This is a genomic window from Micromonospora fluostatini (assembly GCF_050410825.1).
GTDB lineage: Bacteria > Actinomycetota > Actinomycetes > Mycobacteriales > Micromonosporaceae > Micromonospora > Micromonospora rosaria.
Genome location: NZ_CP191251.1, coordinates 7,205,506 through 7,259,331 on the forward strand (window position 1 = coordinate 7,205,506; position 53,826 = coordinate 7,259,331).

The following is a 53,826-nucleotide window of genomic DNA, read 5'->3' on the forward strand; positions in this document are numbered from 1 at the left end:
CGCTGGATCAGGCCCGGCTGCGGAACGAACGCCAGATCGGGAGCGTTGCCGCCGTCCACGCGGACGTTGAGCTGCGCCTCGAACTCACCGCTGCCCTCGTGGTCGATCTCGATGCCGGTGCAGTCGCTGAACTCCTTCCAGGACTCGTCGAGGCGGTCGGCCTCGATCTCCCGGATCGAGGAGTAGATGGTCACCGTCTTGCCGTCGTGACCCTCGTACTTCTCGTAGGCGGAGCAGTCCCCCGAGCTCGCGTTGTTCTCGCTGCTGTCGCCGCTGCCGCAGGCGGTGGCGCTGAGCGCCAGCCCGAGCACGCCGGCGATCGCGAGGGCCTGGCGTGGTCTGGCAAAGACCGCCATGCCGTCCTCCTTCCTAGCCGGCGCGGTCGCGAAGGGCAGCGCCGGTCCGATGGGCGTGCCCAACATGTAAGCGCTTTCATCTATTGGGGTCCACCCCTGACCGGACACGACCGAGTAACAATCCGGAAACCGAAGGATCACCTGGTGGGCGCGCTCCCACCAGCGTCGTCGGGTGCCTCCGCAGGGTGATCGCAAGCGCGGAAAAAGCCGCCCGGAACGCGGTTCGGCCCCGGTCGGCGACGACCGGGGCCGAACGAAAGTCCGCTCACATGTTGAGCTGCCAGATCGAGAAGTTGAGCGCGGCGGCGAAGGTGACCCAGGCCCAGTAGGGGAGCATCAGCAGCGCCGCCGGTCGGGAGACCGGCCGGAAGAGGGCGACCGTGACGCCGATCGCCAGCCACAGCACGACGATCTCGGCGAACGCCAGCCCGTACTGGCCGGCGCCGAAGAAGAGCGGGGTCCAGACGGCGTTCAGCACCAGTTGGGCGAGCCAGGCGTACACCGCCGGCCCGAAGCCCGCCCGGCGCCAGGCCAGCCAGCCGGCGACCGCGATCATCGCGTACAGCACCGTCCAGACCGGCCCGAACAGCCAGGACGGCGGGGCCCAGGCGGGCTGCTGGAGGTTGCCGTACTCGGTGGCGGCCCCACCGGTGCCCAACCCGCCGACGACCGCCGCGACGGCCACGGCGGCGCCGAAGCCCAGCAGAGCCCACCAGGTGCGTGCGCCGGCGTCGCGCCGGACGCCCTCGGAAACAGCCATGTCGATGAAGATGCCCGGCGTCGGCCGGGACAAACCACGCCGGGCCGCCCCCGGCGCCCGGGGCCGCCTCCGATCGTGGTCGCCGGGCCCGGAGGGCGGGCCCGCACGAGAACGCCGGGGTCGCCGGGACCGGGGACTCCTGTCGGGAGGACGGAGTTCCGGTTCCGACGACCCCGGCGGGTCGAAGGGTTCTCGACGGTCGACGGCGTCAACTGAAGATGCTGACGCCGCCCGGGCCCACCAACAGCCCGATCACGATGAGGACGATGCCCCACAGGATCTGCCGGCGGAAGAGCGCCAGCACACCCGCTACCACCAGGACAACTGCGAGAATCCAGAGAATGAGGTCCATGAACGTTGAATACCCGGGCGGGTGATTTCGGAAACCCGGTCGTCAGTCGACGTGGTCACCCAGTTCGAACACGCTGTACGCCTGCTTGATGACCGGGTGGGCGACGTTGCGCACCCGGACGCCGCCCGGGGTGGTGCCCCGCTCGGAGCCGTGGTGTGCGTGCCCGTGCAGGGCCAGCGCGGTCGGCGCCGAGTCGATCGCCTGGCCGAGCTGGTACGACCCGAGGAACGGGTAGATCTCCAGCGGCTCGCCGGCCAGCGTGTCCGGCACGGGGGAGTAGTGGGTCAACGCCACCAGCACGTCGCAGTCCAGCCCGCGCAGGGCCGCGCCGAGCGCGTCGGCGCTCTCCGTGGTGGTCCTGACGAACGCCTTCATCTCCGGCTCGCCGAAGTCGCTGGCGCAGCGCCCGGCGAAGCCGCCGCCGAAGCCCTTCACCCCGGCGATCCCGAGCCGGCCGCCGGTGCACTCCAGCACCACGCCGTCGCCCTCCAGCACGGTGATCCCGGCGTCCTCCAGCACCTTCACCACCTGTGGCACCTGGTCGCACTGGTACTCGTGGTTGCCGAGCACGGTCACCACCGGTACGCCCAGCCCGCCGAACTCCCGCGCCACGCAGCGCGCCTCGGACTCGGTGCCGTGCCGGGTCAGGTCCCCGGCCAGCAGCAGCGCCTCGGCGTGCCGCGGCAACTCGTCCAGGGCGGGGCGGAACCGGCCCACCACGTCCTCGTCCATGTGCACGTCGCCCACGGCGGCGATCCGGATCACCATGACACCTCCCTCACGGCAACTGCTCCACGTCCGTGGGCGCCTGCGCCCGGATCACCCCGATGTCGGTGCTGACCGGCACGTCCGGGAAGCGCTCGCTGACCCGCCGCAGGATCTCCGCGCGCCGGTGCGCGCTCTCCACCTCGCCGTACAGGACCAGGCCCCGTTCGGTCCAGACCACGCTGATGCCCTGCTCGGCGACGGCCGGGTCCTCGGCGAGCAGCCGGTGGATCTCCGCCTCGACGTACTCGTCGGGTGGCCCGGTGCCGCTGTCGTGTTGCTGGGTCACGGTGCTTCCTTCCCTCCCGGTGGGCCGCCGTACGGCACCACGTCCAGCCGGTCGAGCAGCACCAGGAACGCCTCGGCGTACGGCGAGTGCTGCGTCTCCTTCCGTACCCGTTCCCAGTCGATCTGCTCCCGCAACGACCGGGCCAGCGGCAGGCCGCGGGCGAAGTCGCAGTAGTGCTGGGAGAAGCTGAGCAGCTTGTGCACCATCAACTGGGTGGCCGACAGCACCGGCATGTGGATCGCGTCCACCGGCCGGACCACCGTGTCGGTGAACGTCTCCTCGGTCACCGGGGTCTCGATCGGCCGGTGGATCAGGTCCACCATCCGGTCGCCGTCGAAGACCTTGACCAGCCAGTCCTCCGGCGGACGCTCGGTGCGGAAGCCCGCCGCGTCCAGCTCGGCCAGGGCCCGGTCGACGTCCTCGCCCCGGATCAGGAAGTCCACGTCGTGGTCGCTGGAGTGCCCGCCGTGGGCGTACACGGCGAAGCTGCCGCCGAGCGCGAACGGAATCGCGGACTGCTTGAGCACGGCGGCGACCTTCTTCAGGGTGTGTACCAGCGTCTCGTCCCCGCGCTCCGCCATCTGCGCCTCCCGTCGTGCCCACTCGGACCGGTCGTTCGATTGCCGGTTGCGTACCCGGCATTCCGGTTGTCCACACCTGCCCCCGGCGCGTTCGGTGACGCCGGGCCACATAACCGGCATCGGGGCACACGAGCGCGCGTCGGATAGCCTGTGGAAGGTGTCCAGATCACGGCGGGCGCGGCGCGGCAGGGCCCGATTGCGCGCCGTCGCCCTGATCGGCATCGACGGATCGGGCAAGACCACCCAGGCGTACCGACTCGCCGAGGCGCTCAGCGCCGCCGGCCGTCCCGCCACCTACCACCGCAACGCGGGCGGTCGCCGCTGGCTCGGCCGGCTGGCGCACCGCGTCGGCCGCGCGGACGCCCAACGGCTCGTCGGCCGCAGCGGACTGCTCGTCGTGGAGTCGGCGCTGCGCTGGCTGGCCATCGCGACGGCCCTGTTGAGCTGCCTGCTCACCGGCCGGACGGCGGTGATGGACCGGTACACCGCCTGCCAGTACGTGAGCATCCGGGCGCACGGCGGCCAGCGGTGGGAACGCCTGGCCCGGGTCGGGTACCGGCTCTTCCCGCCGCCGCAGGTCACCTTCCTGCTCGCCCTCGACCCGGCCGAGGCGTACCGCCGGATCGAGGAGCGCGGCACCGACCACGAGACGATGGACTACCTGACCGCCGCCGACGCCGCGTACCGGGCGCTGCCGGAGGCCGCGACCTTCGTGGTGGTGGACGCGGGACGGCCGATGGACGAGGTGACCCGGCAGATCCACGCCTACCTCGACGGCTGGCTGCCCGCCGCGACCGTGCGAACGGGGACGCCGCCCGCCGTGACGCCGCCCGCCGTGCCCGCCGCGACGGTGCCCGCCGTGCCCACCGAGCCGCCCCCGCCCGTGGCGCCGCCCGGCCCGCCGGTGGTGACGGTGCCGCCCGTGCCGGTCCCGCCGGTGGGGTCGGGGGTGCCGGTCACCGGGACCGTGCCGCCGACCGTGCCGGCCATCGCCCTGCCGCCCCCGCCGGTCGACCCGGGGCCGCCGGTGGCGCGCAACGGGCCGGTGGCCCAGGCCCGACCGTAGACCGGCTCAGCCCCGCCGTGGACGGGCTCAGGCCCCGCCGTGGACCGGCTCAGGCCCGACCGTAGACCGGGACGGTCGCGCCGCTGGTCGGTGCCGACTCGTCGCCGGCCAGGAAGCGGACCACCGGCGCGATCTCGGCCGGGGTGACCCAGCGGCCGTGGTCGGCGTCGGGCATCGCGGCCTGGTTGGCCGGGGTGTCGACGACGCTGGGCAGGACGGTGTTGCAGCGCACCCCGAAGCGGCGGTACTCGACGGCCACCGCGTTGGCGAACGCGAGCACGGCCGCCTTCGCGGTGACGTATCCGGCCGCGCCCGGGAAGGGGGTCACCGCCGCGCGGGACGAGACGCAGACCACCGCGCCGCCGCCGGCCGCCACCAGGTGCGGCAGGGCGGCCCGGGTGACCAGGTGGGTCGGCCGGAGGTTGAGGGTCAGCATGCGGTCGAACTCCTCGACCGGGGTCTCGTGCACCAGGGCGCCCCCGGCGTACCCACCGACCAGGTTGACCACCGCGCGCAGCGGGGCCGCCGGGTCGGCGGCGGCGACCTCGACGGCCCGCTGCGCGCCGGCCGGGTCGGTGAGGTCCGCGACCAGCGTGACCACGCCGCTCGCCGCCGGCCGCCCCGGGGCGTCACCCGTCCGCTCGGGTACGACCACCCGCCAGCCGGCCGTGACGAAGGCGGTGGTGACCGCTCCGCCCAGCCCGCCCGCGCCCCCGGTCACCAGCACACTGCGTTCCGCCATACCGCACACCGTAGCTTTCGGACCGTGATCGCACCGGACGGTGTCGGCCGGGCAGCCGTCCGGCGGCCCGGCCCGGCCCGGCGGCCGAGCCGGTGGTGCTGCGGAAATGGCAGGCTGCCAGGGTGGGCGGGCCGGTCACGGCGCGTCCCGCATCGAGGGAGCGGTGGTTGACGCTCACGCGCGGTGAAAGTAAGTTTCATCCGTGGTGAAAAGTCCGAAGATTTCCGCGAGTCGCGAGCCGGGTGGACTGATCGTCCACATCAGCGGTCTGCTGCCGTCGCTGTCCCCCGCCGAGCAGCGGGTCGCCCGGCTGGTGGTGGCGGACCCGGCGGACGCCGCCCGGCGCACCATCACGGACCTCGCCACCGCGGCCGAGACCTCCGAGGCGACGGTGATCCGGTTCTGCCGCTCGGTCGGCATGGACGGCTACCCCCAGCTGCGCATCCGGCTCGCCGCCGAGGCGGCCCGCCGGGTGGAGCCACCGGACGCCCGGGTGGTCGGCGGCGACATCCCGCCCGGGGCCGACCTGGCCCAGATCATCGCCACCATCGCCTTCAACGACGCGCGGGCCGTCGAGGAGACCGCCGAGCAGCTCGACCCCGCCGTCTGCGAACAGGTCGTCGAGACCATCTCCGCCGCCGGCCGCATCGACGTGTACGGCGCCGGGGCCAGCGGTTTCGTCGCCTCGGACTTCCAGCAGAAGCTGCACCGCATCGGCCGGACCGCGTTCTACTTCCCCGACGTGCACACCGCGCTCACCTCCGCCGCGCTGCTCGGCCGGGGCGACGTGGCGATCGGCATCTCGCACACCGGGACGACCTCGGACGTGATCGAGGTGCTGGAGCAGGCCCGCTCCCGGGGTGCCACCACGGTCGCCCTGACCAACTTCCCGCGCTCCCCGATCACCGAGGTCGCCGACCTGGTGCTCACCACGGCGGCCCGCGAGACGACCTACCGCTCCGGTGCCACGGCCAGCCGGCTCGCCCAGCTCACCGTCGTCGACTGTCTCTTCGTCGGGGTGGCGGCGCGCAACCGGGCGCGGGCGAAACGGGCTTTGGAGGCGACCGCCGAGGCGGTCCGGGGCCATCGGGTGGGCCCGGGGCGGAGGCGGGGGTGACGTCCGGCCGGGTCGACCCGGCCGGGCCGCAGCGGCCGGCGGTCCGGGTGGGCGCCGCCACCGAGGGCCGTAACCCGCAGAGCCTCGACCTCGACCTGCTTCCCACCCGGGAGGTGCTCACCGTGATCAACGAGGCGGACCGACGGGTACCGGGGGCGGTCGGCGCGCTGCTCGACGAGATCGCCACCGCCGTGGACCTGGCGGTCGCGGCGCTGCGCGCCGGCCACCGGGTGCACTACTTCGGCGCCGGCACCTCCGGCCGACTCGGCGTGCTCGACGCCGCCGAACTGACCCCGACCTTCAACGCCCCCCGGGACTGGTTCTGCGCGCACATCGCCGGTGGGCCGACCGCGCTGTGGCGGGCGGTGGAGAACGCCGAGGACGACGACCGGACCGGCGCGGCCGAGGCCACCGAGTGCGTCCACGCCGGTGACCTGGTGGTCGGGCTGGCCGCGAGCGGGCGTACCCCGTACGTGCTGGGGGCGCTGGCGGCGGCCCGGGCCCGGGGCGCGGCGACGGTGCTGGTCTGCGCCGATCCCGGGGCCGGGGCGGCGGCCTCGGTGGACGTCTTCGTCGGGGTGGACACCGGCCCCGAGGTGGTGACCGGGTCGACCCGGATGAAGGCGGGCACCGCGCAGAAGCTGGTGCTGAACACCTTCTCCACGGCGGTGATGGTCCGGCTCGGCCGGGTCTACTCGAACCTCATGGTCGACCTGGTCGCCACCAACGCCAAGCTCCGCGGCCGGGTGCTCTCGATCCTGGTCGAGGCGACCGGGTGCTCCGAGGAGGTGTCCCGGCGGGCCCTGCACGAGGCCGACGGTGACCTGAAGACCGCCCTGGTGTCGCTGGTCTCCGGGGCCGGGGTGCCGGCCGCACGGGCCGCCCTGGCCCGCGCCGCCCACCAGGTGCGCGGCGCCCTCGACCTGCTCGCCACCTGAGCACCCGGGGCCGCGCGCCTGGAGGCCGCCGGTGCGACCCGGAACACACCCCGGACCGGGAGGCGACACGCGCGTCGGATTGTTCCACCAGACGTGGGGTAATCCATGGACACGGGTGAACCGGCCGTCCCGGCGGGCCGTATTCGTTCAGTGACCAGGATCGCAGCCGGGCGGTGACCCGGATCGCTGTGCATCCGGGGACGCAATGGTGCGATTGTCCCGGGCGGCCCGTCGACCCGCTGACCCCGTGACGCCCACCGGCGAGTCACCCGACGGGGGGTGCTGACAGCAAACATGGATCGCGCTCTCAGCAGATACTCAGGCGTTCGTGACACTTTCGACTCACGACATGGAATCCCTGACACGTCCCGGCTGTTGTGTAGGTGTCAGCACGGCGGGGCACTCATTGAGGGACGGGGGAGGGCTGATGAACGTGGGGATGGCAAAGAACCGGGCAACCGGCGCTAGCGAGGGGACCGTGGGTAACGTGGACAAGAACATCGGCATGCGGACCGACGAGGTTGCCGAGGAGCGCGACCTGGTCGGAGTCTACCTTCACGAGATCTCCCGGACGCCGCTGCTGGACGCCGCCAAGGAGGTCGATCTCTCCAAGGCGATCGAGGCCGGCCTCTACGCCGAGCACCTGCTCGGCGAGGACCGCGTCCCCGCCGGTGTCGACCGGGACGACCTGGAGCGGGTGGTCGCCGAGGGTGAGCGGGCGAAGGACCTCTTCATCCGGGCCAACCTGCGACTGGTCGTGTCGATCGCCCGCCGCTACGTCCGGTCCGGGATGCCCATGCTGGACCTGATCCAGGAGGGCAACACCGGCCTGGTCCGCGCGGTCGAGAAGTTCGACTACGAGCGGGGCTACAAGTTCTCCACCTACGCGACCTGGTGGATCCGCCAGGCGATCAGCCGGGCCATCGCCCAGCAGGAGCGGACCGTGCGGCTGCCGGTGCACCTGGTGGAGGACGTCAACCGGATGCGCAACGTCGCCCGTCAGCTCACCCGTGAGCTGGGCAGCGACCCGGAGCCGGAGCAGATCGCGGCGGCCCTCGGGGTGACCGTGGAGCGGGTCAACGAGCTGGTCCGCTGGTCCCAGGACACCGTGTCGCTGGACACCCCGGTCGGCGACGACGGCGACACCAACCTCGGTGACCTGGTCGCCGACAGCGACGCCCCCTCGCCGGAGGACATCGTCCTCACCGGGCTGGAGCGGCAGCGGATCGAGGGCCTGCTCAACCACCTCGACGACCGCTCCGCCGGCATCATGCGGGCCCGGTACGGGCTGGAGGACGGCCGGGAGCACTCGCTGACCGAGGTCGCCTCGCGCTTCTCGCTCTCCCGGGAGCGGATCCGGCAGTTGGAGATCCAGGCGCTCGGCCGGCTGCGGGAGCTGGCCCGCGCCGAGGGGCTGCAGGCAGCCTGACCGATGGGCCGCCCCGACCCCGGCGGCCGGTCCACCCGGACCGGCCCGAACCCCCAGGACCGACCTCCCGGCGTACGGGCCGGTGACCGACCCGCCCCAGCACGGCGCGTCGGCGACCGACCCGCCGGAATGCCGACGGCCGGCGTCCATCAGTGGACGCCGGCCGTTCGCCTCTCACCGGTCCGTCAGCGGACCCGGCCGTAGCCGTACGGGGGCATCAGGTCGACGCTCCGCTTCTCGACGTGCCGGCCGAAGGTCGGGGCGTGGATCACCTGACCGTCGCCGACGTAGAGCGCCACGTGCCCGAGGCTGCGGTAGAAGACCAGGTCGCCGGGGCGCAACTCGCTGCGGCTGATCTTCGCCACGGTGTTCCACTGCATCTTGGTGTTGTGCGGTAGCGACCGGCCCGCCGCCTGCCACGCGGCCGAGGTCAGCCCCGAACAGTCGTACCCGTTCGGGCCGTCGGCCGCCCAGACGTACGGCTTGCCGATGGCGCCGTACGCGTACCGGACCGCCACCCCGGCCTTGCCCGAGACGGCGGGGGCCTCCTTGGCCGCGCTGCCCGCCTTCCGGGCCGGCTTCTCGGTCGCCGACCCGTACGCCGTGCGGCGCAGCTCGTAGAGCCGGTCCAGGTCCTTCTCGATCTTCTTCTTGCCGGCGGTCAACTGCTTCGCCTGCGCGGCCTGCCGGGCCAGCGTGGTGTCCAGGCTGCGCTGCTGCTCCAGCAGCCGGCGCTGGTCGGCGGTGAACCCGGCGATGCGGGCCTGGCGCTGCCGGGTGAGCTGGTCGAGCGTGCCCAGCCGTTCCGCCAGGGTGCCGGAGCCGCCCGGGGAGAGCAGGGCGTCGACCGTCTGGAGGCCACCGGTCTTGTACGCGGTCACCGCGATCTCGCCGACGTCGGCGCGGCTGCGCGCGGCCTGCTCCTCCAGCGGCCCGATCCGGGCCTGGAGACCGGCGGCGACCCGCTCGTTCTCCTTGATCTTCTCCCGGAGTTCGTTGTACGTCTCGACCACCCGCGCCAACTCGGTCGAGGACCTGTCGATCTGCCGTGTCAGCTCCGCCACCGTCGGCTCCGCCGAGGCGGGGGAGGCGGGGACGACCAGCGCGGCGACGAGGCCGGCGGCCACCAGGGGACGCAGCAGATCCCGAAGGGACGACAAGAGCGGCCGGCTCCTCTCCCATCGGCCGCCGGGAGCCTGCGCGGCCTCGGCGGCACCGGCCCGGGGCTGTCCGGGTGGACCGCGGTCGACCGGTCCGGCCTGCACAAGGTAACCCGGAACCAGAGGTACCGGCGTTCATTGCCGGGACGCATGTGACAAAAGTGCGCCGTGACCTGCCCGGACCGTCACCCGAAGTGGTGATCCGTGGTCCGCCGGTCGGCGTCGGTGGCCGCCGGAGGGTCCGGTGGACTCAGCCGGCCACGGTCTGCGGCGTGCGCTCCGGCCGGGCCTCGTGCACCCAGTGGCTGACCCGGCGCTCCGCCCAGAAGGAGACGAACGGCACCGTGCCGGCGAGCATCACCGCCAGCATCCGCTTGAGCGGCCAGTCGGCCCGCCGGGACAGGTCGAAGGCGGCGGCCAGGTAGACCATGTAGAGGAAGCCGTGCGACGGGCCGATGGTCTCCACCACGACCGGGTTGTCGAACCCGTACTTCAACGGCATCCCGATCACCACCAGCATGATCAGCACGACACCCACGATCCAGGCGATCACGCGGTACCGGGTAAGGGCTGCGCCCACCTTCGTCCGTCCTTCCGAGCCGGCCTCAGCCGGGGTAGTCACCGGGCTTGGCACCCGGATTGGCGTTCAACCATGACAGGTAGTGGTTGTAGGCGGCCAACTCGCCGTCCTCGGCGCCGTCGGCCACCGCCACCCGGGCGGCCCGTACCGGCCGCCGGACCGCCGGCCGACCGTCCACCGCCCCGGTCGGTTGGTCGGACGCCGGGGCGGGCGCCCCGGTGGGCGGGTCCGCCCCGGTGGGCGGGTCCGCCCCGGTCGAGGGGTCCGCGAGGGCACCGGCCGACGGGTCCGCCCCGGCGGCGTCGCCGCGCAGCGCCAGCCGGACCTCACGCCACCAGACGAACACCACGAACCCGGCGAAGATCGGCCACTCGAAGGCGTACGCCCAGCTCAGGGTGTTACCGCTGGCGGCCCGGCTGATCTGCCACCAGCCGAGGGCGAGGAACGCGACGACCAGCACGACCATGGCCACGTGGCGGACCACCCACGCCGGTGTCCAGAGCCGCTTCATGGCATCGAGGGTACCGGGCGGCTCCGGCGTCTCCGACACCGTGTCGTAGTGGCCAGGCCGAGCGGCACCCGGACGGGTTTGGTGACAGCCGCTGTGGGCAACCGTCTAGATGCCGGGACAGACGAGACCAGGGAGGCCGATCATGAGCGATCCGGCACGCCACGACGGCACCACGACGGGTGCCATCGGTGAGGTCAGCCCCGAGCAGCGGCTCCCGGAGTGGGACGGCGACCGCGCCGTCGACGGTGACCTGCTCGGCATCGAACCCACCGAGCTGACCGAGGAGGACCTGCTCCGGGAGATGCACAGCCTGCACCGCACCCGGCTGGACACGCTGCGGCACGCCGCCGACTCGGCCCTGGCCAACCACCTGCGCCGGACCGCCGAGTTGGAGACGGAGTACCTGGCCCGGCACCCCGGCCGCGAGGTCGACCCGAGCCGGCTGCGGGACGCCTGATGCCCGCGTACGCCGAGCGCGGCATCTCCGCGCCCCCCGAGGTGGTCTTCAACACGGCGACCGACCCGGACCGGGTGTCGGCCTGGCTGCCCGAGCCGCTGCGCGCCGACGGCGACCACCGCCCCGACGTGGACGACGACGGGATGCACGCCCGGTGGCGCAGCGCCAGCGCGCCCGACTGGTCCGCCGAGATCCGGGTCGACCCGGTCGACGCCGGTGGTGCCCGGGTCCGGCTGGAGCTGACCGGGGGCGAGGCGGCGGACGGGCTGGCCGACGAGACGCTGGAGAACCTCGCCCGCACCGTGGCCGACAACCTGACCGCCGGCTGACCCCGCCGGGGCAACCACACCCGGCACCACCAGCCGGACCGTCCCGAAACCCGCCCGGTCGCCCGGCCCACCGCCCCCGTGGTGCGTCGGCGCACCCGATCCATCCATCCCACCCCGACCACGAGACCCGAGGAGCGCGCCGGTGACCGACAGCGGCCTGAAGCAGAAGGTGGCGCGGCTGCGCCAGGCGTACGCGCCACACGAGCACCGGCCGCTGGGCGGGTACCTGGCGGCGATGGGCACCTACGCCGGGGTCACCGGCGTGTTGGCCGGGCTGGTCCGGCTCACCGGTCGACCCGTACCGGACCGCCCGGCCCCCGGCGACGTGCTGCTGCTCTCGATCGCCACCCACAAGCTCAGCCGGCTGCTCACCAAGGACGCGGTGACCAGCCCGCTGCGGGCGCCGTTCACCCGGTACGACAAGCCGATCGGTAGCGGCGAGGTGATGGAGCAGGTACGCGACTCCGGCAGCTCCACCCGCCACGCGATCGGCGAGCTGCTGAGCTGCCCGTTCTGCCTGGCCGTCTGGGTGGCGACCGGGTTCACCGGCGGGCTGGTGCTGGCGCCCCGGCTCACGAGACTGGTCGCCACGGCGCTGACCGCCGTCGCCGCCTCCGACTTCCTCCAGATGGCGTACGCGGTCGCGCAGCAGAAGGCCGAGGGCGGGCGGCACACCGAGGACTAGCCCGTACGCCCGCGCCCCGGCGTCCCGGCCGGCCGGCGCGGGCCGCTCAGCGCTGCATGCCGGACCAGCCGCGGGGCGCCTCGGTCTCCCGCTCGTCGGCGTCCGCTCCGGTCACCACGTCCCGGTCGACGGCGGTGCGGTCGTGCTCGTTGGCGAAGTCGGGGTCGGGCTCGGGGTCCGTGCCCCCGGGCGGCTGGCCGAGAGCCGGCTCGTCCCGTCGGTCTTCCTCGCGCTCGGTCATCTCCGCAGTCCTCTCGTCGTCGACCCGGGCCCGGTCGCCTGGGCCGGGCCCGGCCGGAGCCGGGCGTCGGCGGGCGCTCCGGCGGGGTCGGCTCCGCCGGCCCGCGTCAGCGGCCCCGGGCCGGCCGACGGCGCGGCTCACACCCCCGAACCGCCCAGCAGGTCGGCCGCCTCGTCCATGGCGTACTCGCCCTCGGGGAGCGCCGAGATCCGGGTCAGCAGCTCGGCCGGCAGCTCGGCGGCGACGGCCCGGCGCTGGATCTCCGCCTGACTGATCCGCTCCTGCCCGTGGTAGATGTCGTCGAGCAGGTCGTCGAGGTCCTGCCGGACCGCCGGATCGTTCATCGCGCGGGCGGTCGTCGGCACGTCCAGGTCGACGTCCACCTCCGGCACGTCCAGCTCCGGTACGTCCAGGTCGACGTCCACCTCGGGCGTCGGGCCCGCCGCCGGGTCGTCCGGCCCGGTGGGCTCGGCCAGGAGGTCGTCCGTCACGGGGGTGCCGCCGGTCGCGGGTTCCCTGCCGGACCCGGGTGCTCCGCCGGTCACAGGCGTTCTGTCGGTCACGAGGGTTCGGCTACCCGTCGCCGAACCGGTCAAACGTCACGCCGCCCCCGGCCGGACCGCCGCCGCCGAATGTGACGTGGGCCACTGTCGAGCCCGGAACACCGGGCGGGGGCCCGGGGTTGAACGAGGTGTCGGTGTGTCCAGTGTCCCCGGGCCTCACCTAAAATGCCGTCGCGGAATACCGTCTGGCTGGAGCCGCGTCGCGCCACTCGCCGAGAGGCGACCTGCACACCGACACCAGCGGCCCCGGGTCCCACCCGGGGCCGCTGTCGTCTTCCCGGCCGTGCGCGGGGGAGCGGACGGTCAGGCGGGGGCGGGCAGCGTGGCGCGGCGGGCGCGGGTGGCCGTGGCGAGTTCGGTGAGCACCTCGGTGGTGGTGTCCCAGCCGATGCAGGCGTCGGTGACGGACTTGCCGTACTCCAGCTCGCGGGTCGGGTCCAGGTCCTGCCGGCCGGGCTGGAGGAAGCTCTCCAGCATGATCCCGGCGATGCCCCGCTGACCGGCGGCGAGCTGGGCGGCCACGTCCGCCACCACCTTCGGCTGGTTGCGGTGGTCCTTGCCGCTGTTGGCGTGGCTGGCGTCGACCACCACCCGCTCCGGCAACCCGGCGGCCCGCAGCAGGTCCAGCGCCCCGGCCACCGACGCGGCGTCGTAGTTCGGGCCGTCGTTGCCGCCCCGCAGCACCAGGTGGCAGTCGGCGTTGCCCCGGGTGTGCATGATCGCCGGGGTACCGGAGACGTCGATGCCGGGGAAGACGTGCGGCACGCCGGCCGCCCGGATCGCGTCGACGGCGGTGCCGATGCTGCCGTCGGGACGGTTCTTCATCCCGATCGGCATGGACAGCCCGGAGGCGAGCTGCCGGTGGACCTGGCTCTCCACCGTACGGGCGCCGATCGCGCCCCAGACCACCGTGTCGGCGATGTACTGCGGGGTGATCGGGTCCAGGAACTCGCAGCCGACCGGCAGCCCGAGCCGCAGCACGTCGAGCAGCAGCGCGCGGGCGGTCCGCAGACCGGTGTTGACGTCACCCGAGCCGTCCAGCCCCGGGTCGTTGATCAGGCCCTTCCAGCCCACCGTGGAGCGCGGCTTCTCGAAGTAGACCCGCATCACCACCAGCAGGTCGTCGGAGAGCCGGTCGGCCACCTCCCGCAGCCGGCCCGCGTACTCCAGGGCCGCCGCCGGGTCGTGCACCGAGCAGGGGCCGACCACCACCAGGAGGCGGTCGTCGACCCGGTCCAGCACCTGGGCGGCCGCCCGCCGACCGGCCACGACGGCCGAGGTCAGGTGGGCGTCCAGCGGCAGGTGGTGGTGCAGCAGGGCGGGGGTGGTCAGCGGCACGACACGGTCGATCCGCTGGTCGATGACCCGATCGGTGTCCGGGGTCGTCACGGTGGGTTCCTTCCGCCGACCGTGCCCAGGGCCGGCGCCCGGGACGAGCCGGCTGCTCGTACGCGAAAGGGCGGGTACTCGCCCCGCCCAGCCGGCTCGAAGTGTGGTGACGTCAGATCACGGTGAAGTCACCGGCTTCGAAGCCGGCTGCCTAAACCATCGATACGACCGCGTCACGCGGACCACCCTACCCGACCGGCCCGGAAATCCCACCCGCCCACCACATTGTGAGCACCGTCGCGGGCGCCCGGCCACCGCCGGCCGCGAGCCGGTTCGCGCGCGCACGCGTGGCGGTGGAGCGCGCGGGGTAGGAGAGTGTCATGAGTGAATTCCCCCAGGACCAGAACCGGGTGGAGTCCCGCGCCCACCTGCTGCCGGAGGAGGCCGCGGTCGGCAGCGACGACCCCCAGGCACAGGCCGCCGCCATCCTCGCCGAGTCGGACCTGCGCGAGAACGTCCCGAACGCCGCGTCGGACACCGTGCTGGAGCGACGTACCTCGAATCAGACCGTGGTGGCCGTCGAGCCGCCCGACTGAGCCGGGCCGTCCGACCGGGCGGGGTCGTCCGACCGGGCCGGGTCGGGCGGCCCGGTCGGGTGGTCGGGGCGGGTGACGGCCCCACGGGCCCGCCGGGAGCCCCGGTAGGCCCCCTCCCGCAACCGGGCGAGCGGGCCGGCCGCGCGCAGACCGGCCGGCAGGTGGCCGATCGGATCGAAGGCCGTGGCGGCGTCGACCCCGGCGTCGAGCGGGTCGCCGAGGCGTACCTCGCCGAAGACCCGCCACGGCCCCACGGCGGACGCCACGGCGAGGCGGAGCCGTGGCGTACCGGTCCGGACCACGGCGTCGACGTCGGCCAGGCTCCGGCCGAGGTCGGGCGAGGCGGGGTCGGGCAGCACCGCCAACCAGAGCCGCCGGCGACCGGCCCGGTACGCCATGATCGTGCTGTACACGCCGGTGACCCGCCGCCGGGGCACCGGCACGTGCCGGCGCAGCGGGCCGGCCGCGCTGGAACTGACCAGCAGGTCCACCGGGTGTGCCGGGTCGGCGTCGTAGAGCCGTACCGCCACTCCCAGCACGTCCGGCCAGCCGTCGGGGGTGGGGGTGCCCCGGGAGAACCGGACCATGGCCGGGTACCGGCCGGGGCGGTCGACGAGCGCGACCCCGGTCGGCCGACCGGGCGTCCCCCGGACGACCACCTCGGCGGTGAAGGAGCGACCACGCGGGTGCAGCAGGCGGGCCCGCCGCCAGCGGGTCAGGAGGGCGGCCGTGCGGTCGACGACGCTCGACAGGGACATGACCCTGCGGTACCCGGTCGGGGGCGGTCGATGCCGGCACACCCGGTCGATGCGACCCCGCCGCCTCGTGGGGCGGTCGGGACGGTGTCGGCGGTCGATCGTTCGCCGCGCCGTGGTGGCGCGACACCGTTCGCGGCCGTGATCGGATAGCGTCGGGCCATGCCCGACAGCGGTTACCCCTGGCCCATCGAGACGACCCGACTGGACAACGGCCTGCGCGTGGTGGTGAGCGAGGACCGGACCGCGCCGGCGGTCGCCGTGAACCTCTGGTACGACGTGGGATCACGGCACGAGCCGGCGGGGCAGAGCGGCTTCGCCCACCTCTTCGAACACCTGATGTTCGAGGGTTCGGTGAACGTGGCGAAGACCGAGCACATGAAGCTGATCCAGGGCGCGGGCGGCTCGCTCAACGCGACCACCAACCCGGACCGGACCAACTACTTCGAGACGGTCCCCGCCGAGCACCTGGAGTTGGCGCTCTGGCTGGAGGCCGACCGGATGGGCGGCCTGGTGCCCGCGCTGACCCAGGAGACGCTGGACAACCAGCGTGACGTGGTGAAGAACGAGCGTCGCCAGCGGTACGAGAACGTGCCGTACGGGGACGCCTGGCTGCGGCTGCTGCCGATGCTCTACCCGCCGGGGCACCCGTACCACCACGCCACGATCGGCTCGATGGCCGACCTGAACGCCGCCGACCTGGCCACCTTCCAGGCGTTCCACCAGACCTACTACGCGCCGAACAACGCGGTGCTGACCGTGGTCGGCGACGCCCCCGCCGCCGAGGTCTTCGCGTTGGCGGACAAGTACTTCGGCGCCCTCCCGGCCCGCGCGGACATCCCGCCCGCCCCCGACGGGCGGACGGTCACCCCGACCGGGCAGCCGGTCCGGGAGACGGTCACCGCCGACGTGCCCGCCCCCCGGGTGTACGTCGCGCACCGCACGTACCCGTTCGGCAGCCCCGGGTACGACGTGGCGACGGTGCTCGCCACGGTCCTCGGCAGCGGCCGGGGCAGCCGGCTCTACCAGCGGCTCGCCGACGGGGAGCGGATCGCCCAGCCCGACCTCGTCGGGGCGTACGGGGTGGACCTGGCGCACGCGCCGGCCCCGCTGATCGCCACCGCCACCGCCCGCCCGGGGGTCACCGCCGAGCGGCTCGCCGCCGGGCTGGCCGAGGTGGTCGACGAGCTGGCCACGGTGCCGGTCACCGCCGCCGAGCTGGACCGCGCCAAGGCGCTGTTGTCCACCTCGTGGTGGCGGCAGATGGCCACCGTGGACGGCCGGGCCGACACCCTCGGCCGGTACGCCACCCAGTTCGGCGACCCGGCGACGGCGGGCGAGCGGCTGCCGGCCCTGCTCGCGGTGACCGCCGAGCAGATCGCCGAGGCGGCGGCCGAGGTGCTCGGCGCCGCCGACCGGGCCACCCTGAGCTACCTCCCCGAGGAGACCGCATGACGCTGATCGCCGCCCGCCCCGGCCCGGGCACCGCCCGCCCGTACCGGTTCCCGGCGGTGGTCCGCCGTACCGTCGCCGGTGGGCAGGTCGTCGCCGCGCACCTGCCCGGCCAGAACCTCGCCGTCGCGCTGCTGCTACTCGACGCGGGCGCCGGCCGGGAGCCGGTGGGCAAGGAGGGCGTCGGCGGGGTGCTCGCCAAGGCCCTGGAGGAGGGGACCGCCCAGCGGGACGCGACCACGTACGCGCTGGCCGTCGAGGGGCTCGGCACCGAGCTGGTGACCGGGCTGGACTGGGACTCCTTCCAGGTCAGCGTCCAGGTGCCGGTGGACCGGCTGACCGCCGCCGTCGAGCTGCTCGCCGAGGCGGTCCGCACGCCCCGGCTGGACCCGGCCGACGTCCGGCGGGTCCGCGACGACGAGGCCACCGCGCTGCGGATGGACTGGGCGAACCCGGGCCCGCGTGCCGACGCGGTGCTGCGGGCCGACCTGTTCGGCGTGGAGAACCGGTGGGGCCGCCCGATGTACGGCGACCCGGACTCGGTCGCCGGGCTGGACGTCGACGACGTGACCGTCTTCCACTCCGAGTGGTTCATCCGGCCGGGGACCCTGGTCGTCGCCGGTGACCTGGACCGGATCGACCTGGACGCGCTCGGCGCGGCGGCGTTCGCCGGCACCGGGGGCGGGCCGGTCGAGCGGGGCGGCCCGATCGAGGTGCCCCTGCGCGCTGCTCGGCGGATCATCCTGGTCGACCGGCCCGGCTCGGTGCAGTCCACGCTGCGCCTCGGGCACCCGGCCCCGCACCGGGCACACCCCGACCACGTGCCGATGACGCTGGCCGGCACGGTGCTCGGCGGGGCGTTCACCTCCCGGCTCAACCACCTGATCCGCGAGGTGCGTGGCTACACGTACGGCATCCGGGGCGAGTTCGGCACGTCCCGCCGGTTCGGCCGGTTCATGGTCAGCTCCGGGGTGCAGACGGCGGTCACCGCGCCGGCCCTGGTCGAGGCGGTCGGCGAGATCACCCGTACCCAGGTCGGTGGGGTGACCGAGGACGAGCTGGCGGTGGCGCGCTCCTGGCGGGCCGGCCAGCTCTCGGTGGAGTTGCAGAGCCCCCGGTCGATCGCCTCGGCGCTGACCACCCTGGTGGTGCACGACCTGCCGGACGACTACCACGCCCGGCTGCGCGCGGACCTGCTCGCCGCCGACGTCGACCAGGTCTCGGCCGCTGCCGCCGCCCACCTGCACCCGGAGGCGCTCACCCTGGTCGTCGAGGGTGACGCCGCGGTCATCCGCGACGAACTCACCGCCGCCGGCCTCGCCCCCCTGACCGACCCCACCCTCTGACCCGCCCACCCCTGCCCTCCCCGCGTCGATCAGGGATGCCGGCGCCGGACGTCGGGTCCGACACGGCCGACATCCCCTCGACCGACACGGGCGGGCAGGGCGGGGTGGGGTGATATTGGTCGCTCGGGGCCAGGTGGCCGGCGGGCGGGGGCGGAACGGGGTGGAGCGGGAAGTTGCGGTGCGGGGCGGGGGTGACGGGGGATCCTTCGGCCCCGGTGGGCGTGTGCGGGGTGTCGTTGCGGCCGGTGCGGCGCGGTCGAACCGTTCGTAGCAGGTCGGGGCGGGTCCGGGCGGTGGGAAAGCGTTCCCCGTGTGGCCGGCGGGCTGGGTAGCCTCGCGGGCATGAGGATCGGCATTGTGGGCGCGACCGGCCAGGTCGGTGGCGTCATGCGGCAGGTGTTGGCGGAGCGTGAGTTCCCGGCGGAGCAGGTGCGGTTGTTCGCCTCCGCCCGGTCGGCGGGGCGGACCCTGCCGTGGCGGGGCGGCGAGGTCCCGGTGGAGGACGCGGCCACCGCCGACTACCGCGGGCTGGACATCGTGCTCTTCTCCGCCGGCAAGGGCACGGCGAAGGAGTTGGCCCCCCGGGTCGCCGAGGCCGGCGCGGTGGTGATCGACAACTCCTCGGCGTACCGGATGGATCCCGAGGTGCCGCTGGTCGTCGCCGAGGTCAACCCGCACGCCGTCGCCGTACGCCCCAAGGGCATCATCGCCAACCCGAACTGCACCACGATGGCGGCCATGCCGGTGCTGCGTCCGCTGCACGCCGAGGCCGGGCTGGTCAGCCTGGTCGTCTCGACGTACCAGGCGGTCTCCGGCGCCGGGCTGGCCGGCGTCGAGGAGCTGGACGAGCAGGTCCGCAAGGTCGTCGAGCACGCCACCGGGCTGGCCTTCGACGGTACGGCGGTGGAGTTCCCCGCGCCCCGCTCGTTCGCCAGGCCGATCGCGTTCAACGTGCTCCCGCTCGCCGGCTCGATCGTCGACGACGGCTCGGCCGAGACCGACGAGGAGCAGAAGCTGCGCAACGAGAGCCGCAAGATCCTGGAGCTGCCGGAGCTGAAGGTCTCCGGCACCTGCGTCCGGGTGCCGGTCTTCACCGGGCACTCGCTCCAGATCAACGCCCGGTTCGCCCGGCCGATCAGTCCGCAGCGGGCCGTGGAGCTGCTCGACGGAGCGCCCGGGGTGGCGCTGGCCGACGTGCCGACCCCGTTGCAGGCCGCCGGCCAGGACCCGACGTACGTCGGGCGGATCCGGGCCGACGAGACGGTCGAGCACGGCCTCGCCCTGTTCTGCTCCAACGACAACCTGCGCAAGGGCGCCGCGCTGAACGCGGTGCAGCTCGCCGAGCTGGTCGCCGCCGAGCGCCGCTGACCCGCGCGGCCGGTCGCCGTCGGGCTGCCGCCCGCCGCCGGTCGCCGTTGGGCTGCCTGTACGCGGTTGCCCGTCCCGGCCCGCCGTCCGTGTTTGGATGGAGGGCCGGGACGATCGCGTGAGGTGGAGGACGCCGTGACGGATCAGCAGACCCAGCAGGCCCTGTCCGAGTTGGTCGCCGGCCAGCGGTTGGGGGTGCTCGCCACGCTCAAGCGCGACGGCCGCCCGCAACTGTCCACGGTGATGTACGGCTACGACCCGCAGCAGCGGGTGATCCGGGTCTCGGTGACCGACGGGCGGGCCAAGACCGCGAACCTGCGCCGCGACCCCCGCGCCAGCTTCCACGTCGGCAGCGACGACGGCTGGACGTACGCGGTGGCCGAGGGGCGGGCGGAGTTGACCCCGGCCGCGACCGACCCGCACGACGCCACCGTCGAGGAGCTGGTCGACCTCTACCGGGCGCTGGCGGGTGAGCACTCGGACTGGGACGACTACCGCCGGGCCATGGTCGCCGACCGCCGGCTGGTGCTGCGGCTGCACGTCGAGCGCCTGTACGGCCTGCCGTCGCGCGGCTGACCATCCCTCGCCGGCCGTCCCGTCGCGCCACCCCGCCGGGACGGATCCGCCGACGGCCGTCGCGCCGCGTGTTACCCCTCGGGGCGTCCGGGTAGACGGCGGGTTGCCGACACCGAGAGGGGAGCACCATGACGACGGTCGGAGAGTTCATGACGACCCGGTTGGTGACGATGGACGGCAACGACACGCTGGTCGCCGCCGCGCGGGTGATGCGGGACAGTGCGATCGGTGACGTGGTGGTGACCGCCGACGGCGGCGTGGCCGGCATCATCACCGACCGGGACATCACGGTCAGAGGGGTCGCGGAGCAGTTGGATCCGGAGAGCACCCGGCTCAACCAGGTCGTCAGCCGGGACGTGATCACCGTGAGCCCGTACGACGACGCGGTCTCCGCCGCCGACCTGATGCGTACCTACGCGGTACGCCGGTTGCCGGTCGTCGACGACGGCCGCCTGGTGGGGCTGGTGTCCATGGGTGACCTCGCGGTGGAACGCGAACCGCAGTCGGTGCTGGCGGACATCAGCGCCGACGACCCGAACAACTGAGCCCGTCCGCCGCGGACCGCCGGCCCCCGCCCACGCGGGGGCCGGCGCGTGCGTGCCGCGCTCCGTGGCGACCGTCGTCCCCACGGGGTCCGAGGGCCGATCGGGCTCACCCCGAGCGGGTGAGGTTGGGCCCGCTCACGGCGGGGACCCGTTCCCCGACGCCGTAGGGGGTGGACCAATGGTGGACGCGACCACCAGGTTCTTCGAGGACCTGGACCGGCGGGGGTTCGAGCCGCTGCTGGAGAAGATCTCCGGGACTCTCCGTTTCGACCTGCACGAGGACGCCCAGACCACGCACTGGCTGATCCAGGTCGACCGGGGGCGGATCCGGGTGAGCCGGGAGGACCGGGACGCCGACACGGTCGTCTGGACCAGCCCGGCGTTGTTCGAGCAGATGGCGGCCGGCCGGGAGGACGGGATCGCGGCGCTGCTGCGCGGGGACATGACGGTCACCGGCGACGCCCGGCTGGTGGTGCAGATCGAACGGTTGTTCCCCGGCCCGCCGGACTCCCGGGGACCACGGCGGCTCTTCGCGAGGGAGGCGGGCTGATGGTGCAGAGCAACACGATCCGGATCCTGGACGGCAACACCTTCGTGGTCTCGGAGGACACCGGGGACATCGAGGCGACGCCGAGCGAGCCGACCGGGCTGTTCTCCATCGACACGCGGTTCCTGTCGCGCTGGGTGCTGACCATCAACGGGGAACGGCTCAACGCGCTCTCCTACGACGACCTCCAGTACTACGAGGCGCGGTTCTTCCTGGTGCCGGGGCTGGCGACGCACTACATCGACGCCAAGCTGTCGATCATCAGGGAGCGGGCGGTGGGGGCCAGCTTCCGGGAGACCATCACCATCCTCAACCACGACGAGCGGGCGGTGGACCTGGAGATCCGGATGGACGCCGGCTCCGACTTCGCCGACCTCTTCCAGGTCAAGGACGAGATCGTCAACAAGAAGGGCGAGCACTACACCGAGGTCGAGGCCGACCGGCTGCGGCTGGGCTACCGGCGGGGGAACTTCCGGCGGGAGACGACGATCGCCAGCTCCGAGACGGCCCGCTTCGACCAGCGCGGCTTCGCGTACACGGTCCACCTGGAACCCAACGAGGAGTGGTCGACCGAGATCAACGTGCAGACCGCCGCGATCGGGCCGGGGGGTCGGGACCTGCGGATGGGGGTGCAGACGCACGGTCCGGAGCGGTTGGCGCTCCAGCACGACCTGGAGGAGTGGATCGCCGCCGCGCCGAAGGTCAACTCCGAGTGCGAGCACCTGGGACGCACGTACCAGCGGAGCCTGGTGGACCTGGCCGCGCTGCGGTTCTCCCCGCTGACTATGCCCGGCCAGACCGTACCGGCCGCCGGCCTGCCCTGGTTCATGACCCTGTTCGGCCGGGACAGCCTGCTCACCTGTCTGCAGGTACTGCCGTTCGCCCCCGACCTGTCGAGGACGACGCTGCGGATCCTGGCCTCGGTGCAGGGCACCCGGTTCGACGACTTCCGGGAGGAGGACCCGGGCCGGATCCTGCACGAGATCCGGTACGGCGAGACGGCCGCGTTCGAGGAGCAGCCGCACTCGCCGTACTACGGCTCGGTGGACGCCACCCCGCTCTTCGTGGTGCTGCTCGACGAGTACGAGCGGTGGAGCGGGGACGGCGCGCTGGTCAAGGAGCTGGAACGGGAGTGCCGGGCCGCGCTGAGGTGGATCGACGACTACGCCGACCTGGTCGGCAACGGCTACATCTGGTACGAGCGGCGCAACACCGACACCGGTCTGGAGAACCAGTGCTGGAAGGACTCCTGGGACTCCATCTCGTACCGGGACGGGCAGTTGCCGGGCTTCCCCCGGGCGACCTGCGAGGTCCAGGGGTACGCGTACGACGCGAAGGTGCGCGCGGCCCGGCTGGCCCGGGAGTTCTGGGACGACCCGCACTACGCCGACCAGTTGGAACGGGAGGCCGCCGAGCTGAAGGAGCGGTTCAACCGGGACTTCTGGGTGGCCGACGGCGAGTTCTACGCGCTCGCCCTCGACGCCGACGGGCGCCAGGCGGACGTGCTCAGCTCCAACATCGGGCACCTGCTGTGGAGCGGCATCGTCGAGGAGTCCCGGGCGGCGAAGATCGCCGAACACCTGGTCGGTCCCCGGCTCTTCTCCGGCTGGGGGGTGCGTACCCTCGCCGAGGGTGAGATCCGGTACAACCCGATCGGGTACCACAACGGCACGATCTGGCCGTTCGACAACTCCTTCATCGCCTGGGGGCTGCGCCGGTACGGCTTCGCCGAGGAGGCGGCCACCATCGCCGACGGGATCATCGCCGCCGCCAGCTACTTCGACGGGCGGCTGCCGGAGGCGTTCGGCGGCTACCGCCGCGAGCTGACGAAGTTCCCGGTGGAGTACCCGACGGCGTGCAGCCCGCAGGCGTGGTCGACCGGCACCCCGATGCTGCTGCTGCGCACCATGCTCGGCATCGAGCCGCACGAGGGGCACCTGGCGGTCGAGCCGCGCCTGCCGGTGGGCATGGGCCGGATCGAGGTGCTGGACATCCCCGGCCGCTGGGGACGGGTCGACGCCTTCGCCCGGGGCCGGATGGAGCTGCACCGCCTGGCCGAGTGAGCCCCGCCGCCCCCGGTGCCGGTCGCACCGGGGGCGGCCCCACCGGCACCGCCGGGTGCCGGCCCGACGGCACCGTCGGCACCCCGGCGGGTCCGGCCCGTCAACCGTCGGCGGCGGCGCTGACCAGGCCGGTGGCGGTGGCGAAGTCGGCCAGTTCCAGCCGGGTCGACTTGCCGACCTTGACCAGCAGGTTGGTGACGTGCTTCTCCACGGTCCGGTCGGAGATGAACAGCCGCCGGCCGATCTCGGCGTTGCGCAGCCGCCCGGCCAGCAGCACCAGCACCTCGAACTCGCGGGCGGTCACCCCGGCCACCCGCAGCGGGTGGGGGATCCGTTCGCAGCCCCGCCGTCGTTGGGCGACCGGGAGCCCGGCCCGGCGCAGCAGCCCCCGGCAGGCGGCGGCGGGCGCGGGCAGGCCGTGGTCGAGGAAGTGTTCCTCGGCGGTGCGGACCCACTCGGCGGCCGGGCCCCACCCGTCGGCCAGGGCGGCCTCCCCGACCAGCCGGAGCAGCAGGTGCCGGGCCGTCGGGAAGGGGCCGGCGGCCTCCAGGGCCCGCCGGAAGGCGGCGACGGCCCGCTCCGGCCGGCCCTCCCGGCCGGCCCGGACCGCCTCGGCCGCCGCGACGAACTGCCGGTTCCAGCGCAGGCCGGCCTGGGGTGTGGCGGCGACGCTGCGGTATCCGGCCCGGTCGAGCCAGCCGTCCAGTGTGCCGAGCAGCAGCCACAGGCCGTACCCGCCGGAGAGGTCGTACGCGTGCGGGGCTCCGGTGGCGCGGGCCGCGTCGAGCAGGTCGACGGCGCGGGGCCGGTCCTCATCCAGCACCGCGCAGCACGCCTCGGCGAGGCCGGTCGCGGTCGCCAGGTGCCAGGGCGGAGCGCCCCCGTCGTCGTGGAACCGGGCCAGGTGCCCGGCCATCTCGCGGCGTCGCCCCCGGTGCCCGGCGGCGACGGCGGCGGCGAGGGCGGCGTACCGGGCCACGCCGGGGTGGCCCGCGCGCTCGGCGGTCCGGCGGGCCCGCTCGGCGAGGGTGTCGGCCCGGTCGTACTCGCCGTGCAGCGCCGCGACCATCGCGGCGGTGCCGTCCAGGTCGGCGGTGAGGGTCCGGTGCCCGGTCCGGACGGCCTCCGCCCGGACCGCGCGGAGCCGTTCCGGGGAGCCCTCCCGCCAGGCGTACTCGGTGGCGAGGTGGACCAGTGAGCGCAGCCGCCAGCACGGCAGGTCGTGCCGCTCGGCCTCGTGCAGCATCGCCTGCAAGGCCGACCGGGACCGGGCGGCGTCGGTCCGGGCGGCCAGCAGGGCCTGCACCTCCAGCGCGGCGCAGAGCTGGTCGGGGCGGTGCCGGTCCCGCGCGGTGCGGCCGGCGCGGTCGGCGAGTTCCGCGATCCGCTCCGCCGACGCCGGCTCGGGCAACTGGTGCAGCAGCCGGGCCTCGACGAGGTCCAGCGCGGCGAGCGCCGGCGCCGGGTCGGCGGGGCTCCCGTCGCCGGCCGGACGGAGGGTGCGGCGGGCCAGCCGGACCAGGGACAGCCCGTCCCGGAGCCGGCCGGTGAGCCCGGCGGCGCGGGCCAGGTGGGCCTGGAGCAGCGCGAGCCGGGCCGGCGGCACGGTCTCCGCCAGGCCGTCGAGGGCCGTACCGAGGCCGAGCGCCCGGTGCGGGTCGCCCGTCTCGATCAGCGCCACCAGCAGCGCGTCCAGCAGGTCGGCGCGGACGGCCGGCGGCTCGTCCCCGGTCAGCTCCCACGCCCGGGTGAGCTGGTCGACGCCGTGCCGGGCGTTGCCCCGGGCCAGCGCGGCGCGGCCCGCCTCGGCGTGCAGCCCGGCGGCGCCGGCCCGGTCGCCGGCGGCGTACCGCAGCGTCGCCAGGTACGGCAGCCACGGTGTCGCCGGGTCGGGCAGCCGGGCCTGCACCGCGTCGGCGAGCCGGCCGGCCAGGTCCCGCCGTTCGGCGACGGTCAGGGGGGCCAGCAGCGCGTCGGGGGCCAACGCCGCCCGGAACCGGTACCGGCCGGGGGCGTCGTCGTCGGCCCGGACGAACCGGTGGTCGGTGGCCTGGCCGAGCAGGTCCCACACGGTCGGTTCGTCGACGGCCAGGGCGGCCCGCAGCACGTCGACGGGGAAGTCCGCGCCGAGCAGGGCCGCCGCGCGCAGCGCCCGGTGCACCGGTGGCGGGACGGGGCGCAGGCGCTGGTCGAGGCTGCGGACCACGGTCGGCGGCAGCAGCCGGGCGGGTTCGTCGGTGACCTCCCAACGGTCGCCCCGCCGGACCAGCACCCCGGCGGAGAGCAGCGCGCCGAGCAGTTCCTCGACCACGAACGGGTTGCCGTCGCCGTCGGCGTGCAGCCGCTCCAGGACACCCGCCGGCACCCGGTCGGGTCGCACCCCGAGCCAGTGGGCGGCCAGCAGGCCGACCTCGGGGGCGCCGAGCCGGTCCAGGTGCAGCAGGCGGGCGGTGCGCCGCAGGCCGGCGGTCTCGGCGAGGTCGACGGCGGGCCCGGTACCGGCGCGGGCCGTGCCGACCAGGGCGGCCGGCTGGTCGGTGAGGTTGTCCACCAGGTACTCGGTGACGGTGAGGGTCACCTCGTCGGCGTGCTGGAGGTCCTCCAGCACGAGCAGGCAGCCGTGCCGCCGGCCGACCACCCGGAGCAGGCGCAGCACCGCCTCGGCCAGCACCAGCGGGGAGTCGGCCGGCCCGAGTTCGGCGTACCGGGCCCACTCGGGCACCAGCCCGCCGAGCACCGGACGCAGCGGCTCCAGCTCCGGGTCGGTGGGCATCCCGGCCGTACGGGAGAGCGCGGAGAACGCCTCGCAGTACGGCCGGCAGGGGGCCAGGCCGGCGGTGGGACTGCTGCGTCCGGTGAGGACGGTCAGCCCGTTGGCGCGGGCCCGTCGTCCCAGCTCGGTCACCAGGCGTGACTTGCCGGTGCCGGCGTCGCCGAGCACGAAGGCGGTGCGGCCGGCGGGCCGGTCGGGGTGCGGCAGACATCCGACCAGGTGCCGCAGTTCGTCGGTACGGCCCACGAGGGCCTGCGGATTCGTCATCGTCGGCGGCTCCACGAAGCTCGTGCGCCAGGCGGCCCCCGCACGTCCGGCGATGTCGATACGACTGTCCTGACTAGATGCGTACCAGTCGGCGCGGTGCTCCGTCCAACCGTGCCGGTGACGCTCGGTGACCATCGGAGGGTGTCGCTCGGCTCGTCGGCCCCGCCGTCCGCGCTGGTCAGCGTCGGCGTGGTGGACCCCGGAGATCGACGCTTTCCGCCACCCACGAGTTCAGAACACGAAAAACATTTCCGTTGGGGATGCGGGGTGTCCCCGGTCCGTCCCGCCGCACGCCCCAACCGTCCCGTACCGGTCGGCGGCCCGCCCGGCGGGCACCCCGCAGGTTCGTCGGCCAACCCCCACCTTTCCGGTACGACCATTGATGATCTTGATGTGGCGGGCTTGGCTGTGGACATCCGATCGGACGGAATTCCCGCACCACCGACTCAAGGAGATCGCCATGATGCACGAGGTTCTGGAGCTGCAGGTCGTGGAGACCGAGGACGCGGAGTTCCTCCCCGAGGCCCCGATCACCGACGGCAGCGGGGTCAGCTTCACCTGCTGAACGGGCCGCGCCCGGGACCCGCGCTACCGACGGGTCCCGGGCGCCCCCCGTCCGCCCCGCCACCCCAGGACGTCCCCACCCACCCGACGGAGGTTGCGTTGCGACTCATGGACTCCCTGCGGGCGTACACGGTGAGCGACCCGCTGCACTTCGAGCGCCTCGAACACCGCCTGCCCGCCGACGACCTGCTGGCCCTCGTCGAGCGCCGGCTCGGTGGCGACGCCCCGGTGGACACCTCCGGCATCTGGGCCCGCTGCCTGCCCCGGCCGATGGCCGACCTGCCGGCGTACGGGTGGAAACTGCACGTCTCCAGCCGTCCCGCCGACGTGGCCGCCGTCCTCGCCGCCGTCGTCGACGAGTACGAGGTCGAGGCGTTCAACTTCAAGTGCGTCCGGGACTCGGCCCTCGCCCTGTCCCAGGTCGCCCGCTGGTGGCCCCGGGGCGGGGCGGGCAAGGCCGTCACCGTCTACCCCGAGTCGACCGCGCACGCGCTGCGCCTCGCCGACCGGCTCGCCCGGCGGCTGGCCGGTTTCGACGGCCCGTACATCCTCAGCGACCGTCGGTACCGGGACAGCCGCGTCGTGCACTACCGGTACGGCACCTTCCGCTCCGGCGGCGGCATCGACGCCGACGGCCACGCCACCGCCGAGGTCACCGGCCCGGACGGGACCGTCTGGCAGGACGACCGGGCGCCCCGGTTCGCCCCGCCGCCGTGGGCCGGCGACGACCCCTTCCCCCCGGCCGAGGCCGACGACCCGGCCGCCGGCTCGGACCTGCTGCGCCGGTACCGGATCACCGGCGTGCTGCGGCACACCACCGCCGGCGGGGTGTACGCGGCGACCGGCCCGGACGGCCGGGACGTGGTGATCAAGGAGGCCCGCCCGCACACCGCGATCGCGCCGGACGGCTCCGACGCCGTCGAGCGGCTGCACCGGGAGCACCGGTACCTGGAGAAGCTGGCCGGCACCGGGGTCGCCCCGCGCGCCCTGGAACTGGCCACGGTCTGGGAGCACACCTTCCTCGTGCAGGAACGGATGCCGGGGATCACCCTCCAGGTCTGGCTCGGCCGCAACCAGCCGCTGGCCCAGGGACACCGCGACGCCGGCACCCACGCCACGTACCGGTCCCGGGTCGCGTCGCTGCTCGCCCAGTTGCGGGCCGCCCTGGACGCCTGCCTCGACCACGGCGTGGTCTACAACGACGTCTCGCTGAGCAACATCATCGTCGACGGCGACGACAGCCTGCGACTCATCGACTTCGAGTCCGGCCGGGAGGTGGGCAGCGACCCGCACCGGTACCAGCGCACCGCCGGCTTCGCCCCGGCACCCGACTCGCCCGCCTGGTCCGACCACGAGCAGTGGCTGCGGTTCGCCGTCGCCGCCGTCGAGGCCGCCTGCATCGCCCCGCGCAACTCGCTGTTCGGGCTGGACCCGGCGGCGGCGGGGCGGAGCATCGCGCACGCCGGCCGGCTCGTCGGCTGGGACACCGATTCGCTGCTGGCCGCGCTGGAACGCGGCGTCCCCGGCATCCGCCCCGCCACCACCCGCCCCGGCCCGGCACCCACCGCCGGGAGCGGCACCGGGTCCGGCCCCCGGGCCTCGACCGCAGGGCCGGCCGGGGACGCCTCGACCGCCGGGCCGGCCGGCGACGCCGCCGAAGCGGTCGACCCGGGGGACCCCGGCCGGGTGGCCGCCGACATCGCCCGGCACATCCGGGCCGGCGCCACCCCGGACCGCGCCGACCGGCTCTTCCCGGCCGACCCGGAACTGTTCCGGACCAACCCGCTCTCCGTCGCCTGGGGCGCCACCGGCGTGCTGCGCGCGCTGCGGCACCTCGACGGCGGCGTCGACCCCGACCACCTCGCCTGGGTGCACCGCCGCCTCGACGCGGGCCGCCCGCTGCCCCCCGGCCTGTACGTCGGGGCGGCCGGCATCGGCGTCGCGCTGCTCGAACTCGGCGCCCCGGAGCGCGCCGCCGACCTGCTCGAATCGGCCGCCGTCCGGGCCGTCCGGGACCCCGACCTGCCTGCCGACGTGGCCACCGGCCGGGCCGGCATCGGGCTGGCCCTGCTCGCCGCCGCCGACCTCACCGGCGACCCGGCGTACCTCGACCGGGCCCAGGCCGTGGCGACCACGCTGCGCCGCGAGGCCGAGGACGACGGCTCCGGGCTGTGGTGGGCGCCGAAGGCCGGCACCGCCCGCTCGATCGGCTACCTGTACGGCTCCTCCGGCGTCGCCGGCTTCCTCACCGCCCTCGCCGTCGCCACCGGGCAGCGCCAGCACCTGCGGACCGCCCGCCGCGCGCTCGGCCACGACCTCGACCGGGGACAGGTCCGCGCCTGTGGCGGCCTCGGGTACAACGCCCACGTCGGCGGGGTCGCCTACGAGCCGTACTACTCCCGGGGCGGCTCCGGGGTGGCGATGGCGGTCACCGCGCTGCTCGCCGCCACCGGGGACGAGCGGCTGCGCGAGCTGCTGCCCCGGATGGTCCGGGGCCTGGTCACCCCGGTCACCGTCCAACCCGGACTCTTCACCGGCGGTGCCAGCATCGGCGAGATGCTGCTCGACGTGCGGGCGGTGCTGCCCGCCGAGCCGCAGGTCGACGCCGCACTGGAACCCCTGGTCGCGGCGATCTGCGCGGTGTGCCGCCGGGGCCCCGACGGGGTCGCCGTGCCGGGTTCCGGCCTGGTGCGGTACAGCGCCGACGTGGCCACCGGAGCGGCCGGGGTGGCCCTGTTCCTGCGCCGGCTCGCCGACGGTACGCCCACCGCCGACCTGCGGTACGGCCGCCCGCTGCCGGGGGTGCGCGATGGCCGGTGAGCGTACCCATCTCGGGGTGGTCTGCACCGGGGCCAGCGGGGCGCTCGGCCTGCCGGCGCACCTGGCCGCGTGGCGGCGGGTGGTGGACGCCCCGGTCCGGCTGCTGCTGACCCGCTCGGCGCTCGGCTTCGTCAACCCGGACGCGCTGCGCTGGCTCGCCGACGAGGTGGTCGAGCCCGGCGACCGGCGGTTCAACCCGGTCGGCTTCGGCCGGACCGCCCGGCTGCTGGTGGTCTGCCCGGCGACCACCAACTTCCTGGTCTGCGCCGCCCTCGGGCTCGCCTCGACACCGGCCCTGACCGCGCTGCTCGCCCACCCGGACCCGGCGTTGTTCTTCCCGCACACCGACCCGGTGATGTGGTCGGCGGAGACCACCCGGGACGCGGTGGACCGGCTGCGCGACCTCGGCCACACCGTGGTCTCCCCGGAACGGGAGGAGGCGTACCGGATGTTCGACCGCAGCTTCGCGGAGAGCCGGCCGATGCCCCAACCGGCCCGGACCGCCGAGATCATCGGCAAACGCTGGGCCGACCTGCCGTGACCGGCCGCCTGTCCCTGCTGCGTGCCCGGCCGGACTTCGCCCGGTACTGGTGGGGGCAGGCGTTGTCCCAGTTCGGCAGCCGGACCGGGGACGTCACCCTGCCGCTGATGGTGCTCACGCTCACCGGCTCGCTCTGGGCCGCCGGGCTGGTCAGCACCGTCCGCCTGGTCACCCTCAACGCCGCCCGGCTGCCCGCCGGGGTGCTCGCCGACCGCTGGGACCGCCGGACCGTGATGGTCGCGGTGGACGTGGCCAAGGCGGCGATCTGGACCGCCCCGGCCGTGCTGCTCCTGCTCGGGCAGGCGCAGTTGTGGATGCTGGTCGCCGTCGGGGTGCTCGACGGGCTGGTCAGCGCGATCTACAACCCGGCGGCCGGGGCGGCCCTGCGCCGGCTGGTCGACGACCACGAACTGACCCCGGCCGTGGCGCTGAACGAGGCGCGCAGCTACGCGGCCGGGATGGCCGGGCCGATCGTCGGCGGGGCGCTGTGGGCGGTCGCCCCCTGGCTGCCGTTCCTGCTCGACGGGGTGACCTTCCTCGCCTGCGCCTGGCTCACCGTCCGGATCACCACCCCGCTCGGCGGCGGGGCGGCGGCGACCGCCGACGGGATGCTCGCCGGCATCCGCTCCGGGCTGCGCTTCGTGGTGCGGCACCGGTTCCTGCGCACCATGACCCTCTGGGCCGCGCTGCTCAACTTCGCGACCGCCGGGGCCTTCTTCGGCATCGTGCCGCTGCTGGAGTCCGCCGGCACCTCGGGCACCGTGATCGGGGCGGCCACCGCCGCCGTCTCCGCCGGAGCGCTGCTCGGCGCGCTGGCCGCGCCCCGGCTGGCCGGCGACCGGCCGTACCCGGTGCTGCTCGCGGCCGGGGTGGTCGCCGTCCTGCTCACCACCGCCGTCGCGGTCCGCCCCGACGTGACCGTCACCGTCGCCTGCCTGGCCCTGCTCTCGGCGGTCGGACCGGTGCTGGTGGTGCTGCTCACCGCCCGGATGTACCGGATCGTCCCGGACGAGGTGATGGGCCGTACCCAGAGCGCGATGCTGCTCGTCGGCTCCCTGCTCTACCCGTTCGGCTCCGTCGTCGTCGGCGCGGTGTGGCAGGCCGCCGGCCCGTCGGCGGCGTACGCCCTGATCACCTGCTGCCTGCTCGGCTGCGCGGGGCTGTCGCTGGCCCGGCCGATCCGGGCCGAACTGGCCCGCGCCCCCGCCCCCGCCGAGCCGGTACCGGCCTGACCGGCCGCTCTCCGCGACCGGTCCCGCCGCCGAACCCGACCCGCCGCCGGCCGCATTCGAAGGAGGAACCCATGTCGTCCGTGCTCGCCCGGCTCGTGCCGGACCCGGAGAAGTTCCGCGCGCACCCGCCGACCGAGCCGGTCGTCTGGCACCAGCCGCCGGAGCCGGTGACCGAGCTGCTCCCGCTGGCCTCGGTGGACACCCTGCTCGCCGAGGGGTCGCTGCGGGCCAGCATGCTCAGCGTGGTGCTCGGCGGCCAGCGGCAACCGGCCACCGCGTACACCTGGGGGCAGCGCCCCACCCAGCCCGGCTTCTCCGACGTGGTCCGGCCGGCCGAGCTGACCGCGCTGCTCGACCGGGGGGCGACGCTGGTGCTGGAGTCGCTGCACCGCACCTGGCCGCCGGTGGGCCGGCTGTGCCGGCAGCTCAGCCGGGAGGTCGGGGTGCCGGTGCAGGCGAACGCCTACCTGACGCCGGCCGGGGCGCAGGGCTTCGCCCACCACCACGACACCCACTCGGTGCTGATCGCGCAGACCGCCGGCAGCAAGACCTGGCAGCTCAGCCCGCCGATCGTCACCGACCCGCTGGAACACCAGCCGTTCCGGGCGGCCATGGTCACCGACGAGCACCGGCGGCAGTTCGCCGAGCCGGTGCTGGAGGCGGTGCTGCGCCCCGGCGACGTGCTCTGGGTGCCGCGCGGCTGGATCCACAACGGCTTCGCCACCGACGAGCACTCGCTGCACCTGAGCCTGTCGCTGCCGCCGCTCACGCCGTACTGGGTGGCCACCGAACTGGTCCGTACCCTCGACGGCGACGAGCGGTTCCGCCGGGACCTGCCGTGGGGCTTCGGCCAGGACCCGCAGCTACGCCGGGAGGTGGTCGCCGAGGTGGTCGACCTGCTGGCGGCGGCCCTCGGCGACCTGGACCGGGACGCGACCGCCGACCGGCTGGCGGGGCGGTGGCGGCGGTACTTCCTGGAGCCGGAACGCCGGCCGGTGGAGACGGTGCTGGGCGCCCCGCTCGGCCCGGACACCCCGCTGCGGCCGGTGCCGGAGGCGGTCTGCGGGACCGACCAGCTGCCCGACGGGCGGCTGCGGCTGCACCTGGCCGACAGCGCGCTGCTGCTCGACCCGCCGGCCGCCGAGCCGGTCGCCGCCTGGCTGGCCGACGGGTCCACACCACGGACCGCCCGGCAGCTCGGCCTGGCCGAGGCGGCGGGGGTGACCCTGCTCCGTGGACTGCTGGGCGCCGGGGTGCTGCGGCGGGCCTGACCCGCGCCGGCGCGACCCGGCGCGGCCGTTCTGACCTGCTCCGGGACACCCCGCTCCGCGCCGGTTCGACGCCCGGGGCAACAGGGTACTGTCGCCGCATGCCGGAACTCGTGTATCCGCCCGTGATCGCCGCCGCCAGGACGATGTTCCGGGTGCTCGACCTGCGCCTGACCGTGGAGGGCTCGCACCACGTGCCACGGACCGGCGGGGCGGTGATGGCGAGCAACCACATCAGCTACCTCGACTTCATCTTCTGCGGCCTCGGTGCCCTGAAGTCGAAGCGGATGGTCCGGTTCATGGCCAAGCAGGAGGTGTTCGCGCACCGGATCTCCGGTCCGTTGATGCGGGGCATGAAGCACATCCCGGTGGACCGGCAGGCCGGGGCCAGCTCGTTCCGCGCGGCCGTGGAGGCGCTGCGGCAGGGCGAGGTGGTCGGCGTCTTCCCGGAGGCCACCATCAGCCGGTCGTTCACCGTCAAGGAACTCAAGAGCGGCAGCATCCGGATGGCCCGGATGGCCGGGGTGCCGGTGCTGCCGACCGCGCTCTGGGGCACCCAGCGGCTCTGGACCAAGGGCCGCCCGCGCACCCTCACCCGCCGGCACACCCCGGTCACCATCCTGGTCGGCGAGCCGATGGACCCGGCCGACTACCCGAACAGCCCGGCGATGGCCGCCGCGCTGACCGAGCGGCTCAGCGCCCTGGTGGACCGGGCCCAGCGGGAGTACCCGGAGACCCCGTCCGGGCCGGACGAGACCTGGTGGCAGCCCGCCCACCTGGGCGGCACCGCGCCCACCCCGGAGGAGGCCGCCGAGCTGGACGCCCGGGGCGACCGCACCCCGACCGCCTGACCCGTCACCCGCCTGGCCCGGCACCCGCCTGACCCGTCACCGCCTGACGGCCACCCGGCTGACCGGCACCGCCTCCGGGTGCTGCGGCGGCGGTCAGCAGGCCGAGCCGGGACGGCTCGGCTGCGCCGACCGGGCCGGGCGCGCCCACGGGCCGGACCGCGACGACGCGGCCGTGGGCGAGGTCGAGCGGCCCGTGGGCGAGGCCGACGGGCCGGGCCCGACCGTCGGGCCGGACCAGTCCGCCCCGGCCGGGCCGGGACCGGCCCGGTAGTAGTCGTCGCGGGAACGGAACTCGACGGGCAGCGCACCGGCGAGCGCGACCCGGGCGCCGGCCGGCAGGGGGGCCGGGCCCACCTGCCGCAGCAGATCGTCACGCTCGGGCGGGGAGAGCTCGACCAGTTCCGGCCGGGTCAGCCGGAACGTGGACACGAACCGGCGGAGCTGTCGGCCCAACTCCGCGACCTCCCCGGCCGGCCCGGTCAGGGCCAGGGTGGGCTGCCGGATCGTGCGGAGCGTGTCGCAGACCACGAACAGCTCGTTCTCGTCGCCCGCCCCGGTGGGCCGCAGCTCGAGCCGGGACGGCCACTGCCAGCGGAGCTGACCGGTGACCAGGCGGGCCCGGCCGGTCGGGCCGTGCTGCCGGGGGCCGTCGTCGGCGGGGGCGCGACGCCGACGGGCGGTGTCGACCAGGGCCAGCGCCGGACCGGTGCAGACGTACACCAGCCGCCGGTCGGTGACCGTCACCGTCGCCGCCGTCGGCAACGCCCACTGCCGTCGCCCCTCGGTCGGCCCGAGCAGGTGCCCCGACACCCGCAGCCGGCACCGGCCGGCGACCCGCTCACCGAACTCCGGCACCACCTCGTACCGGCGGTCCAGCACCGGGCCCTCGTCGTCGTCCGGCGCGTCGAACCGGTGCGGGCCGATGAAGAACGGGTACGCGTCGTCGCGCATGGGTCGACCTCCCGCCGCAGAGGGACTGTCAAGAGAGCTTCGCCCACCCCGTTTGTGGTGTCATGACACCCGTTAGGGGGTCGGCCGGTCGTACGCCGCGTATGACCGGTAGTTGCCGATCTCTTCCGGCCGGACGAGGCCGTCCTCGATCGCGCGGGCGAGCAGGGCGGCCTTGGTCGCCGCCGGCCGGCCCGCCCGGGTGTACTTGATCCGGGCCCGGTCGACGTACTGCTTCACGGTGTGCTCACTGATCTGCATCCGCCGGGCCACCGACGCCTTCGACATCGACTGGAACCACAGCAGCAGCGCCTCCCGTTCCTTGTCCGACAGCGCCGGCCGGTCCGGTCGCGGGTCACCGACCATCGCCCCGGCCAGGGTCGGCGACACGTACGGGCGGTCGCTGGCGGCGGCGAGGACAGTGGCCACGCAGTGCTCCCGCCCCTCGTGCTTGGCGAGGAACGCCACCGCCCCGGCGTCCAGCACGGCGAGCATGGTCGCCGGGTCGGAGTGCTCCGAGTAGACCACCACCCGACGCCCGGCCGCGCTCAGCTCGGCCAGCTTGTCGATCACCATGCGGCCGTGCAGCCGCAGGTCGAGCAGGACCACGTCGGCCTCCGGCGCCTCCCGCAGCACCTCGTCCGGATCGTCCCCGGTCGCCAGGACGGTGAGCCGGGGCTCGGTGGCCAGCCAGGCGCGGACCCCGTCGATCACCACCGGGTGGTCGTCCACGATCGCCACGCCCACCGGCCGGGTGCCGCTCACCGGCTCCGCCACCGGGTCTGCGTCCATCTGATCGTCCCGTCCCGCTCGTCGAGGTGCGTCACCTGGTCGTCGTCCGGGCCCGGGTCCGGCGGGCCGGTGGCGTCCGGTGTGCCGTGCGCCGGGCCGCCGTCGTCCGGGGTGACCAGCCCGACCACCACCTCGTCCGGACCGCAGACCACGGTGAGCCGGGCCCAGCCGCGTGCGTCGACCAGCGCCGTGGTGAGTGGCTCGGCGAGCCGGCGGCGGATCCGCACCGGCAGCGCCGGGGGGACGCCGACGGTGGCCAGGTCGATCCGGATCCCGTTTCGTTCGGCCAGGTCGGCGGCGGCCCGAAGCTCGTGCAGCAGGGGGTCGGGCACGTCGTCGGACTCGGCGATGAGCCGGCGCAGCCGGGCCGCGGCGAGCGCGCAGCGCCGCTGCACCCCGGGGTCGGCGGGGTCGGCCCGCCCGGCGGCCAACTCGGCGAGCACCGTCCCGGCGTCGTCGGCGACCAGGGCGAGCCGGTTCCGTCGGTCGCGCCGGGCCCGCTCGGCGGCCTCCCGTTGCGTCGTCGCGGCGTGCGCGGTCGCGGCGGCCTCGGCCCGCTGCCGGGCGAGGGCGGTGATCGCGGCGCTGCCGAAGAAGACCGCCACCGGCAGCGACGCCGTGCCGTAGCCGTACATCGCGTACCGGGCCAGGTCGGCCGGGTCGGTCGCGCCGTGCCCGAACAACGCGCCGAGGGCGATCGTCGAGTGCGCGCCGAGCAGCACGACCAGCCGGCTGACCCGGCGTCCCCAGCAGACCAGCACGAAGAACCAGCCCAGCGTGCTCCACGCCCAGTTCGCGGCGGTGAAGAGCTGGTCCGGGCCGACGGCGGCGAAGACCGCCACGTCGACCGCGAGCAGCAGCACCGACAGCCGGCGGACCGGCACCCGGCGCCCGGCCAGCAGCCGGCCGGCGGCGAGAGCGCCCACCCCGGCGGTGACCAGCCAGCCGGCGGCCACCACCGCCGGGGCGGCCAGGTGCGGCCAACCGCCGAGGACGGCGGGCAGGCCGATCGCCACGTGCCACGCCGCCGCGATGGTGACCGCCACGATCCGCCCGCCGCGTTCCGAGGCCCGCGCCACGCCCGTGCCGGGCCGGTCCGCCGGAGACCCACCCGCGCCGGGCGCAGCCGTGCCGGGGTGGGCCGGGGTGGGTGGCCCCGGCGGGTGGGCCGTCGACCGGGCGCCGGGCAGCGGACCCCGTCCGGTACGCGCCCCGGTGGGCGGGCCCGTCGGGGGGTGTCGCGCGCCGAGCGTCGGCTCCGCCGGGGGCGGGCCGGGGGCCGACGGCACCGTACGGGGCTCAACCGGCACGGGGCCACTCCAGCCGGATCCGGGTACCCGCGCCGGGGCTGCTGTGCACCGTCACCCGTCCGCCGACGGCCTCGGTGCGCCCGCGTACCGACTCGCGCAGCCCGTACCGGTGCGCCGGCACCCTGCCGGGGTCGAAGCCGGGGCCGTCGTCGGTGACCTCGACCACCACGGCGGCCGGGGCGCCGGTCAGGCGCAGCGTGACCCGCGCCCCGGGGGCGTGCCGCACCACGTTGGACAGGGCGGCCCGGGTGCTCGCCGCCAGCGCGTCGGCGACCGCCGTCGGCACCCGGCACGGCGGCAGCGACGCGGTCACCGGCAGGTCGGGCAGCCGATCGAGCACCGCACGTAGCCGGTGGTCCAGGGCCGCCGTGGGGCGGTCGGCCCGGGTGCCGTCCGTCGCGTCGGCCGTTCTCGCCGCGTCGGCCGTTCTCGCCGCGTCGGCCGTGGTCAGCGGGTCGGTCTGGTCGGTCGGGCCGGTGAGGGTGCGCAGGTCGGCGGCGCACCGGTCGCGCAGGGCCGGTGAGCCCTCCCGGACCGCGCCGAGCCCGACCATGGTGAGCGTGCCGAGCACGGTGTCGTGCAGGTCGCGGTTCTGCTGCCGTTCCACCTGCCGGGCGGTGCGGGCCGCCACCGCCTCCCGGGTCAGTCGCTGGTAGTCGGCGAAGGCGCGGTCCGCCCGCCCGATCCGCCGCCGCATCACCGAGGTCATCAGCGCGGTGCAGCCGGTCTGGACCAGCAGGGTGGCCGCGTGCGCCCGCGCCTCCCCGCCCTGCCCGGCCCACGACGCGCCGGTCGCGTACCCGGCGGTGACCAGCAGCCCGGCCGGCAGCGACCAGCGTGGCGGCGCGGTGGCCTGGGCGTTGATCACCGTCGTGCTGGCCAGGACGGCGACCCAACTGCCCTCACCGGGCAGCACCTCGGGGGCGACGAGGTGGGGGATGAGCAGGCAGGCGGCGGTGGTGAGGGCGACGTCGCCGAGCACCAGCGCCGGCCGGAGGCCCCGGCGCAGCGCGTGCGCGGCGTACCAGAACGACCAGGAGGTGAGCACCACCACGGCGGCGACGAGCAGGGGCACCCGCACGGGTGGGGTGCGGACGGTGAGCGCCACCGCCGCGCCGGCCAGCCCGCAGGTCAACCGGAGCAGCGCGGGCAGCGTGGTGAATATCAGGGTGAACGCGCCGCCGGCCGGCCTGTCCAGCGGGGTCGACGGAGCGGGTGGCGCGGGCACGGCCGACATCGGGAGGCGTCCTTCTGTGGCGACACGACCCGATCCGGGTCCGCGAGGGTGTCGATCGACGTCGGAGAATAACACGATACGTCGCGCTGAGTCACCCACCGTACTCGGTTCGGATCGTCCCCTCAGGTCGCCCTGCCGGTCCGATGTCGTTCGACGCCGACCCACCGTCACCCGGTGTTACCGCTCGGGCGCGGTGTTACCGGCGGTCACAAGGCCGTCGCCTCGCTCAGGGGTGGCAGGCGGCGGTGAGCGGGCGGGTCTCCCCGACGGCGGTGAGCAGGACGTGCCAGCGCCCGCAGGCGCAGCGCTGGTAGTGCACCCGGCCCTCGCTGGTCCGGTGGGTCGACGTGGTCCGGCTGGCGTGCTGGTGCGCGGCGGTTCTCGACATGACGCCAGCATGGTGTAATGCCATTGTGCAGATCAACCCTTACGGTGCGGACGCGGTGCGGCTGGCCCTCGACCTCGTCGTCCACCCGCCGGAGACCGCGCCCGAGCTGGCCGCGCGGTGCCGGGCCGCCGGCCTCGTGGTGGACGTGCCGGTCGCCGCCACCGACCTCGCCGCCACCCGGGACTTCCTGGCCGACTGGCTGGCCGTGGTGGACGCGGCCGACCCGCCGGCCCGGGCCGCCCTGCTGAACACGCTGCTGCGGGAGGCGTCGGCGCATCCTCGGCTCACCGACCACGCCGGCACCGGATGGCACCTGCACTACCGCGACCCGGACCTGCCCCTGGCCGGGGTGCTGCGCGCCCTGATCAGCGTCGGGACCGCGCTGCACCTGGCCGGCCGGGGTATGCACCGGCTGGACCGGTGCGGGTCCGCCGACTGCGACCGCCCGTTCGCCGACGTCAGTCGCACCGGCCGCCAGCGGTACTGCTCGCCGGGGTGCGCCAACCGGGACGCGGTCCGCCGGCACCGGTCCCGGGCCCGGTCAGTTGACCGGTAGCACCGCCGGCCCGCCGCCCCGTACCGACCCGGTCAGTGGCCGGCCGCCGGACCAGAAGAAGCAGCGCACGCCCCGGTCACCGCGCGCCCAGGCCTGGGCCGAGGGCAGCCGGTACGCCGACCCGGTGCGGTAGCGCAGCTCGTCGTCGACCGGTACCCGGGCGTAGCGCGCGATCACCTGGCGGCAGCGGGTGTGCACGGTCTCCTCGTCCCGGTCCACCTCGCCGTGCCAGCCGTCCGGGGCGGTCCAGGTGCCGGCGTACTCGAAGCGGTGCGGCCCGGCGCAGGGGGCCTGCCGCAGGAGGCGTCCCTCGTCCTCGTCGAAGCAGGTGAGCCGGACCGGCGAGTCGCCGGTCAGGGCACCACGCAGGCTGCCGCTGTACGGGACCGCCGAGTCGCTGTCGCCGTTGACCCCGTGGACCTCGTCGAGGACGAACAGGTCGCAGCGGTACCACCGGCTGCCGCCCGCCCAGCCCACCGGTGAGGTCGGGGTGGCCTGTACGGACAGCCGTCCGCCCCGCCAGTCGCCGCCGACGAAGTCCCGGGCCCTGCGGTCGCACTCGGTGAACGTGGCGCGCAGCGCCGCCGACCCGGCCTCGGGCGGGTGCTCGCGCCGCGCGGTCGCGCCGGTGAAGGTCCCGACGTGGAACGTCTCCGCCAGGTGCGGCCGGGCGCAGTCCACCGGCCGGTACGAGGCCAGTCGGCTGGTCGGCTCGACCAGCGCGTGGCAGTCACCGGCGCGGGCGACGAACCGCTCCGCCTCGGCCACCGGCAGCCAGTCGTCGGTGAGGTCGCCGTCGGTGCCGGTCGGTGCGCCGAACCCGGTCAGGACAGCCGCCACCAGCGCGGTCGCGACGACCGCGCGCAACCAACGTCGCATATGGACTCCCCGAGACCCCCGTGAGGACCGGCGCAGCATACGACACCGGGGCCGACCCGCCGCCCGCCGTCACCACGCCCGACGACGGGCCGGGACGCCACCGGACCGCGCCGGGGCTGCCCGCCGTGTCGGCGTCCGCGCCGGGGCCACCGGCGGGACGGTCCGGCCACTAGCATCGGCGGCATGACCCGGGTCCTTCTCGTGCCGGGGCGGGGTGAACCCCGGCCCGAGCACTGGCTACGGCGATGGTCGGCGGCGAACCCGCACCACACCTGGGCCCCGGAGCCGCCCGGCCCGCCGTACCGGGTGGACGAGCGGGTGGCCGCGCTGCACGCCGTGCTGAGCGCCGCCGAGGAGCCGGCGGTCCTCGTCGCGCACAGCGCCGGCTGCCTCACCGTGGCGGTCTGGGCGAGCCGGCACACCGGTCCGGTCCGGGCCGCGCTGCTGGTGACCCCGCCGTACGTCGGGCCGGACTGGCGGCCCGGCCCGGACGACCCGCCGGACAGCTTCGTCGGCGAGGTGCCCCGTGCCCGGCTGCCGTTCCGGTCGATCGTGGTCGCCAGCCGCACCGACCCGTACGCCACCGTCGAGCAGTTCCACGGGTACGCCCGGGACTGGGGTGCCGAGCTGTACGACGCGGGGGAGGCCGGGCACCTCGACGCGGCCAGCGGGTACGGGCCGTGGCCGGCGGGCGAGCGGCTGCTGCGGCGGCTCCTCGACGGGTCCTGACCCCGACTCCGCCGCCGGCGGGCGGGGCTACCGGGCGGAGCGCCGGCTGAACAGTCGCCGGAGACCGCTGACGAGCAGCACCAGCGCCACGGCGGGCACCACGAGCAGGCCCCACGGTCGGCGGTGGGTCTCCACCGCGAAGGCCAGCGGCTCGCCGGGCGGCTCGATCCGGCCGTGCACCTCGTACCGGCCGAGGAGAGCGGCGTCCAACGGCACCGGGACCTGGTAGTCGCGGGTCTGCCCGGCGGGGACGGTGCCCAGCGCCGGTGCGGCCACGATCGTCGGTACCCCACCGGCGGGGCCGGCGAGCAGCGAGAACGGCGGGTCGACCACGTCGGTGGGGCCCGGGTTGTGCAGCGTGAGGTGCAGGGTCAGCTCGCCGGGCAGGCCGAACCACCCGCCCACCCCGGAGCGGTCCACCGCCCGGAGCCCGGCGAGGGTCAGTTCCGCCGGCCCGGCCTCGGTGACGGCCGGCGCGCGGACGCCGGCCAGCGGCAGCGCCACGGTGGCCCCGGGGGTGCCGGTCGGGGTCCGGACCCGCAGCAGGCAGGGGCAGGCGACCGGCGGCGCGGACAGCAGCACCGGGACCCGGGCGCTGCCCGTCACCGGGATCGGGGCGTGGGTGGCCCGGTCCGTCGCGCAGTCCAGCGCGCCCCGCCGGCCGTCGTTGCCGCAGACCTCGATCTGGACCGTGCCGGCCGGCCAGCCGTCGAGGTCGACCAGCACCGGCTGCCCCACCGCGAGCGGCCCGGCGGGTACGGCGACCCGGGGCGGCGTGGCCGGCGCCCCGCCGGGGGCGGGGGCCGGGGCGGAGCCGGCCGGCGCCAGCAGGGCGACGAGGGTGGCGACGGCGGGCAGGACCCGGTTCACGGTGTGCCGGTGGCCGGGGCGGTGGCGGCCGGTGCCCCGTTGTCGGCTCCGGTGGTCGGGCCGGTGGCGGCGGCCGTCGATCCGTTGCCGGCTCCGGTGCTCGGGTCGGCCGGGTCGGCGGCCCGGCGCTGGCGGCGGCGTCGCCACCACCGGACGCCGAGCCAGCCGGCCCCGGCGGCGAGCAGGGCGAGCAGCAGCCACGGCGGGGCCCACACGCCGGCCGAGCGCAGCACCGGGGGCAGGGCGGTGTCCGTCGTGGTGGGTGCGAGGTCCACGGTGGCGGTCAGCCGCCCCGCCGGTGGCACGCCGGTGATCCGTTCGGTGACGGTGAAGGTGGCGCCGGGCAGCAGCTCGGGCAGGTCCACCGGGGCGGTCCGGGCCAGCTCCCAGCCGAACGGCCCGGCGACGGTGACGGTGCCGGTCCCGCCGACCCGGACGTTGCCGGTGTTGCGCAGCAGGTAGGTGACGACCAGGTCACCGCCGCCGAACGGGTTGACCGGGTTGTCGTACGTCACGGCGACCGACTCGACGGCCACCGCCGGCCTCACCTCCCCGGTCACCCGCAGGTAGACCCGGGCGGCCAGGCGCTGGTCGACGAGGACCTGCTGCCCGTCGGCGGTGGTGCGGGCCTGGGTGACGGCGCCGATCACGCCACCGGCGTGGTCGCCCGGGGTGGCGTTGGCCGGCACGCTGAGCCGGAACGGGATGTCGGCCCGCTTCCCGGGCTCGACCGTCCAGCTCCGCCGGTCGAGGTGCACCCACGAGCCCACGTCGGTGGCGGGCTGGGCGGCGGGCAGCAGCGCGAACGCCCCGTCGGCGGTGGTGTACGCGTCGGTGCCGTACACCTCGAAGGTGAGCGGCCGGTCGCTCAGGTTGGTGATGCCGACGTGGTCGGTGAGGGTGCTGCCCGGCGCCAGGTCGTAGATGAAGTAGTTGCGTCCGGTCGGCCCCTCCGGTCCGGACGGCTGCACCGCCCACCGGGCCGGCGCGTCGCCGCCGGACGGGGACGTGCCGCCGGTCGGTGCGGGCGTGCCGCCGGTGGCCGGCGCCGGGGTGGGCGCGGCGGCGGCCGGCGGCGCGGCCCCCGCCGTGGTGACCAGCACGGCGGCGAGTGCGGCGCAGGCCCGGGACAGGGCGGTGACGAGGGGCATCGATGGCTCCGGGGAGGAGTGCGCAGGTGGCGGCCGGCCCGGTGGGGCGGGACGGTGATGTCCCACCCCACCGGGTGACCCGGTGCCGACCTAGGAGAGGGTCAGGGTGAGGGTCGCGCTGTAGTCGCCCGGCACGGCGGACGCCGGGACGCCCAGGTTGAGCTGGGCGCCACAGGTGAAGGTGCCGTTGCTCGCGCCGGTGGCCGAGGTGCACAGCGACCGTGCCGAACCCAGGCCGGAGCCGGGTGCGGCGGCGGTGCCGGGGGTGACCACACCGGGCGTGCCGCCCAGCGGGTCGTCGACCACCGTCGCGTTCGGCACCCAGCCGAGGCTGTCGGCGGCGATGGTGCCGCCGCCGGTTGAGGCGAAGTCGGAGACCTGGCCGACCAGGCTCCAGCCGGCGTTGGTGCCGCGCAGGTCCGACACGGTGGCGTTGTGCAGCGCCCCGCTGGCCACCTCGCCGTTGCTGACCGCCGGCAGGGCGACCGTGTTGCCGGCCACGCCGAGGGTCAGCGGGCCGCCGGTGACGGTGGCGGTGATCCGCTGGTCGGCGTCGCCGCCCCCCGGGCCGCCGGTGGTGGCGAAGGTCACCGGGGTGAAGGTGTCCTGGCTGCGGTCGGCCGAGCCCCGGGCCGCGAAGGTGATCACGTAGCACTGCACGGCCGTGCAGTCGACCTGGTCACCGTTGCGGTCGGTGTAGACCGCGCTGATCGGCAGGGTGGTGCTGAACGTGCCGTCGGCGTTGAGCCGGTCGCGGGCCTCCGTCGGCTCGTTCGTCTTGTTGATCCACTTGGTGACCTGGAGGACACTCGAGTTCGCCCAGTGCTCGGCGACCTTGGGCCCGAAGGAGAGGTAGAACCCGGCCGCGTTGTTGGCCTCCGGGTCGAAACCGCTGCCCTGCACGGTGATGGTCGCCCCGGCCGGGTCGAGCCCGCTGGCCGGCGTGACGGTGACCGCGGGCCCGGCCGGCTCGACGTCACCGCCCGTGGTGAAGGTGAACGACAGCGGGTCGAGGGCGTCACCGGCGACGTAGAAACCGTTGAAGGCGGAGGCGCCTTCGGTGGTCAGCGTCGCCGCCAGGTTGGTGCCGGTCACCGTGCCGTCGCCACCACCGGTGCTGCCGCTGAGGGTGGCGATGGTGGCCTGCCGGACCGACACCGGCTCGGCCGCCGTGGTGGTCAGGTCGACGTCGGCCTTCAGCGCGGTGGTGCCGCCGGAGACGGAGACCGTCGGGTTGGCCAGCTTGATGGTGAAGAAGTGCGCCGGGTACGAGAAGACGATCGCGCCGCCGTACTCGGCGCTGGTCGTCCCGGTGGCGGCGTCGTGGGTGCCGCCCGTCGACGGGAAGGTGAACGTCCCGTCGGCGTTGATGGTGGCGCCGTTGCTCGCCGCGATCGGCGGGTTCCCGTTGCCGGTCTTCACGTAGTTGCGGAAGGACGCCTTGAAACCCCAGGTCAGGCTGCCTCCGGTGATGTCGGCCTCGGCCGCCGAGGCGGGGCCGGCGCCTACGAGTGCGGCCGATGCGCCGAGGACGGCGACCGCCGCCCACCGCATCGACCGTCGCCAGGCGGTACCGGCTCTGGATCGGACCATGCTGTTTCCCTTCACGAACCTGTTACGGACGGTGTCTGAGGTTAGGCAAACCTAACCACTGTCCGCATCCGGCGTCCGGGTAGAAGATCTTGATCCGAAGAACCCCTTGTGAACAGCAACTTCGTGATTTAGGTTAGGCAAACCTTAGCTACGGTCGGTGTGGTTGCCGGCCTGATCCGTCATGTGAGGAGCTCGATGCGAACACTGCGTCGCGCCGTCCTGCCCGCAACGCTGATCACCCTGAGTGTCTTCGTCGGTGCCGCACCGGCGCAGGCCGGCACCGCGCGCGGCCCCGAGGGGCAGCAGCTCACCGCCACGCCGAGCACCGGCGTGAGCCGGAGCGGGGCGACCGTCACCGTCTCCGGCCGGGGGTACGACACCGCCAAGGGCATCTACGTCGCGTTCTGTGTGGACAACGGGGCCGGCCAGGCACCGGGGCCGTGCGGGGGCGGGGCCGACATGAGCGGCAGCCTCGGCGCCTCGCACTGGATCTCGTCCAACCCGCCCGCCTACGGCGAGGGCCTGGCCGTGCCGTACGGGTCGGGCGGGACGTTCCGGGTCACCCTGAAGGTCGAGTCGACGATCGGCGACGACGTCGACTGCACCGTGCGCCGCTGCGTGGTGGCCAGCCGGGCCGACCACACCCGCTCCGCGGACCGCACCCAGGACGTCCGGGTGCCGGTGACCTTCGCCGCCGCGCCCGCCCCGAGCCGCCCCAGCACGGCCCCCACGACCACCGGCAGCAGCGGCAGCACCGGTGGCAGTGGCAGCACCGGCAGCACCGGCGGCGGCACGGCCCCCACGGGCGGTACCGGCACCACCGGTGGCGGGGCGACGACCGCCGTCGTACCGCCGGCCGCCGGGAGCGCCGCGCCCACCGCCGCCGGTACGCCGGGCGCCGTCCCCGCCGACCCGGGCGCCACCCCCGCCGGTGCGGCCGGCGGCCCCTCCGCCGAGGCGCAGGTCACCCGGGTCAGCGCCGCCTCCGACCTCGGGGTGCCCTGGTGGACGGTCGCGGTGGGGGCAGCCGTCCTGCTCGGGATGCTCCTGGTCGGACTGCGCCGCCGGCGTCGCCGGGGGCCGGCCCGGTGAACCGTCGCGCCCTCCTGCCCACGCTGCTCGTCCTGCTCGCCGGCACCGTGGTCGGCTGCGCCGAGTCGACCACCACCGCCCAGCCGGCGGCCACCTCCTCCTGTGGTCCGGTCACCGCCCGCCTCGGCGAGACCGACGTCGACCCGATCGACCCGGCACCGACCCCCGCCCTGCCGGTCACCGTCACCTCCGCCGACGGCGTGTCGACCACGGTCACCGACGCCAGCCGGATCCTGCCGGTGAACATGTACGGCTCGATCGCCGAGATCGTGTTCAGCCTCGGCCTCGGCGGCAACGTCGTCGGCCGGGACACCTCCACCACCTTCGCCGCCGCCGCGCACCTGCCCGTGGTCACCCCGGCCGGGCACGACCTCTCCGCCGAGGCGGTGCTCGACCTGAACCCGAGCGTGATCCTCGCCGACGACAGCATCGGCCCGCCGGAGGCGCTGAAGCAGTTGCGGAACTCCGGAATCCCGGTGGTGCTGGTCGACGCCGAGCAGACCCTGGCCGGCGTACCCGCGCACATCCGCGCGGTGGCCGCCGCGCTCGGCGTCGCCCCGGCCGGCGAGCAGCTCGTCACCCGGGTCGAGGGCGAGATCGCCGATGCGACGCGCGGCGTACCCGATGGTGAGGCCCCCCGGATCGCCTTCCTCTACCTGCGCGGCACCGCCGGGGTGTACCTGATCGGTGGCGAGGGCGCCGGCAGCGACGCGATGATCGAGGCGGCCGGCGGGGTGGACGCCGGCACCGCGATCGGGCTGGCGAAGTTCCGCCCGTTGACCAGCGAGGGGCTGATCAACGCGGCCCCGGACGTGATCCTGGTGATGAGCAGCGGACTCGCCTCCGTCGGCGGGGTCGACGGGCTGCTGAAGCTCCCCGGCGTCGGGCAGACCCCGGCCGGCGAGGCCCGCCGGATCGTCGACATGGACGACGGCGTCCTGCTCACCTTCGGCACCCGCTCCGGCCGGGTCGTGCAGGCCCTGGCCCGCGCCGTGCACGCCTGCGGAGCGACGTCGTGACCAAGGTGGACGTCCGCCCCGGCACCACCGGCGGGCCGCGCCCGGAGCCCGACCGGCCGCGCAAGGGCGACGACCGGCGGGGTCGGCGTGGCCGGCTGCCGGCCACCGGCGGGAACCGGCGCGGCCGGCTGCTGGTCGTCGGGCTCGGCGTCGCCCTGGTCGTGGTCGGCCTGGTCGCCGCCGGTCGGGGGCAGGTGCAGATCTCGCCGGCCGAGGTGCTCGGCTCGGTGCTGCACCGGCTCGGCCTGGAGGTGGGCAGCCTGCCGGCCGCCCCGCAGGGCGAGAACGCGCTCTGGATCGTCCGGTTCCCCCGGGTGGTCCTCGCCGCCGTGGTCGGCGCCGCGCTCGGCTGCGCCGGGGCGGTCATGCAGGGCGTCTTCGGTAACCCGCTGGCCGAGCCGGGCGTCATCGGCGTCTCCGCCGGGGCGGCCGTCGGCGCCGCGCTCGCCCTCGTCACCGGCGTCACCGTCCTCGGTGCCTGGACCGTCCCCGCCGCCGCCTTCGCCGGCGGGCTCGCCACCACGTACCTGGTCTACCTGCTGTCCCGCTCCGGCGGCCGGACCGAGGTGGTGACCCTGGTGCTCACCGGCGTCGCGGTCAACGCCGTGGCCGGGGCGGCGATCGGGCTGCTGATGTTCGTCGCCGACGAGTCCGGCGTGCAGGCCATCGCCTTCTGGAACCTGGGCAGCCTGGCCCAGGCGAGCTGGTCGGCGGTCACCCTGGCCGCGCCCTGCCTGGCGGTCGGCCTGGCCGTCGCCCTGCTCGACGCCCGCCGGCTCGACCTGCTCGCCCTCGGCGAACGCTCGGCCCGGCACCTCGGCGTCGACGTGGAACGGCTCCGACTGCGGATGATCGTGGTCACCGCGCTGCTCGGCGCCGCCGCCGTCGCCTTCACCGGCATCATCAGCTTCGTCGGCCTGGTGGTGCCGCACCTGGTCCGGATGGTCGCCGGCCCCGGACACCGGGTGCTCCTGCCGGCCAGCGCGCTCGGCGGCGCGATCGTGGTGGTCGTCGCCGACCTCGCCGCCCGTACCCTCGTCGAGCACCAGGAACTTCCGCTCGGGGTGCTCACGGCGGTGGTCGGCGGGCCGGCGTTCTTCTGGCTGCTGCGCCGGACCCGGGACCGGGCCGGAGGCTGGCGATGAGCCGGGCCGGCAGCGGCCGGCGGCTGCGCCTGCTCGGCCGGCGACCGGCGACCCGGGTGTCGGCTCCGGCCCCGCCGGGTACCACCCGGATCGAGGTCACCGGGCTGCGGGTGGAACGCTCCGGCCGGCCCGTGCTCGACGGGGTCGACCTGCGGGTCCGCTCCGGCGAGGTGCACGCCCTGGTCGGGCCGAACGGGGCCGGCAAGTCGACCCTGCTGGCCGCGGTCAGCGGCGACCTGCCGGTCGCGGGCGGCACCGTCGAGGTCGACGGCCGGCCGCAGGGGGAGTGGTCGGCGGTGGAGTTGGCGATGCGCCGGGCCGTGCTGACCCAGCGGAGCACCCTGAGCTTCCCGTTCAGCGTCGAGGAGGTGGTCCGGATGGGGCGGGCACCCTGGGCCGGCCGCCCCGAGGAGGCGCAGGACGACAGCATCGTCGCCGAGACCATGCAGCGGTGCGACATCGCCCGCTTCGCCGACCGGCCGTACCCGTCCCTCTCCGGCGGCGAGCAGGCCCGCGCGGCGCTGGCCCGGGTGCTCGCCCAGCGGGCCAGCGTGCTCCTGCTCGACGAGCCGACCGCCGCGCTCGACCTGCACCACCAGGAACTCGTCATGCGGATCGCCCGGGACCGCGCCACCGCCGGGGACGCCGTGGTGGTGGTGCTGCACGACCTGGCCCTGGCCGGGGCGTACGCGGACCTGGTCACCCTGCTCGGCGACGGCCGGGTCCGGGCCGCCGGCCCGCCCGACACGGTGCTCACCGCGCCCCTGCTCAGCGAGGTGTACCGGCACGACATCGAGGTCGTCGCCCACCCGCGTACCCACCTGCCCCTGGTGGTGCCGCGCCGCGAGCGGCACCACCCCGACCGACCCGACCCCCGTGATCCGTTCGACAGCCGTGATCCGTCCGACCGTCGCGACGGGCATCCTGGAACCGTGCCGCCGGCCGACCCCCTCGCCACCCTGGAGAAGACATGAGTACGACCAGCGTCCCGTTCTCGGCGCGGGTGCGCGCCGCCAGCGCGGGTGCCCACGAGGCCGCCGAGTCCCAGCGGTACGTCTCCGCCCTCGTCGCCGGGGACCTCGACCTGGCCGGGTACACCGACCTGGTGGTCCAGCACCGCGCCATCTACGCCGCCCTGGAGTCCGCCGGTGACCACCTGCGCGACGACCCGCTGGCCGGTCCCTTCGTCGACGAGGCGCTGATCCGGCTGCCCGCCCTGGAAGCCGACCTGGAGCACCTGGTCGGCGCGGACTGGGCCGAGCGGACCACCCCGACCCCGGCCACCGTCGCCTACGTCGAGCGGATCCGCGAGGTCTGTGTCGACTCGCCGGAGCGCTTCATCGCGCACCACTACACCCGGTACCTCGGCGACCTCTCCGGTGGTCTCCACATCGGACGATCGGTGGCCCGGAACTACGGCCTGGCCGACGATTCCGGGGTAGCGTTCTACCAGTTCGACCAGATCCCCCGGCCGAAGGCGTACAAGGACGCCTACCGGGCCCGGTTGGACGCGCTGCCGCTCAGCGAGGCGGCGGCGACCGCCCTGCTGGAGGAGGTGCTCGTGGCGTACCGGCACAACACGGCGGTCTTCGCCGACCTGGCCCGACACGTACCGGCCGACCCGCCCGCCGCCGCTGCGGCGCCGAGCCCCGGGACGGAGACGGCGGCGTGAGCGGCGAGCCGTTCGGCCCGGACGTGGTCGCGGCGGTCAGCCGGCACATGAACGACGACCACGCCGCGGACACCCTGCTGATCTGCCGCACCCTCGGTGGCTGCCCGGCGGCGACCCGGGCCCGCACCACCGGCCTGGACGCCGACGGGATGGACTTCGCGGTCACCGTGGACGACATCGAGGTGCCCGTCCGGGTCCCGTTCGCCCACCGGCTCACCGAGCGCGCCGAGATCCGCCGCGAGGTGGTCCGGATGTACCGGGAAGCCTGCGAGCAGCTCGGCATCGAGCCCCGCGAGGCCGGCTGACCGTCCGTCCGGGAACGGCGACGTCCTTCATCGAGGACCGTCGCCGTCCCGGCCGGGGACCCGCGGGGTACCCTCGGCGGGCACGGTTCACCCCGGCAGGCAGGAGCAGGGCAGCACGATGGACCTCTTCACCGGTGACCCGCACCCCCTGCTCATGTCGGACGAGCGCAGCCAGGTGACGGCCTTCGTCGACACCCACCGTCGGCTGATCGGCCAGTGTCTCGACGGCCTCACCGAGGCCGAGGCCCGGCGGCGCTTGGTCCCCTCCGAGACGACGCTGCTCGGCCTGGTCAAGCACGCCACCTATGTGGAGCACGTCTGGTTCAACGAGGCGGTCACCGGCACCCCGCGCGTGCAGCTCGGGCTGCCGGCCCGCGCGGGTGACTCCTTCGTCCTCGACGACGCCGACACGATCGCCTCCGTCCGCGACGCCCACCGCGAGGCCTGCGCGGCGTCGATGCGGGCGCTGTCCCGGCTGTCCCTCGACGACGTGGTCACCGGCCACCGGATGGGCCCGATGACGGTCCGCTGGATCCTCCTGCACGTCCTGCGGGAACTCGCCCACCACTGCGGGCACGCCGACATCCTCCGCGAACAGATCCTCGCCGCCCGCCAGGGCTGAGCGGGGCCCGCCGCAGTCGCTCAGCTCCGGGTCACCGCGCGCAGGCCGGCCTCGGCCCGGTCGACCAGGGCCCGGGTACGGGTCGCCCGACCGATGCCCAGCGCCTGGGCGTAGGCGTCCCGCGCCGGGTCCGCCTCGCCGACCTCGGTCAGCGCGGCGGCCAGGTGCAGCAGGTACGGCCCGGTCCACGCGGCCCCGACCGCCTCCGGCGGGAGCCCGTCGAGCCCGGCCCGCAACCGGTCGACGGCGGACCCGTTGCGGCCCAGCAACCGGTACGCGAGGCCGGTCTGCATGGTCAGGTACGCCGGGCAGTGGAAGTAGATCCAGTCCGGTTCGCGGCCGGGGTCCGCGCGTGCCGCGTCGAGCAGGTCGGCCGCGTGGTTGAGCAACCCGACGGTGGCCGTGGCCCGTCCGGCGAGCGCGTACCCCCGGGCCTGCTGTTGGGCGGCGATCGCCCGCACGCCGGGACTGGCCGGCTGACGCCGGGCGGCGGCCGAGAGGTCGATGAGCGGTCCGACGCGCCGGGCCGACCAGGCCAGGTGGCCGCGCATGCTGAGCACCGTCGCGATCATGTCGGCGTTGCCCGCTTCGGTTCCCCAGTCCGAGGCGGCGGCGTACCAGTGGGCGGCGAGCGCCGACCGGCCGTCCGCCGCGTGCAGCCACCCGCCGAACTGCGCCCACTGCGCCGCCACGTCGAGTAGCCCCGGACGCAGGGCCCCGGTCGCCTCGACGGTCAACGCGGTCACCAGGTCGAGCTGGGAGCGGACCGCCGGCAGCAACGCCGCCGCACCGAGCGAGTCCTCCAGACGCCGGTGGGCGGCGAGCAGGGCGGCCAGGGCCCGCACGGTGGCGGCGTCGGTCCGGCGGGGATGCCGTGCCGCGTACGCGATCCGCTCGTCACCGGCGGGAACGACGGTGACCAGGGCGGCGAGCGCGCCCCCGGCATCGAGCGCGGCGTCGAGGCGGGCCGCCACGTCGGCCGCCGGTCGGGTACGCCCGCTCTCCAGTTGGTGCAGCAGGCTCTTCCCGTGATGGACGATTCCGGCGAGCCGCCGCAGGGACAGGCCGGCCAGTTCCCGCCGACGCCGAAGCTCCCCGGGGAAACGGGGGTCGAAGACGGTCCGGTCGCGTGCCGACATGCGCGGGCTCCCCATGGTGGACGCACCCCTTCCGTAGCTCATCGTACGGCCACGGTGACCCCTGGTGCCGTCGTGGCGTGCGCGGAATCTGCGGCTTCGCACGCCGCCCCCGGCTGATCGGCTCCCGCCTTGGCGGGCGGTGCTACGTTCGCGCCGACGGCCGTCCGCAGCAGGCAGGAGTCCCGCGTGGAGAAGAGGTACCTCGCCCTGCTGGCCGCCGTCGTGGTGGCGGCCGGCCTCGCCGTCGTCGGCACCATCGGCGGCGAGTACCTGGCCGACCGCACCGCGTCCCGGTCCACCGGGCCCACCGGCGGGGTCACCAGCGACGCCCAGCGCACCTCCACCGGCTCCGGGGAGAGCGACCCCGCGCCGCCGCCGTCACCCGGGACCGCAACGCCGCCGTCACCCGAGCCCGCCGGGGACGAGCCCACCGACCGGACGTACCGGATCGACCGGTTGCTGTACGAGCAGGGGCCGCTGACCGTCACCCTGGTCAGCGCCGAGGCCACCGACGGTCGGCTGCGGTTGAACCTGGTCTACCGCAACGGCTCGGCGACGCCGTGGCCGGTGAGCTGCCCCACCGCCGAGGTCGACCTGGTCTCGTCGAAGATCGAGCTGGCGGACGGCCGGACGGTGCGCCCCGAGACGTCCTGGTGCGCCACCACCCGGGCGGGCGAGTCGTTCTCCATCGCGGCAGGCCGGGCGGTGGACACCTGGGCCGTCTACCCGGCGGTTCCGGCGACCGGCCAACCCTTCGCGCTGACCTGGTACGACTTTCCCACCGCCGAGGACATCCGGCTGCGCTGACCGGTCGCGGCAAGACGCTGCGGTGCGCCCGGCAGGATTCGAACCTGCGGCCTTGGGATTAGAAGTGGCGTTCGCGTCTTGATCTCTGGTTTCCCTGGTTGCCTCTAGCTGCCACTTGACCTTCTCCGGTCGACTCAACTTGCTCCTGAGAACTGCATTTCGCACCACGAATAGCTCCACGTCTGATCGACGCAAGGGGCGGAGCCGTCTGGCCTAGCGGCGGCGGCCGAGCGTGGGGAGCCCGCCCCGCACAGTGCGAAGCGAGACGCCTCGGTCGCGGACGCGGTCTCTCCGGTCGGCCGCTTCCGAGCGCGCTGCTTCTGATGCGCTCTGCATTCGGACCTCGGCTCGCTCCGGGAAGTAGCGCTCAATCTGGGCGCGCAGCTTGCGGCGGTCCTTGAGCGCCTTTTCCTTTTCCCGCTCGGCCACAGCGATTTGTCCGCACTCTGTGCAGGGAGTCGTGCCGCGAACGAGGTTCCCCTTGTGTAACTCGGCTGCGGTCACATCTGCCCCGCAGAAGGCTGACGGTTGTGTAGCGGACCCTGCTGCGGGGAGATGGCGGTGTGCTATCCGGGTGTGTCGGGGGAATGTGCCGGGAGGTAGATCCACAATGGCCCACACGGGGCGTTGTCTGCCCATAGCGAGACGGTAAGAGCTTGTGTGATCACCTACAGCTAGCCAATCGGGCACTCTGTGGTGGACCTGCCTAGGTGGCGGCCCTCCTGTCGCCCGACGCGCAGCGGCAGTGGGCGGTGGCTGCCCTCGGTGTGGGGTGGGCTGAACCATCTCCGCATCTCCGCATCTCCGCAAAGGTGGCTGTGAGCTGCGGGAACAGTTGCGGAGATTGGTGGCCGGTGGTGGTGGCCATCTCCGCAGACTCCGGTGATCTCCGCAAGATCGTGCGGAGATGCGGAGATCGGATCTGCTGGATCGGTTTGATCTCCGCAGGGTGTTCCTGCTGGTGGTAGCGGGTTTGTGCGGCGTTGCGGAGATGCGGAGTTGGTTCAGCGGGTTGTTGGGTCATCCGTTGTGGTGTTCGACCCAGAAGACGGCGCGGTCGCCTCGGTCGTTGCGGCCGGCGCGGATGACGTGGTCTCCGCGCCAGCGTCCGGCTTGTCCGGTGAGCATGCGGCCGAGTTGCAGCGGGTTGGGTAGGCGGCCGTTGTGGGTGGTGATGAACTGCCCATCCCATGGGTCGTGCACATCGCTGCCGAGCTGCATGGGCTCGGCGTCGCGGCGCAGGTCGGCTGCGGTGATCGCTCGGCCGCCGTGGCGGTCGTGCCAGGTGGTGAGGAACGCGCGCCAGCGCGTTTCGTCTTCGTCGATCTCTCGGATGTCGGCGGCGTTGGTGAGGAATCCGTCGATGCCGTGGTGAGCCAGGAAGCCGCCGAGGGCTTGCGCCCACGGCGTGAACTGCCGCATCGACAGCCCGGAAACCTTGGGTGCGCCCTGTCGGGTCCAGTCGAGCACCAGCACGAGCAGGTGCCACAGCACGGTGAGTTGATTCGCCGGAACGGTGATCCACTGGTCAAGGTGCGGGATGCCGAACCCGGATTGGTCGCGCAGTTCCGGGCGGGGCATGTCGGGGTCGAGATGCACCCGCACGGTGCGGGAGGCCATGTCTCCGCCGACTTGGAGGTTGTTGCCGGTGGCCATCCAGAGTCGGTCGTTGACGGTGGCGATGTTGCGGGACGCGCCCAACTGTCGGTCGGACCAGACGCCGTTGGTGACGAGTTGGGCGAGGACAGCGGAGTCGAT

At 74.8% G+C, this 53,826-nt stretch carries 55 protein-coding genes and 1 pseudogene (2 of these 56 cut by a window edge); 30 read left to right on the top strand and 26 right to left on the bottom strand.

Features of this window, described 5'->3' with window-relative positions:
- The 6 genes from ACQUFX_RS32160 to ACQUFX_RS32185 all read right to left on the bottom strand — a co-directional run.
- On the bottom strand, positions 1 to 356 hold the beginning of the coding sequence (locus ACQUFX_RS32160; protein WP_428963877.1) for an ABC transporter substrate-binding protein. Its footprint begins 988 nt before the window's first position; the window shows 356 of its 1,344 coding nt (coding positions 1–356); it begins with the start codon at positions 354 to 356; its stop codon lies beyond the left edge, outside the window.
- Positions 357 to 621: 265 nt separating this feature from the next.
- Positions 622 to 1,116 (bottom strand): TspO/MBR family protein, encoded by a 495-nt coding sequence (locus ACQUFX_RS32165; RefSeq protein ID WP_428963878.1) that lies wholly within the window; start codon positions 1,114 to 1,116, stop codon positions 622 to 624.
- A gap of 208 nt (positions 1,117 to 1,324) precedes the next feature.
- Positions 1,325 to 1,468 carry a GPGG-motif small membrane protein gene (locus ACQUFX_RS32170; RefSeq protein WP_169807178.1) on the bottom strand — a complete coding sequence of 48 codons (144 nt, stop codon included), beginning with the start codon at positions 1,466 to 1,468 and terminating at the stop codon, positions 1,325 to 1,327.
- A 42-nt stretch (positions 1,469 to 1,510) separates the two neighbouring features.
- A complete protein-coding gene (locus tag ACQUFX_RS32175; RefSeq protein ID WP_428963879.1) occupies positions 1,511 to 2,236 on the bottom strand; it encodes a metallophosphoesterase family protein in 726 nt (241 codons plus the stop codon).
- A 10-nt stretch (positions 2,237 to 2,246) separates the two neighbouring features.
- On the bottom strand, positions 2,247 to 2,522 hold the full coding sequence (locus tag ACQUFX_RS32180; RefSeq protein ID WP_428963880.1) for a hypothetical protein: 276 nt from the start codon (positions 2,520 to 2,522) through the stop codon (positions 2,247 to 2,249).
- Positions 2,519 to 3,325 (bottom strand): nucleotidyltransferase family protein, encoded by an 807-nt coding sequence (locus ACQUFX_RS32185; RefSeq protein ID WP_428963881.1) that lies wholly within the window; start codon positions 3,323 to 3,325, stop codon positions 2,519 to 2,521. The genes ACQUFX_RS32180 and ACQUFX_RS32185 overlap by 4 nt, the downstream gene beginning before the upstream one ends.
- Here ACQUFX_RS32185 and ACQUFX_RS32190 point away from each other — a divergent pair.
- Positions 3,261 to 3,944 (top strand): annotated as a pseudogene (locus ACQUFX_RS32190) (dTMP kinase); the annotation flags it as partial. The gene ACQUFX_RS32185 and the pseudogene ACQUFX_RS32190 sit on opposite strands and share 65 nt — an antisense overlap.
- A 274-nt stretch (positions 3,945 to 4,218) precedes the next feature.
- On the opposite strand, the gene ACQUFX_RS32195 reads toward ACQUFX_RS32190, so the two are convergent.
- Entirely contained in the window at positions 4,219 to 4,911 is a 693-nt protein-coding gene (locus ACQUFX_RS32195) for an SDR family NAD(P)-dependent oxidoreductase (protein ID WP_428963882.1), read from the bottom strand.
- Positions 4,912 to 5,113: 202 nt separating this feature from the next.
- Between ACQUFX_RS32195 and ACQUFX_RS32200 the strand changes: the two genes are divergently transcribed.
- The 3 genes from ACQUFX_RS32200 to ACQUFX_RS32210 all read left to right on the top strand — a co-directional run bounded on the left by ACQUFX_RS32200 (position 5,114) and on the right by ACQUFX_RS32210 (position 8,395).
- Positions 5,114 to 6,028, top strand: a complete 915-nt coding sequence (locus ACQUFX_RS32200) for a MurR/RpiR family transcriptional regulator (RefSeq protein WP_067373837.1) — start codon at positions 5,114 to 5,116, stop codon at positions 6,026 to 6,028.
- Positions 6,025 to 6,966: an N-acetylmuramic acid 6-phosphate etherase gene (locus tag ACQUFX_RS32205; RefSeq protein WP_428963883.1), complete on the top strand. Its 942-nt coding sequence runs from the start codon at positions 6,025 to 6,027 to the stop codon at positions 6,964 to 6,966. The genes ACQUFX_RS32200 and ACQUFX_RS32205 overlap by 4 nt, the downstream gene beginning before the upstream one ends.
- Positions 6,967 to 7,405: 439 nt before the next feature.
- Positions 7,406 to 8,395, top strand: a complete 990-nt coding sequence (locus ACQUFX_RS32210) for a sigma-70 family RNA polymerase sigma factor (RefSeq protein WP_211272157.1) — start codon at positions 7,406 to 7,408, stop codon at positions 8,393 to 8,395.
- A 185-nt stretch (positions 8,396 to 8,580) separates the two neighbouring features.
- On the opposite strand, the gene ACQUFX_RS32215 is transcribed toward ACQUFX_RS32210, so the two are convergent.
- The 3 genes from ACQUFX_RS32215 to ACQUFX_RS32225 form a co-directional block, all read right to left on the bottom strand.
- Positions 8,581 to 9,555, bottom strand: coding sequence for a C40 family peptidase (locus ACQUFX_RS32215; RefSeq protein ID WP_428963884.1), 975 nt, complete (start codon positions 9,553 to 9,555; stop codon positions 8,581 to 8,583).
- Positions 9,556 to 9,805: 250 nt separating this feature from the next.
- Complete coding sequence (locus tag ACQUFX_RS32220) at positions 9,806 to 10,135, bottom strand: DUF3817 domain-containing protein (protein ID WP_428963885.1); 330 nt, start codon at positions 10,133 to 10,135, stop codon at positions 9,806 to 9,808.
- A 25-nt stretch (positions 10,136 to 10,160) separates the two neighbouring features.
- The gene (locus tag ACQUFX_RS32225) at positions 10,161 to 10,646 is read right to left on the bottom strand and encodes a hypothetical protein (protein WP_428963886.1); all 486 of its coding nucleotides are present in this window, start codon (positions 10,644 to 10,646) and stop codon (positions 10,161 to 10,163) included.
- 142 nt (positions 10,647 to 10,788) lie between these two features.
- Here ACQUFX_RS32225 and ACQUFX_RS32230 point away from each other — a divergent pair, with 142 nt between their 5' ends.
- From ACQUFX_RS32230 to ACQUFX_RS32240, 3 genes are all read left to right on the top strand, one after another.
- Entirely contained in the window at positions 10,789 to 11,103 is a 315-nt protein-coding gene (locus ACQUFX_RS32230) for a DUF6158 family protein (protein ID WP_428963887.1), read from the top strand.
- Positions 11,103 to 11,432, top strand: coding sequence for an SRPBCC family protein (locus ACQUFX_RS32235; RefSeq protein WP_428963888.1), 330 nt, complete (start codon positions 11,103 to 11,105; stop codon positions 11,430 to 11,432). The genes ACQUFX_RS32230 and ACQUFX_RS32235 overlap by 1 nt, the downstream gene beginning before the upstream one ends.
- 142 nt (positions 11,433 to 11,574) lie before the next feature.
- Complete coding sequence (locus ACQUFX_RS32240; RefSeq protein ID WP_428963889.1) at positions 11,575 to 12,117, top strand: DUF1360 domain-containing protein; 543 nt, start codon at positions 11,575 to 11,577, stop codon at positions 12,115 to 12,117.
- A gap of 46 nt (positions 12,118 to 12,163) precedes the next feature.
- Here ACQUFX_RS32240 and ACQUFX_RS32245 read toward each other — a convergent pair whose 3' ends face one another.
- The 3 genes from ACQUFX_RS32245 to ACQUFX_RS32255 form a co-directional block, all read right to left on the bottom strand.
- A complete protein-coding gene (locus ACQUFX_RS32245; protein ID WP_428963890.1) occupies positions 12,164 to 12,358 on the bottom strand; it encodes a hypothetical protein in 195 nt (64 codons plus the stop codon).
- 137 nt (positions 12,359 to 12,495) lie between these two features.
- Positions 12,496 to 12,702, bottom strand: a complete 207-nt coding sequence (locus ACQUFX_RS32250) for a hypothetical protein (RefSeq protein WP_428967146.1) — start codon at positions 12,700 to 12,702, stop codon at positions 12,496 to 12,498.
- A gap of 522 nt (positions 12,703 to 13,224) precedes the next feature.
- Positions 13,225 to 14,310, bottom strand: a complete 1,086-nt coding sequence (locus tag ACQUFX_RS32255; protein ID WP_428963891.1) for a 3-deoxy-7-phosphoheptulonate synthase — start codon at positions 14,308 to 14,310, stop codon at positions 13,225 to 13,227.
- A gap of 320 nt (positions 14,311 to 14,630) precedes the next feature.
- On the opposite strand from ACQUFX_RS32255, the gene ACQUFX_RS32260 reads away from it, so the two are divergent.
- A complete protein-coding gene (locus ACQUFX_RS32260) occupies positions 14,631 to 14,846 on the top strand; it encodes a hypothetical protein (protein ID WP_428963892.1) in 216 nt (71 codons plus the stop codon).
- Here ACQUFX_RS32260 and ACQUFX_RS32265 read toward each other — a convergent pair.
- A complete protein-coding gene (locus ACQUFX_RS32265; RefSeq protein ID WP_428963893.1) occupies positions 14,813 to 15,604 on the bottom strand; it encodes a phosphodiesterase in 792 nt (263 codons plus the stop codon). The two genes, ACQUFX_RS32260 and ACQUFX_RS32265, sit on opposite strands and share 34 nt — an antisense overlap.
- 159 nt (positions 15,605 to 15,763) lie before the next feature.
- On the opposite strand from ACQUFX_RS32265, the gene ACQUFX_RS32270 reads away from it, so the two are divergent.
- The 7 genes from ACQUFX_RS32270 (at position 15,764) to ACQUFX_RS32300 (ending at position 23,498) form a co-directional block, all read left to right on the top strand.
- Positions 15,764 to 17,056 (top strand): M16 family metallopeptidase, encoded by a 1,293-nt coding sequence (locus ACQUFX_RS32270; RefSeq protein WP_428963894.1) that lies wholly within the window; start codon positions 15,764 to 15,766, stop codon positions 17,054 to 17,056.
- Positions 17,053 to 18,399 (top strand): M16 family metallopeptidase, encoded by a 1,347-nt coding sequence (locus tag ACQUFX_RS32275; RefSeq protein ID WP_428963895.1) that lies wholly within the window; start codon positions 17,053 to 17,055, stop codon positions 18,397 to 18,399. Before ACQUFX_RS32270 ends, ACQUFX_RS32275 begins: the two co-directional genes overlap by 4 nt.
- Positions 18,400 to 18,741: 342 nt before the next feature.
- Complete coding sequence (locus tag ACQUFX_RS32280) at positions 18,742 to 19,767, top strand: aspartate-semialdehyde dehydrogenase (RefSeq protein ID WP_428963896.1); 1,026 nt, start codon at positions 18,742 to 18,744, stop codon at positions 19,765 to 19,767.
- A gap of 135 nt (positions 19,768 to 19,902) precedes the next feature.
- Entirely contained in the window at positions 19,903 to 20,343 is a 441-nt protein-coding gene (locus ACQUFX_RS32285; protein WP_067369397.1) for a PPOX class F420-dependent oxidoreductase, read from the top strand.
- A 128-nt stretch (positions 20,344 to 20,471) separates the two neighbouring features.
- A complete protein-coding gene (locus ACQUFX_RS32290; RefSeq protein ID WP_428963897.1) occupies positions 20,472 to 20,888 on the top strand; it encodes a CBS domain-containing protein in 417 nt (138 codons plus the stop codon).
- A gap of 178 nt (positions 20,889 to 21,066) precedes the next feature.
- Positions 21,067 to 21,438, top strand: a complete 372-nt coding sequence (locus tag ACQUFX_RS32295) for an SCP2 sterol-binding domain-containing protein (RefSeq protein ID WP_428963898.1) — start codon at positions 21,067 to 21,069, stop codon at positions 21,436 to 21,438.
- A 2-nt stretch (positions 21,439 to 21,440) separates the two neighbouring features.
- Positions 21,441 to 23,498 (top strand): amylo-alpha-1,6-glucosidase, encoded by a 2,058-nt coding sequence (locus ACQUFX_RS32300; RefSeq protein WP_428967147.1) that lies wholly within the window; start codon positions 21,441 to 21,443, stop codon positions 23,496 to 23,498.
- A 100-nt stretch (positions 23,499 to 23,598) separates the two neighbouring features.
- Here the strand turns inward: ACQUFX_RS32300 and ACQUFX_RS32305 are convergent, their stop codons facing one another.
- Positions 23,599 to 26,673, bottom strand: coding sequence for a helix-turn-helix transcriptional regulator (locus ACQUFX_RS32305; RefSeq protein WP_428963899.1), 3,075 nt, complete (start codon positions 26,671 to 26,673; stop codon positions 23,599 to 23,601).
- 537 nt (positions 26,674 to 27,210) lie between these two features.
- Between ACQUFX_RS32305 and lanKC the strand changes: the two genes are divergently transcribed.
- The 5 genes from lanKC to ACQUFX_RS32330 all read left to right on the top strand — a co-directional run bounded on the left by lanKC (position 27,211) and on the right by ACQUFX_RS32330 (position 33,814).
- Positions 27,211 to 29,922, top strand: coding sequence for a class III lanthionine synthetase LanKC (gene lanKC, locus ACQUFX_RS32310; RefSeq protein ID WP_428967148.1), 2,712 nt, complete (start codon positions 27,211 to 27,213; stop codon positions 29,920 to 29,922).
- On the top strand, positions 29,912 to 30,463 hold the full coding sequence (locus ACQUFX_RS32315; protein WP_428963900.1) for a flavoprotein: 552 nt from the start codon (positions 29,912 to 29,914) through the stop codon (positions 30,461 to 30,463). The genes lanKC and ACQUFX_RS32315 overlap by 11 nt, the downstream gene beginning before the upstream one ends.
- On the top strand, positions 30,460 to 31,695 hold the full coding sequence (locus ACQUFX_RS32320) for an MFS transporter (RefSeq protein WP_428963901.1): 1,236 nt from the start codon (positions 30,460 to 30,462) through the stop codon (positions 31,693 to 31,695). Before ACQUFX_RS32315 ends, ACQUFX_RS32320 begins: the two co-directional genes overlap by 4 nt.
- Before the next feature lie 71 nt (positions 31,696 to 31,766).
- Positions 31,767 to 32,966: a JmjC domain-containing protein gene (locus ACQUFX_RS32325; protein ID WP_428963902.1), complete on the top strand. Its 1,200-nt coding sequence runs from the start codon at positions 31,767 to 31,769 to the stop codon at positions 32,964 to 32,966.
- Between the two features lie 98 nt (positions 32,967 to 33,064).
- Positions 33,065 to 33,814: a lysophospholipid acyltransferase family protein gene (locus tag ACQUFX_RS32330; protein ID WP_428963903.1), complete on the top strand. Its 750-nt coding sequence runs from the start codon at positions 33,065 to 33,067 to the stop codon at positions 33,812 to 33,814.
- Between the two features lie 93 nt (positions 33,815 to 33,907).
- Here ACQUFX_RS32330 and ACQUFX_RS32335 read toward each other — a convergent pair whose 3' ends face one another.
- The 5 genes from ACQUFX_RS32335 to ACQUFX_RS32355 form a co-directional block, all read right to left on the bottom strand.
- Positions 33,908 to 34,765, bottom strand: a complete 858-nt coding sequence (locus ACQUFX_RS32335) for a hypothetical protein (protein WP_428963904.1) — start codon at positions 34,763 to 34,765, stop codon at positions 33,908 to 33,910.
- A 72-nt stretch (positions 34,766 to 34,837) separates the two neighbouring features.
- Positions 34,838 to 35,554 carry a response regulator transcription factor gene (locus tag ACQUFX_RS32340; RefSeq protein ID WP_428963905.1) on the bottom strand — a complete coding sequence of 239 codons (717 nt, stop codon included), beginning with the start codon at positions 35,552 to 35,554 and terminating at the stop codon, positions 34,838 to 34,840.
- Positions 35,524 to 36,744 carry a hypothetical protein gene (locus ACQUFX_RS32345; protein ID WP_428967149.1) on the bottom strand — a complete coding sequence of 407 codons (1,221 nt, stop codon included), beginning with the start codon at positions 36,742 to 36,744 and terminating at the stop codon, positions 35,524 to 35,526. Before ACQUFX_RS32345 ends, ACQUFX_RS32340 begins: the two co-directional genes overlap by 31 nt.
- A 109-nt stretch (positions 36,745 to 36,853) precedes the next feature.
- On the bottom strand, positions 36,854 to 38,101 hold the full coding sequence (locus ACQUFX_RS32350) for a sensor histidine kinase (RefSeq protein ID WP_428963906.1): 1,248 nt from the start codon (positions 38,099 to 38,101) through the stop codon (positions 36,854 to 36,856).
- 226 nt (positions 38,102 to 38,327) lie between these two features.
- Complete coding sequence (locus tag ACQUFX_RS32355; RefSeq protein ID WP_428963907.1) at positions 38,328 to 38,489, bottom strand: hypothetical protein; 162 nt, start codon at positions 38,487 to 38,489, stop codon at positions 38,328 to 38,330.
- Between the two features lie 25 nt (positions 38,490 to 38,514).
- Between ACQUFX_RS32355 and ACQUFX_RS32360 the strand changes: the two genes are divergently transcribed.
- Positions 38,515 to 39,045 (top strand): CGNR zinc finger domain-containing protein, encoded by a 531-nt coding sequence (locus ACQUFX_RS32360; protein ID WP_428963908.1) that lies wholly within the window; start codon positions 38,515 to 38,517, stop codon positions 39,043 to 39,045.
- On the opposite strand, the gene ACQUFX_RS32365 is transcribed toward ACQUFX_RS32360, so the two are convergent.
- Positions 39,031 to 39,924, bottom strand: a complete 894-nt coding sequence (locus tag ACQUFX_RS32365) for a septum formation family protein (RefSeq protein WP_428963909.1) — start codon at positions 39,922 to 39,924, stop codon at positions 39,031 to 39,033. The genes ACQUFX_RS32360 and ACQUFX_RS32365 overlap by 15 nt on opposite strands.
- A 183-nt stretch (positions 39,925 to 40,107) precedes the next feature.
- On the opposite strand from ACQUFX_RS32365, the gene ACQUFX_RS32370 reads away from it, so the two are divergent.
- The gene (locus tag ACQUFX_RS32370; protein ID WP_428963910.1) at positions 40,108 to 40,653 is read left to right on the top strand and encodes an RBBP9/YdeN family alpha/beta hydrolase; all 546 of its coding nucleotides are present in this window, start codon (positions 40,108 to 40,110) and stop codon (positions 40,651 to 40,653) included.
- A 27-nt stretch (positions 40,654 to 40,680) separates the two neighbouring features.
- On the opposite strand, the gene ACQUFX_RS32375 is transcribed toward ACQUFX_RS32370, so the two are convergent.
- From ACQUFX_RS32375 to ACQUFX_RS32385, 3 genes are all read right to left on the bottom strand, one after another.
- Complete coding sequence (locus ACQUFX_RS32375) at positions 40,681 to 41,523, bottom strand: hypothetical protein (protein ID WP_428963911.1); 843 nt, start codon at positions 41,521 to 41,523, stop codon at positions 40,681 to 40,683.
- The gene (locus ACQUFX_RS32380) at positions 41,520 to 42,674 is read right to left on the bottom strand and encodes a WxL protein peptidoglycan domain-containing protein (protein WP_428963912.1); all 1,155 of its coding nucleotides are present in this window, start codon (positions 42,672 to 42,674) and stop codon (positions 41,520 to 41,522) included. Before ACQUFX_RS32380 ends, ACQUFX_RS32375 begins: the two co-directional genes overlap by 4 nt.
- Before the next feature lie 90 nt (positions 42,675 to 42,764).
- A complete protein-coding gene (locus ACQUFX_RS32385) occupies positions 42,765 to 44,267 on the bottom strand; it encodes an HtaA domain-containing protein (RefSeq protein ID WP_428963913.1) in 1,503 nt (500 codons plus the stop codon).
- A gap of 195 nt (positions 44,268 to 44,462) precedes the next feature.
- Here ACQUFX_RS32385 and ACQUFX_RS32390 point away from each other — a divergent pair, with 195 nt between their 5' ends.
- The 7 genes from ACQUFX_RS32390 (at position 44,463) to ACQUFX_RS32420 (ending at position 50,122) form a co-directional block, all read left to right on the top strand.
- Positions 44,463 to 45,359, top strand: coding sequence for a hypothetical protein (locus tag ACQUFX_RS32390; RefSeq protein WP_428963914.1), 897 nt, complete (start codon positions 44,463 to 44,465; stop codon positions 45,357 to 45,359).
- Positions 45,356 to 46,378, top strand: coding sequence for a heme/hemin ABC transporter substrate-binding protein (locus tag ACQUFX_RS32395; RefSeq protein ID WP_428963915.1), 1,023 nt, complete (start codon positions 45,356 to 45,358; stop codon positions 46,376 to 46,378). Before ACQUFX_RS32390 ends, ACQUFX_RS32395 begins: the two co-directional genes overlap by 4 nt.
- Complete coding sequence (locus ACQUFX_RS32400) at positions 46,375 to 47,523, top strand: FecCD family ABC transporter permease (RefSeq protein ID WP_428963916.1); 1,149 nt, start codon at positions 46,375 to 46,377, stop codon at positions 47,521 to 47,523. The genes ACQUFX_RS32395 and ACQUFX_RS32400 overlap by 4 nt, the downstream gene beginning before the upstream one ends.
- A complete protein-coding gene (locus tag ACQUFX_RS32405; protein ID WP_428963917.1) occupies positions 47,520 to 48,497 on the top strand; it encodes a heme ABC transporter ATP-binding protein in 978 nt (325 codons plus the stop codon). Before ACQUFX_RS32400 ends, ACQUFX_RS32405 begins: the two co-directional genes overlap by 4 nt.
- A complete protein-coding gene (locus tag ACQUFX_RS32410; protein ID WP_428963918.1) occupies positions 48,494 to 49,195 on the top strand; it encodes a biliverdin-producing heme oxygenase in 702 nt (233 codons plus the stop codon). Before ACQUFX_RS32405 ends, ACQUFX_RS32410 begins: the two co-directional genes overlap by 4 nt.
- Positions 49,192 to 49,500 carry a DUF2470 domain-containing protein gene (locus ACQUFX_RS32415; protein ID WP_428963919.1) on the top strand — a complete coding sequence of 103 codons (309 nt, stop codon included), beginning with the start codon at positions 49,192 to 49,194 and terminating at the stop codon, positions 49,498 to 49,500. Before ACQUFX_RS32410 ends, ACQUFX_RS32415 begins: the two co-directional genes overlap by 4 nt.
- Before the next feature lie 118 nt (positions 49,501 to 49,618).
- Positions 49,619 to 50,122: a DinB family protein gene (locus ACQUFX_RS32420; protein ID WP_428963920.1), complete on the top strand. Its 504-nt coding sequence runs from the start codon at positions 49,619 to 49,621 to the stop codon at positions 50,120 to 50,122.
- Positions 50,123 to 50,142: 20 nt separating this feature from the next.
- Here ACQUFX_RS32420 and ACQUFX_RS32425 read toward each other — a convergent pair whose 3' ends face one another.
- The gene (locus ACQUFX_RS32425; RefSeq protein ID WP_428963921.1) at positions 50,143 to 51,261 is read right to left on the bottom strand and encodes a helix-turn-helix domain-containing protein; all 1,119 of its coding nucleotides are present in this window, start codon (positions 51,259 to 51,261) and stop codon (positions 50,143 to 50,145) included.
- A 186-nt stretch (positions 51,262 to 51,447) separates the two neighbouring features.
- On the opposite strand from ACQUFX_RS32425, the gene ACQUFX_RS32430 reads away from it, so the two are divergent.
- The gene (locus tag ACQUFX_RS32430) at positions 51,448 to 52,068 is read left to right on the top strand and encodes a hypothetical protein (protein ID WP_428963922.1); all 621 of its coding nucleotides are present in this window, start codon (positions 51,448 to 51,450) and stop codon (positions 52,066 to 52,068) included.
- Between the two features lie 1,020 nt (positions 52,069 to 53,088).
- Here the strand turns inward: ACQUFX_RS32430 and ACQUFX_RS32435 are convergent.
- On the bottom strand, positions 53,089 to 53,826 hold the final stretch of the coding sequence (locus tag ACQUFX_RS32435) for a hypothetical protein (protein ID WP_428963923.1). 822 nt of this gene lie beyond the right edge of the window; only the last 738 of its 1,560 coding nucleotides appear in the window; its start codon lies beyond the right edge, outside the window; its stop codon occupies positions 53,089 to 53,091.

What these genes read in the sequence shown, in the direction of transcription:
- ACQUFX_RS32405 (WP_428963917.1), top strand. Translation starts at nt 47,520, where the DNA reads ATGAGCCGGGCCGGCAGCGGCCGGCGGCTGCGCCTGCTCGGCCGGCGA.
- ACQUFX_RS32365 (WP_428963909.1), bottom strand. Translation starts at nt 39,924, where the DNA reads ATGCGACGTTGGTTGCGCGCGGTCGTCGCGACCGCGCTGGTGGCGGCT.
- ACQUFX_RS32195 (WP_428963882.1), bottom strand. Translation starts at nt 4,911, where the DNA reads ATGGCGGAACGCAGTGTGCTGGTGACCGGGGGCGCGGGCGGGCTGGGC.
- ACQUFX_RS32185 (WP_428963881.1), bottom strand. Translation starts at nt 3,325, where the DNA reads ATGCCGATCAGGGCGACGGCGCGCAATCGGGCCCTGCCGCGCCGCGCC.
- ACQUFX_RS32385 (WP_428963913.1), bottom strand. Translation starts at nt 44,267, where the DNA reads ATGGTCCGATCCAGAGCCGGTACCGCCTGGCGACGGTCGATGCGGTGG.
- ACQUFX_RS32340 (WP_428963905.1), bottom strand. Translation starts at nt 35,554, where the DNA reads ATGGACGCAGACCCGGTGGCGGAGCCGGTGAGCGGCACCCGGCCGGTG.
- ACQUFX_RS32380 (WP_428963912.1), bottom strand. Translation starts at nt 42,674, where the DNA reads ATGCCCCTCGTCACCGCCCTGTCCCGGGCCTGCGCCGCACTCGCCGCC.
- ACQUFX_RS32210 (WP_211272157.1), top strand. Translation starts at nt 7,406, where the DNA reads ATGGCAAAGAACCGGGCAACCGGCGCTAGCGAGGGGACCGTGGGTAAC.
- ACQUFX_RS32295 (WP_428963898.1), top strand. Translation starts at nt 21,067, where the DNA reads ATGGTGGACGCGACCACCAGGTTCTTCGAGGACCTGGACCGGCGGGGG.
- ACQUFX_RS32325 (WP_428963902.1), top strand. Translation starts at nt 31,767, where the DNA reads ATGTCGTCCGTGCTCGCCCGGCTCGTGCCGGACCCGGAGAAGTTCCGC.
- ACQUFX_RS32350 (WP_428963906.1), bottom strand. Translation starts at nt 38,101, where the DNA reads ATGTCGGCCGTGCCCGCGCCACCCGCTCCGTCGACCCCGCTGGACAGG.
- ACQUFX_RS32410 (WP_428963918.1), top strand. Translation starts at nt 48,494, where the DNA reads ATGAGTACGACCAGCGTCCCGTTCTCGGCGCGGGTGCGCGCCGCCAGC.
- ACQUFX_RS32270 (WP_428963894.1), top strand. Translation starts at nt 15,764, where the DNA reads ATGCCCGACAGCGGTTACCCCTGGCCCATCGAGACGACCCGACTGGAC.
- ACQUFX_RS32250 (WP_428967146.1), bottom strand. Translation starts at nt 12,702, where the DNA reads ATGAACGATCCGGCGGTCCGGCAGGACCTCGACGACCTGCTCGACGAC.
- ACQUFX_RS32420 (WP_428963920.1), top strand. Translation starts at nt 49,619, where the DNA reads ATGGACCTCTTCACCGGTGACCCGCACCCCCTGCTCATGTCGGACGAG.
- ACQUFX_RS32265 (WP_428963893.1), bottom strand. Translation starts at nt 15,604, where the DNA reads ATGTCCCTGTCGAGCGTCGTCGACCGCACGGCCGCCCTCCTGACCCGC.
- ACQUFX_RS32260 (WP_428963892.1), top strand. Translation starts at nt 14,631, where the DNA reads ATGAGTGAATTCCCCCAGGACCAGAACCGGGTGGAGTCCCGCGCCCAC.
- ACQUFX_RS32165 (WP_428963878.1), bottom strand. Translation starts at nt 1,116, where the DNA reads ATGGCTGTTTCCGAGGGCGTCCGGCGCGACGCCGGCGCACGCACCTGG.
- lanKC (WP_428967148.1), top strand. Translation starts at nt 27,211, where the DNA reads ATGGACTCCCTGCGGGCGTACACGGTGAGCGACCCGCTGCACTTCGAG.
- ACQUFX_RS32355 (WP_428963907.1), bottom strand. Translation starts at nt 38,489, where the DNA reads ATGTCGAGAACCGCCGCGCACCAGCACGCCAGCCGGACCACGTCGACC.
- ACQUFX_RS32175 (WP_428963879.1), bottom strand. Translation starts at nt 2,236, where the DNA reads ATGGTGATCCGGATCGCCGCCGTGGGCGACGTGCACATGGACGAGGAC.
- ACQUFX_RS32425 (WP_428963921.1), bottom strand. Translation starts at nt 51,261, where the DNA reads ATGTCGGCACGCGACCGGACCGTCTTCGACCCCCGTTTCCCCGGGGAG.
- ACQUFX_RS32370 (WP_428963910.1), top strand. Translation starts at nt 40,108, where the DNA reads ATGACCCGGGTCCTTCTCGTGCCGGGGCGGGGTGAACCCCGGCCCGAG.
- ACQUFX_RS32315 (WP_428963900.1), top strand. Translation starts at nt 29,912, where the DNA reads ATGGCCGGTGAGCGTACCCATCTCGGGGTGGTCTGCACCGGGGCCAGC.
- ACQUFX_RS32335 (WP_428963904.1), bottom strand. Translation starts at nt 34,765, where the DNA reads ATGCGCGACGACGCGTACCCGTTCTTCATCGGCCCGCACCGGTTCGAC.
- ACQUFX_RS32245 (WP_428963890.1), bottom strand. Translation starts at nt 12,358, where the DNA reads ATGACCGAGCGCGAGGAAGACCGACGGGACGAGCCGGCTCTCGGCCAG.
- ACQUFX_RS32305 (WP_428963899.1), bottom strand. Translation starts at nt 26,673, where the DNA reads ATGGTCACCGAGCGTCACCGGCACGGTTGGACGGAGCACCGCGCCGAC.
- ACQUFX_RS32330 (WP_428963903.1), top strand. Translation starts at nt 33,065, where the DNA reads ATGCCGGAACTCGTGTATCCGCCCGTGATCGCCGCCGCCAGGACGATG.
- ACQUFX_RS32170 (WP_169807178.1), bottom strand. Translation starts at nt 1,468, where the DNA reads ATGGACCTCATTCTCTGGATTCTCGCAGTTGTCCTGGTGGTAGCGGGT.
- ACQUFX_RS32235 (WP_428963888.1), top strand. Translation starts at nt 11,103, where the DNA reads ATGCCCGCGTACGCCGAGCGCGGCATCTCCGCGCCCCCCGAGGTGGTC.
- ACQUFX_RS32290 (WP_428963897.1), top strand. Translation starts at nt 20,472, where the DNA reads ATGACGACGGTCGGAGAGTTCATGACGACCCGGTTGGTGACGATGGAC.
- ACQUFX_RS32280 (WP_428963896.1), top strand. Translation starts at nt 18,742, where the DNA reads ATGAGGATCGGCATTGTGGGCGCGACCGGCCAGGTCGGTGGCGTCATG.
- ACQUFX_RS32230 (WP_428963887.1), top strand. Translation starts at nt 10,789, where the DNA reads ATGAGCGATCCGGCACGCCACGACGGCACCACGACGGGTGCCATCGGT.
- ACQUFX_RS32225 (WP_428963886.1), bottom strand. Translation starts at nt 10,646, where the DNA reads ATGAAGCGGCTCTGGACACCGGCGTGGGTGGTCCGCCACGTGGCCATG.
- ACQUFX_RS32275 (WP_428963895.1), top strand. Translation starts at nt 17,053, where the DNA reads ATGACGCTGATCGCCGCCCGCCCCGGCCCGGGCACCGCCCGCCCGTAC.
- ACQUFX_RS32390 (WP_428963914.1), top strand. Translation starts at nt 44,463, where the DNA reads ATGCGAACACTGCGTCGCGCCGTCCTGCCCGCAACGCTGATCACCCTG.